This is a genomic window from Streptococcus sp. 2020WUSS084 (genome assembly GCF_044427445.1).
GTDB lineage: Bacteria > Bacillota > Bacilli > Lactobacillales > Streptococcaceae > Streptococcus > Streptococcus suis.
The window spans coordinates 1-46970 of record NZ_JAOTGC010000016.1; the positions used below are offsets into that span (position 1 = coordinate 1).

The window sequence follows — 46970 nt, forward strand, 5'->3', positions numbered from 1 at the left end:
AGAGTAGAACAATTTCTAGTTTCTCAGAGACAGACTTTGGACTTCTTTTGGACATAATAAAACTCCCTTTATAGTTTCTAGTGAAAATTTTTGTTTTTTCACTGTCCACTATAAGGGGAGTATATCAAAATTTTCCTTGTTTTTTTGTTTTCTATGTGGTATACTTAACAAGTTAATTAAAAGGTTAAGGGGATGCCTATGAATCGTATTGCATTAGAAATTGAGAAGTACCTGCACGAGATTGTTTTGAGTTCGGAGAATCAATTGGAGATTTTGGTTGGTTCTTGTCAAAGCACGGTGAAGTTGACGAATACGCAGGAGCATATTTTGATGCTTATTGAAAAGGCTGCATATACTAATACTGAGATTGCTAAGGAGTTGAATGTTAGTCAGGCTGCGATCACGAAGGCTACAAAGTCATTAGTTGCTCAGGGGTTACTGGTGGCGGTTAGAGATGATAAGGATGCTCGTATTGTTCGCTTTAGTTTGACTGAGGCTGCTAAGCCTATTGCTGCAGAGCATGCTCATCATCACGCGCATACCTTGGAAGCTTATGAGGAGCTTTTGGAAAATTATAGTCTTGAAGAGCAGGAGTCAATTGCTCGATTCTTAAGTGAGTTAGTGGAGAAGATTAGAAAATAAATGAGATATATTACTGTGGAAGACTTGTCGTTTTACTACGACAAAGAACCGGTTTTAGAACATATTCATTATTATCTTGATAGTGGGGAATTTGTGACTTTGACTGGTGAGAATGGCGCAGCCAAGACAACCCTCATTAAGGCGACTTTGGGGATATTGAGGCCCAAACAGGGGAGGGTTTCTATTGCTGAGAAGAGTATAAAAGGTAAGAAGTTGAGAATGGCCTATTTACCTCAGCAAATTGCAAGTTTTAATGCTGGTTTTCCGAGCACGGTTTACGAATTTGTAAAATCAGGGCGTTATCCTCGACAAGGTTGGTTTCGTCGTTTGACAGCCCATGATGAGGAACATGTTCGGATTAGTTTGGAATCAGTTGGAATGTGGGAACATCGGGATAAGCGCTTAGGTGCTTTGAGTGGTGGGCAGAAGCAACGCGCGGTCATTGCGCGTATGTTTGCCTCTGATCCAGATATTTTTATTCTGGATGAACCGACAACAGGGATGGATGCAGGGACCAAGGATGCTTTTTACCAGCTCATGCATCATTCGGCTAAGAAGCATGGAAAGTCGGTTCTGATGATAACTCATGATCCTGATGAGCTGAATAGGTATGCTGATCGAAACATTCACTTGGTTCGTGATCAGCAGTCTCCTTGGCGTTGTTTCAATGTTCATGAAGCGGATGAGGAGGTTGCCGATGTTTGATCTATCTGTATTTCATTATGACTTTATGCAGCGTGCTTTCCTGGCAATCATTGCGATGAGTCTGTTCTCGCCTATTTTGGGGGTCTTTTTGATACTCAGACGACAGAGTTTGATGTCGGATACTCTTAGTCATGTTTCGTTGGCGGGGGTTGCATTTGGTTTGGTATTGGGGATTTCACCAACGCTTTCGACTGTTCTTGTCGTTATTGTGGCAGCTGTATTTTTAGAGTATTTGCGGACAATTTACAAGAATTTTATGGAAATTGGGACGGCTATCCTCATGTCGACTGGTTTGGCTATTTCGCTTATTGTCATGAATAAATCTGGTGGGAAATCAGGGCTTAGCCTGGAACAATATCTGTTTGGCTCGATTGTGACGATTAGTCAGGAGCAGGTAATTGCTTTGTTTACGATTGCTGTGATTGTCATTGTGCTGACATTGTTGTTTTTACGTCCGATGTATATTCTTACCTTTGATGAGGATACGGCATTTGTAGATGGGTTGCCTGTGCGAGCTATGTCCATTGCCTTCAATGTGGTGACTGGTGTTGCCATTGCCCTAATGATTCCTGCGGCAGGTGCTTTGCTGGTTTCAACAATTATGGTTTTGCCTGCTTCTATTGCATTGCGACTTGGTAAGAGTTTTAAAGCTGTTATCTTTACTGGGATGGGCATTGGCTTTTTTGGAATGGTCATGGGGTTGTTGACTTCTTACTATGCAGAAACCCCAGCGAGTGCAAGTATTACCTTGATTTTCATTAGTATTTTCTTACTGGTGAATGTTGTTCAAAAATTTAAAAAATAAGGAGTTAAGATGAAAAAAGTTGGTTTATTATTATTGTCTGTCTCAACTTTGCTTTTAGGGGCTTGTGGCAATAGCACAGCTTCTGAAGATGGGAAGTTGAATATTGTAACGACCTTTTATCCTGTTTATGAGTTCACCAAGCAGGTAGCAGGTGATGAGGCAAATGTTGATCTGTTGGTTAAGGCTGGGACAGAGGTTCATGGTTATGAGCCGTCAGCTAAAGATATTGCTCGTATCCAAGAGGCAGATGCTTTTGTTTATGAAAATGAAAATATGGAAACATGGGTTCATGATATTGAAAAATCACTTGATACAACAAAGGTTAATGTGATTAGTGCGACGGAAGGGATGCTTTTGTTACCAGGTAGTGAAGAAGGTGAGGATCACGACCATAGTGAGGAGGGGCATAGCCATGCTTATGATCCGCATGTATGGTTGTCTCCTGAGCGTGCCATCACACTTGTAGAAAATATTCGTGATAGTTTGGTAGCTAAATACCCAGAAAAGAAAGATGTTTTTGAAACAAATGCGGCAGCCTATATTGAGAAATTAGATGCTTTAGATATGAAGTATTCTGAAACATTATCTGCTGCGAAACAGAAATACTTTGTTACACAACATACTGCATTTGCATATTTGGCTTTGGACTATGGTTTGAAACAAGTTTCTATTACAGGTGTTGCTGCAGATGAGGATCCGACTCCATCACGTCTAGCGGAATTGACAGAGTATATCAATAAATATGGTATTAAGTATATCTATTTTGAAGAAAATGCGTCAAAATCTGTTGCAGAAACACTTGCTAAAGAGACTGGGGTTCAGTTGGATGTTCTTAATCCTCTTGAAAGTTTGACGGATGAGGATATGAAAAATGGTAAGGATTATATTTCTGTTATGGAAGATAATCTGACTGCCCTTGAAAAAACAACTTCCCAAGAAGGTTCTGAAATTTTGCCAGAAGAAGGTGCTGAGACTGCGCAAACTGTTTATAATGGTTATTTTGAAGATAGTGCCGTAAAAGATCGTACTCTTTCAGATTATGCAGGTGAGTGGCAATCTGTTTATCCATACTTGCTTGATGGTACACTAGATCAGGTCTGGGATTACAAGGCTAAGATCAAAGGTGGTATGACAGCTGAAGAGTACAAGGCTTATTACGATACAGGCTACAAAACAGATGTTGATCAAATTAACATTACAGATAATACCATGGAATTTGTAGTGGGAGATAAGAAAGAAAAATTCACATATAAGTATGTGGGTTATAAGATTTTGACCTACAAAAAAGGAAATCGTGGTGTTCGTTTCTTGTTTGAAGCAACGGATGCAAATGCTGGTAACTATAAGTATGTTCAATTTAGCGACCACAATATTGCCCCTGTTAAAACAGGTCACTTCCATATCTATTTTGGTGGAGAGAGCCAAGAAAAACTCTTGGAAGAGTTGGAAAACTGGCCGACATACTACCCTGTTGGTTTGACTGGTTTGGAAATTGGTCAGGAAATGCTGGCTCACTAAGAATAATGAGAAGACTGGGCAAGATGTTCAGTCTTTCTTCTTGACAATTTTTGACTACAAATGTAAACTAAAGTTAGAAAATGATTGTTGGGAGGTGAATGTGTGGAGCAGACAATTTCTGCTGCGGAGTGGCAGGTCATGCGGGTCTTGTGGGCCCAGCCTGGTGCGACTTCTCAGGAAATTATTCAGGCCTTGCAGGAAGGCTTTGATTGGCAGGCGACGACCATTAAGACACTCTTGGGGCGGTTGCGGAAGAAAAACTATTTGAGAATGGCTAAGGAAACTAGCAAATACCACTATTATCCGCTGATCAGTGAAGAAGAACATTTGCAGGGGCAGGTGGAACTCTTACTAGCTACCATATGTTCCACAAAACAGGGGCAACTGGTTGAAAAACTGCTAGACACAGGGGCATTTTCCAAAAAAAGCCTAGAGAATCTGGCCAGCAAAATCTCGCAGTTACAAAGGACTGCACCCGAGCAAATCGCTTGTGGGTGCTTGGCGGGGCAATGTACCTGCGGGCATCATCATACTCTTCGAAAATCAACCTCAGACGTTGTTGACTTGACTTGATGAGTGTAAAGCTCCGGTGGAGCTTTACAGCCTGCTACCTGAAAATGCGAAAGTAGTAGGGGTCTATCTGCTCTTGGAGAAACGAAGACGTTCGCCCAATTTCCAACCTCCAAAGGTTCCCCGAACCTTTGAAGCTAGTCTGAATCTGATTTTCATTGAGTATAAAAAAGGAGAAAGAATATGAAGCAAACTTTGAAATTGAAAAACTTATCGTGCCAAAACTGTGTTAAACACGTGACCAATCACCTCTTGGACTTGGACGGGGTGGAAGAGGTGAACATCCAGCTGGATCAGCAGTTGGCGGAGGTGGAAACCTCTGTGGCCTATGACTTGGAACAGTACCAAGAGGTGCTGGAAGATACTATCTATGAAGTGGAAGAATTGATATAAGTGAAAAAGCAGCCGTCAAGCTGCTTTTTATAATGCTTTGAGAAATCTATGCAGATCCAGTTTCACTTGTGCAAGTGAAATTTGGTCCCAGAAGCCGTCTGATTGCAAGCGTGGAATCAGGTGGACATGGAAATGGGTGCCAGCATCAAACAAGCGATCGTTGCAGGCTATGGTCACACCGTCAATCGTCAATGCTTGACAGAGTTTTTCAGTCAAAAAGACTTCCAAGTCTGATAGCTCATAGCGAACAGCAGGAGGGACTTGGCTGAGCGTGTCATAGTGTTCCTTGCTAATAATCAGCAGATGCCCTGTTTGGACAGGGTCAATGTCCCAGACGACCTTGAAATGCTCCGTCTGGTAGAGAATGTCATTTTCATTGAGTTGGTGACAAAAAATACAGGTCATGTCATTTCTCCTAGGTTAGCAGAAAAGGAAATCACATAGGATTTCCTTGAAAAATATTAATAAGTCAAAACAGAATATTTCTTCTTCCCACGACGGATAACGGTCAACTCGCCGTCAATCTTGTCGCTGTCAGAAAGAGTATAGTCCAAATCCTGCACACGCTCACCGTTGACATAGATGGCACCATTTGCTACGTCTTCACGAGCCTGGCGTTTTGAAGTGACAATACCAGAGGTAACTAGGAGTTCAACGATGTTAAGGTTGTCTTCAGCCTGGACAGCGTAGTTTGGAACGTTGCTGAGGCCCTGCTTGAGTTCTTTTGCGGATAGGTTTTTGATGTTGCCAGCGAACAATTGCTCGGTGATGTTAAGGGCTTGGTTATAGGCTTCTCCACCGTGGACCAATGTCACGACTTCCTTAGCCAAAATCTTCTGAGCTAGGCGTTCGTGACGGGCAGCGTCAAATTTTTCTTCAATCTCAGCAATCTCATCTAATGACAAGAAAGTAAAGATTTTCAAGAAACGAACGGCATCGTCGTCCATGACATTGAGCCAGAATTGGTACATTTCATACGGTGAAGTCTTGTCGGCATCAAGCCAAACAGCGTTGCCTTCTGACTTACCAAACTTCTTACCTGTTGAGTCGGTAATGAGAGGAACAGTCATCACGTGACCAGACTTGTCAGCCTTGCGACGAAGCAATTCAGTACCTGCTGTCATGTTGCCCCACTGGTCAGAACCACCGATTTGTAGGGTTACATTGTGCTTGTCATTGAGTTCGTAGAAGTCATAACCCTGCATGATTTGGTAAGCAAACTCGGTGTAGGAAATCCCTGTTTCAATCCGTTTTTTCACAGAGTCCTTGCTCATCATGTAGTTGACTGTGTAGTATTTACCAACATCACGGAGGAAGTCGATAAAGCTGATGTCTGAGAACCAGTCGTAGTTGTTGACCATTTCGGCCTTGTTGTCACCATTTTCAAAATCCAAGAAGCGAGAGAGTTGACCTTGGATTTTATCAACCCAACCGTCTACGGTATCTTTGGTTTGCAAGCTGCGCTCCGCATCCTTGAAGGAAGGGTCGCCAATCAGACCAGTAGCTCCACCAACTAGAGCGTAAGGTTTGTGCCCTGCTAATTGCAAGTGACGGCAGACGAGGATTGGTACCAAATGCCCCAAATGCAGGCTGTCGGCAGTTGGGTCGTAGCCAGAATAATAGGATACTTGCCCTTCTGTTAATGCTTTTACTAGGGCTTCTTCATCAGTCGTTTGAAAGACCAAGCCACGTGCTTTTAGTTCTTCAAAAATGTTCATGCGTTTCTCCTTCAACAAGATGCTTTGGTTTTTGAGTTTTTTACAAGCTAAAACCGCATCTCACCATTAAAAAATTCTCTCCTATTATACCACGAAATTGCGGAAAATAAACAAAATTTGGTATAATGGAACGATAAGGAGTTAATATGGCGACTAAATCAGATAAGCAAGATTTTAAAAAGAAAATCAGTGCCCTAGGCTTAGGGGATGCAGTGGGAGTTTTCCTTCGGACGCTGAAATTATTATTCAATTCAGTAGCAGTCTTGGTCTTCCTATTCGGTCTTTTTGGTGCGGGTATAGGAATTGGTTTCGTGGTTAGTCTTTTCGATGACGTTAAGATTCCCAAAACAGAGGAACTGGTAGCGAAGGTTTCAGAAGTTAGTCGGATTTCCACCGTTACCTATTCGGATGGTAGCTTGGTGTCGGAAGTTAATTCAGATTTGCTTCGTGTACCCATTACTTCGGAAGAGGTCTCTAATTATCTAAAACAGGCTGTAATTGCGACAGAGGATGAAACATTTGAAACCCACAACGGGGTTGTGCCTAAGGCTGTTTTGCGTGCGGCACTGGGATCAGTTGGTCTAGGTTCATCTAGCGGTGGTTCAACCTTGACGCAGCAATTGATAAAACAGCAACTTGTCGGAGATGCTCCAACCTTTACGCGTAAGGCTAATGAGATTGTTTCGGCTTTGGCATTAGAGCGGAATATGACCAAGGAAGAGATTTTAACCATTTACCTAAATGTTTCTCCATTTGGTCGAAATAATCAGGGACGAAATATTGCAGGGGTAGAAGCTGCGGCTCAGGGAATTTTTGGTAAACCAGCGAAAGACTTGACTGTTCCGCAGGCTGCTTTTATTGCAGGCTTACCGCAAAGTCCGATTGTTTATTCTCCCTATGCATCAGATGGAACACGTAAATCAGATGAGGATATGGTTTACGGTATTGAACGCTATCAAGATGTTCTCTTTAATATGTATCGGGCGTCATTCTTGACCAAGGAAGAATACGAAACCTATAAAGCCTACGATATTAAACAAGATTTTATTGCTCCAGCTCCTGTAATGGCGGATACGAAAGATTATCTCTATTACAAGGTCATGGAAGAAGCGCAGGAGGTTATGTTTGATTACCTGGTGAAACGTGACAAGGTTTCTAAAAATGACTTGAAAAATGATGAAACAAAGGCATCCTATGAGGAGTTGGCCAAGCAAGAATTGAGCCAAGGTGGCTACACGATTAAGAGTACCGTTGATCAAAAAATCTATGCGGCAATGCAGTCTGTTGTGGCAAACTATGGATCTGTTTTGGATGATGGAAACGAATATGTTGAGACAGGTAGTGTGTTAATTGATAATGCCACAGGAGCCATTTTAGGATTTGTGGGTGGTCGCGATTATGCAACCAACCAAAATAACCATGCCTTTGATACTCTTCGTTCGCCAGCATCAACCATCAAGCCTCTGTTAGCTTACGGTATTGCGATTGATCAAGGTTTGATAGGTTCTGCCAGCATCCTTTCAGATTATCCAACGAACTTTTCAAGTGGACAACCGATCATGTATGGTTCAGGACGTGGTACTGGTATGATGAACTTACAGACGGCTATTGACCGTTCTGTTAACATTCCTGCTTTTTGGACCTATAAGATGATGAGAAATGCAGGTGTAGATGCCAAAGCGTACATGGATAAAATGAATTATCATATTCCTATGTACGATATTGAAAGTGTACCGTTGGGCGGTGGTGTTGAAATTTCAGTATTGACAAATACCAATGCCTATCAAACTTTGGCAAATGGTGGCGTTTATAACAAACATTATATTGTTGAAAGCATTACTGCCTCTGATGGAACAGTAGTGTATCAGCATGAAGCTGCTCCGGTTCAAGTCTATTCTAAAGCAACTGCAAGTATTATGAACCAGCTTTTGAGACAGGTTGTCAACTCTGGGTATACTACGACGTTCAAGAGTCGATTGAGTGGTTTAAACCCACAGGCAGCATCATCTGATTTCGTCGGTAAGACGGGAACAAGTAATGAAGTCAATGACGTGTGGCTCATGCTATCAACCCCTAGAGTAACTTTAGGTACCTGGGCTGGGAATGATGATAACTCAGAAATGTATGTCTGGACTGGCTACCACAATAATTCACAATATGTGGCCCATATGGTTGATGCTCTTTACAATGTTAATGCGGATATGTTCGCAGGAAAATTTGAATTAGACAGTAGTGTTATTGCTTCTAGCGTCGTTGCTTCTACAGGTCAACGTGCAGGGACTACACAGGTAAATGGGCGCCAAGTAACAGTTGGCGGTGCGATGACAACTAGTTATTGGGCTAAAAATGGTGCACCAGTAACGAGCTATAACTTCATGGTTGGGGGGACAGATAGTGACCGAGCACAGGCTTGGAATACAATTATCGGCTCCCAAACACCAACATCAAGTAGCTCAACCCAACGAAGCAGTTCGACTCGGAGTAGCACGAGTTCTTCAGCTAATAACACGAACCAGTCATCAGAAACGCAAACAGCAACTAGTGAGCAAGAATAATGAAACACCTTGATTTTTCCTAGCACTTGTGCTATAATAGTATAAATTATTTGTCGTGTGTCTTGTTTGAAATATTGTCCAAACAAGGCTTGCAGCAGTTAAATCAAACTTTTTCAAAGGAAGATTTAGCTGCTCTTTTTGTGTCTATGAGGAATTTTTTTGAGAATTGTTACCTATTCTTAAAGATTCTAAAAATTCTAACAAAAGGCAAATGTGTTTGATTTTGCAGAAAAATCAATAGAAAAATAGAGGAGAATTAACTTGGCAGGACATGAAGTTCAGTACGGTAAGCACCGTACCCGTCGTAGTTTTTCAAGAATCAAGGAAGTTCTTGATTTACCAAATTTGATTGAAATCCAAACGGACTCTTTCCAAGACTTTTTAGATTATGGTTTGAAAGAAGTCTTTGAAGATGTACTTCCAGTTTCAAACTTTACGGATACCATGGAATTGGAATTCGTTGGTTATGAATTGAAAGAACCTAAATACACATTGGAAGAGGCGCGTGCGCATGATGCGAACTACTCAGCTCCAATCTATGTAACTTTCCGTCTGGTGAATAAAGAAACTGGCGAGATCAAGACGCAAGAAGTCTTCTTCGGTGAGTTTCCAATCATGACTGAAATGGGTACCTTCATCATCAACGGTGCAGAGCGTATCATCGTTTCTCAGTTGGTTCGTTCACCAGGTGTCTACTTCAATGATAAAGTAGATAAGAACGGTAAAGTAGGTTATGGTTCAACGGTTATCCCTAACCGTGGAGCTTGGTTGGAATTGGAAACAGACTCAAAAGACATTGCCTACACTCGTATTGACCGTACGCGTAAGATTCCGTTCACAACGCTTGTTCGTGCGCTTGGTTTCTCAGGCGATGATGAAATCTTTGACATCTTCGGTGATAGCGAATTGGTTCGCAATACCATTGAAAAAGATATTCATAAAAACCCAGCAGATTCTCGTACGGATGAAGCGCTTAAGGAAATCTATGAGCGCCTTCGTCCAGGTGAACCAAAGACAGCTGAAAGCTCTCGTAGTCTTTTGACAGCTCGTTTCTTTGACCCACGTCGTTACGACTTGGCACCTGTTGGTCGTTATAAAATTAATAAAAAACTCAACCTCCGTACTCGTTTGCTCAACCAAACACTTGCTGAGCATGTGATTAACGGTGAGACAGGCGAAATCGTCTTGGAAGCTGGTACTGTATTGAGTCGTGATGTGCTTGAAAAAGTAGAAGCACAATTCGATGAACTCAACTTGGTAGAATATATTCCAAATGACAACGCTGTTCTTCTTGAGCCAGTTCTTTTGCAGAAATTCAAGATTGTAGCTCCTAAGGATCCAGAACGTGTTGTGACGGTGATTGGTAATGCGAATCCAGCAGAAAACGTACGTACAGTAACACCTGCGGACATCTTGGCTGAAATGAGCTACTTCCTCAACTTGGCTGAGGGTCTTGGTCGTGTAGATGATATTGACCACTTGGGTAACCGTCGTATTCGTGCCGTTGGTGAATTGCTTGCTAACCAAGTACGTATCGGTTTGACTCGTATGGAACGTAACTTGCGTGAGCGTATGTCTGTTCAAGACAATGAAGTATTGACGCCACAACAAATCATCAATATCCGTCCTGTTACAGCCGCAATCAAAGAATTCTTTGGTTCATCTCAGTTGTCACAGTTCATGGACCAACACAACCCACTTTCTGAGTTGTCTCACAAACGCCGTTTGTCAGCCTTGGGACCTGGTGGTTTGACTCGTGACCGTGCTGGCTATGAGGTTCGAGACGTTCACTACACTCACTATGGTCGTATGTGTCCGATTGAAACGCCTGAGGGACCTAACATCGGTTTGATTAACAACTTGTCTTCTTACGGACACCTCAACAAGTATGGTTTCATCCAAACACCGTACCGCAAGATCGACCGTGCAACTGGTACAGTAACGAACGAAATCGTTTGGTTGACAGCGGATGAAGAAGATGCCTACATCGTAGCACAATCAACATCTCCACTTGATGAAAACAACCGTTTCGTTGATAAGGTTGTTATGGGACGTCACCAAGGTAACAACCAAGAGTTCCCAGCAGATTCAGCAGATTTCATGGACGTTTCTCCTAAGCAGGTAGTTGCCGTTGCGACAGCATGTATTCCTTTCTTGGAAAACGATGACTCCAACCGTGCCCTCATGGGTGCCAACATGCAACGTCAGGCTGTTCCATTGATTGATCCGAAAGCACCGTACGTTGGTACTGGTATGGAATACCAGGCTGCCCACGACTCAGGTGCGGCAATCATCGCTCAACACGATGGTAAGGTTGTTTACGCAGATGCGGACAAGGTAGAAGTGCGTCGTGAAGATGGATCGCTTGATGTCTACCACATTTCTAAATTCCGTCGTTCAAACTCTGGTACTGCCTACAACCAACGTACCCTTGTAAAATTGGGCGACGTCGTAGAAAAAGGCGACTTCATCGCAGATGGACCTTCTATGGAAAATGGGGAAATGGCTCTTGGTCAAAACCCTATCGTTGCCTACATGACGTGGGAAGGTTACAACTTCGAGGATGCGGTTATCATGTCTGAACGCCTTGTGAAAGACGATGTGTATACATCTGTTCACTTGGAAGAATACGAATCAGAAACACGCGATACCAAGTTAGGCCCTGAAGAAATCACTCGCGAAATTCCAAACGTTGGTGAAGATGCTCTTCGCAACTTGGATGAAATGGGTATTATCCGTATCGGTGCGGAAGTTAAAGAGGGCGATATTCTTGTTGGTAAAGTCACACCAAAAGGTGAAAAAGATCTTTCTGCTGAAGAGCGCCTCTTGCACGCTATCTTCGGTGACAAGTCACGTGAAGTACGTGATACATCTCTTCGTGTACCTCACGGTGCCGATGGTGTCGTTCGTGATGTGAAAATCTTTACTCGTGCCAACGGTGATGAATTGCAATCAGGTGTTAACATGTTGGTTCGTGTTTACATCGCTCAAAAACGTAAGATCAAGGTCGGAGATAAAATGGCCGGTCGTCACGGTAACAAGGGTGTCGTTTCACGTATTGTACCTGTTGAGGATATGCCATATCTTCCAGACGGAACACCAGTTGACATCATGTTGAACCCACTCGGGGTGCCATCACGTATGAACATCGGTCAGGTTATGGAACTTCACTTGGGTATGGCGGCTCGCAACTTGGGCATTCATATCGCAACACCAGTTTTCGATGGTGCAAGTTCAGAAGACCTCTGGTCAACTGTTAAAGAAGCAGGTATGGATTCAGATGCCAAAACCATTCTTTACGATGGACGTACAGGTGAGCCATTTGACAACCGTGTATCTGTCGGTGTCATGTACATGATCAAGCTTCACCACATGGTTGATGATAAACTTCACGCTCGCTCAGTCGGACCATACTCACTCGTTACCCAACAGCCACTCGGAGGTAAGGCTCAGTTTGGTGGTCAGCGTTTCGGTGAGATGGAGGTTTGGGCCCTTGAAGCCTACGGTGCTTCAAACGTCCTTCAAGAAATCTTGACTTACAAGTCAGATGATGTGACAGGCCGTCTTAAAGCCTATGAAGCCATCACCAAAGGTAAACCAATTCCAAAACCAGGTGTTCCAGAATCATTCCGCGTTCTTGTCAAAGAATTGCAATCACTTGGTTTGGATATGCGTGTCCTTGATGAAGACAACAATGAAGTAGAATTGCGTGACCTTGATGAAGGTGAAGATGATGACATCATCCACGTAGATGATCTTGAAAAAGCACGTGCAAAAGCCGCAGCTGATGCAGCCGCAGCCTTTGCAGCAGAAGAAGCAGAAGGCAAAGAATAATTAGAATGGATGGAACAAGTTGGTCCAAACCTCAGAACTGAAAGAGATAAGGACCAACGGTCTTCCACCGTCTGATTTATAGAGGAATAGCTTACCAGCTATCCATTCTGCTGATTATTGTTCAAGAATTTGAGGTCTGGGAATCCAGCCTCTCACAAGAAAAGAAAGGGATTATTAGTGGTTGACGTAAATCGATTTAAAAGTATGCAAATCACGTTAGCTTCACCAAGTAAGGTTCGTTCATGGTCTTACGGTGAGGTTAAAAAACCTGAAACAATCAACTATCGGACACTTAAACCAGAACGTGATGGACTCTTTGACGAAGTCATCTTTGGTCCAACAAAAGACTGGGAGTGTTCATGTGGTAAATACAAGCGTATCCGTTATAAAGGGATTACTTGTGACCGCTGTGGTGTTGAAGTGACTCGTGCAAAAGTACGTCGTGAACGTATGGGACACATTGAGTTAAAAGCACCAATTTCACACATTTGGTATTTCAAAGGGATTCCAAGTCGTATGGGCTTGACCTTGGATATGAGCCCACGTGCCTTGGAAGAAGTTATCTACTTCGCAGCTTACGTGGTGATTGATCCGAAAGATACACCGCTTGAGCACAAGTCAATCATGACTGAGCGCGAGTACCGTGAGCGTTTGCGTGAATATGGTTATGGTTCATTCGTTGCTAAAATGGGTGCAGAAGCGATTCAAGACCTCTTGAAACAAGTCGATCTTCCAAAAGAAATCGCAGCTTTGAAAGAAGAATTGAAAACAGCTTCTGGTCAAAAACGCATTAAAGCAGTGCGTCGCTTGGATGTATTGGATGCCTTCTATAAATCTGGTAACAAGCCTGAGTGGATGATTCTCAACATCCTTCCAGTTATTCCACCAGATTTGCGTCCGATGGTTCAGTTGGATGGTGGTCGTTTTGCCGCATCTGACTTGAACGAACTCTACCGCCGTGTTATCAACCGTAACAACCGTTTGGCTCGTCTCTTGGAACTTAACGCTCCAGGAATTATCGTACAAAACGAAAAACGTATGCTCCAAGAAGCTGTGGATGCTTTGATTGACAACGGTCGCCGTGGTCGTCCAATCACAGGACCAGGTAGCCGTCCGCTTAAATCACTCAGCCACATGCTTAAAGGTAAGCAAGGACGTTTCCGTCAGAACTTGCTTGGTAAGCGTGTTGACTTCTCAGGACGTTCCGTTATCGCCGTTGGTCCAACGCTAAAAATGTATCAATGTGGTGTGCCACGTGAAATGGCTATTGAGCTCTTCAAACCGTTTGTCATGCGCGAAATCGTTGCCCGTGATATTGCTGGTAACGTAAAAGCTGCAAAACGTTTGATTGAACGTGGGGATGATCGCATTTGGGACATCTTGGAAGAAGTGATCAAAGAACACCCAGTTCTTTTGAACCGCGCACCTACCCTTCACCGTTTGGGGATCCAGGCTTTTGAGCCAGTTCTGATCGACGGTAAAGCCCTTCGTTTGCACCCGCTTGTCTGTGAAGCCTACAACGCCGACTTTGACGGTGACCAGATGGCGATTCACGTTCCATTGTCAGAAGAAGCACAAGCAGAAGCACGTATCCTTATGCTTGCGGCAGAACACATCCTTAACCCTAAAGATGGTAAACCAGTCGTAACACCATCTCAGGATATGGTTTTGGGTAACTACTACTTGACCATGGAAGATGCTGGTCGTGAAGGTGAAGGTATGGTCTTCAAGGATGCGGATGAAGCAGTTATGGCTTACCGCAATGGCTATGTTCACTTGCATACTCGAGTTGGTATTGCAACAGATAGCCTTGATAAACCTTGGAAAGATAACCAAAAACACAAGGTCATGATGACAACTGTCGGAAAAATCTTCTTCAACGCGATTATGCCAGAAGGACTTCCTTACTTGCAAGAACCAAACAATGCTAACTTGACAGAAGGAACTCCTGATAAATACTTCTTGGAACCAGGATCAGATATCAAGGCTGCTATTGCAGAATTGCCAATCAACCCACCATTCAAGAAGAAAAATCTTGGTAACATCATCGCTGAAATCTTCAAGCGTTTCCGTACAACTGAAACATCAGCCCTGCTTGACCGTTTGAAAGACTTGGGTTACTATCACTCAACACTCGCTGGTTTGACAGTGGGTATTGCCGATATCCCAGTTATCGACAACAAGGCTGAAATCATTGAAGAATCTCACGAACGTGTAGAACAAATCAAGAAACAATTCCGCCGCGGTATGATTACCGATGATGAGCGTTACGCAGCTGTTACAGACGAGTGGCGTTCGGCTAAGGAAAAATTGGAAAAACGTCTGGTTGAAAAACAAGATCCGAAGAACCCAATCGTTATGATGATGGACTCTGGTGCCCGTGGTAACATTTCCAACTTCTCCCAGTTGGCCGGTATGCGTGGTCTGATGTCAGCTCCGAACGGACGTATCATGGAATTGCCTATCTTGTCTAACTTCCGTGAAGGTCTTTCTGTATTGGAAATGTTCTTCTCAACTCACGGTGCCCGTAAGGGTATGACGGATACGGCCTTGAAGACAGCCGATTCAGGTTATCTGACTCGTCGTTTGGTTGACGTTGCCCAAGACGTTATTATCCGTGAAGATGACTGTGGAACAGACCGTGGCCTTGACATCCGTTCAATCACAGATGGCAAGGAAATGATCGAGCCACTTGAAGAGCGTTTGCAAGGTCGTTACACTAAGAAAACTGTTAAACATCCTGAAACGGGTGCCGTTATCATTGGTCCAAACCAATTGATTACGGAAGATATTGCCCGTGAAATTGTCAATGCAGGTGTTGAACAAGTAACCATCCGTAGCGTATTTACATGTAACACTCGTCACGGTGTCTGCCGTCATTGTTACGGTATCAACTTGGCAACAGGTGATGCGGTTGAAGTGGGTGAAGCAGTTGGTACGATTGCAGCTCAATCTATCGGTGAACCTGGTACACAGCTTACAATGCGTACCTTCCACACGGGTGGTGTAGCCTCAAACAGCGATATTACGCAGGGTCTTCCTCGTGTCCAAGAAATCTTTGAAGCCCGTAATCCGAAAGGGGAAGCGGTTATCACTGAGGTTAAAGGTGAAGTTATCGCTATTGAAGAAGATGCTTCTACTCGTACCAAGAAAGTCTTTGTTAAAGGTAAAACTGGCGAAGGCGAATATGTGGTTCCATTTACAGCCCGTATGAAGGTTGAAGTTGGTGACCAAGTTGCGCGTGGAGCAGCCCTTACCGAAGGTTCTATCCAACCAAAACGCTTGCTTGAAGTCCGTGATGTCTTGGCGGTTGAAACTTACCTTCTTTCTGAAGTTCAAAAAGTTTACCGTAGCCAGGGTGTAGAAATCGGCGACAAGCACATCGAGGTAATGGTTCGCCAAATGCTTCGTAAAGTTCGTGTCATGGATCCAGGAGATACAGATCTTCTCATGGGTACCCTCATGGATATTACCGACTTTACAGATGCCAATGCGGAAGTGGTTATCGCTGGTGGTATTCCGGCAACAGCTCGTCCAGTTCTTATGGGTATCACAAAAGCGTCCCTTGAAACCAACTCATTCTTGTCTGCCGCATCCTTCCAAGAAACAACTCGCGTTCTTACAGATGCAGCCATTCGTGGTAAACGCGATAACCTTCTCGGTCTTAAAGAGAATGTTATTATCGGTAAGATTATCCCAGCAGGTACAGGTATGGCCCGCTACCGTAATCTTGAACCACAAGCCATCAATGAAGTTGAAATCATTGAAGACACAGTAGCTGAAGAACTTGCAGCAGAAGCAGAACTTGCCGCAGTAACTGAGTAAATTAAGATGGCACATCTCTCTTTGAGGGATGTGCTTTTTGATATTCAGAAAGAAACATATATATGACTTGATAAGGAATTAACAAGCAGAATGTTTTCTTAAATCATACAATTTCGATATAATGTGTACGAAAAAGGAAGTAATATTATGTATCAAGTTATTACAATGTATGGAGATTTTGAACCCTGGTGGTTCTTAGATGGTTGGGAAGAGGATGTTACCAGTAGGGCTGCTTTTGATCGCTATGAGGATGCACTGAATGCCTTTCAAAAAGAGTGGGTACGGCTATCAGAGGATTTTCCAATGAAGAAAAGTAAGAATGGAACGATGGTGGCTTTTTGGGATGAATCAGACCAGCATTGGTGTGAGGAATGCGATGAATATTTGCAGAGGTATCATTCGCTGATGTTGGTAGAAGCGAAAGAACATTTACCTGCGGGATTTGCTACTAAACCGGTGCAACAACCGCGAGTTCGCCCTTGCAAGCTAAGACAAGGAAAATGTGTCAACTATGATTCATAAAAGGATTGCCCTAGTGAGCAATCCTTTTTAGCTGAATCTGATAGAAAAGGCTTCGGTGTCGAGCTCCACTTGACCACCGATGGTAATGGTAAACAGAGGCTGGGTATGGGCAAAGTCCAAATCGTAGAGAACAGGAACTTTTTTGAGAATAGGGTGCTTGTCCAAAATCGCCAGCAAAATCTCCTCGGTCATCTTGGTTTCTTTAGGAAAACGACCGAAGATAAGGGCTTGGGGATTTGGATAGGCTTGTAGAAGAGCTGTCAAATGACGAGCGATAATGAGATAATCGTCGTCTTCCGCCTCTTCTAAAAATAGAATATATTTGTCTGGTCTGGGTGCAAACTCTGTCCCAGTCAGTAGATTGAGGGTTGAGATGTTTCCGCCGATGGCAATACCAGAGGCCTGGCCTGGATTGTAGACTTTCCACTCTGTTGGGTAAAAGGTGCGAGGGGCGTCTGGTAGGTACCAAGCATCGCTAGACCATTTTAGACTCGGGGTCAGTTCATAGGAATCTTGTGTCACAGCCTTGAGCCAGGCTTCTGTTTGATACTGTTGCCCCAGATCCATTTTGAAGCTTGAATAAGCTGGACCCATGTAGGTTTGCAAGCCTGTCTTGGCGTAAATAGCATTGAGCAGGGCGGTCGTATCCGAATAACCGCAGAAAATTTTCGGATGGCGGGCGATTAGGTCAAAATCCAGATAAGGTAGCAGTTCGTTGCAGTTGACACCGCCAATGGTTGTCAGAATGGCATCGACCGACTCATCCGCAAAGGCTACTTCCAAGTCCGCAACACGACTGGCAATCGGAGCCGAATCAAAAATATCGTTTTCAAAATAATGTTCTGAGAAAGTGAGTTTGAAGCCCAGTTCTTCCAGTTTTTCCTTGGCGGCAAGATTGGCTTCAAAACCACCAATTCTTTCAATAGATGAAGAGGGACTGACTACGCGTATATGGTCGCCTTTTTTTAATCTTTTCATAGGAACCTCCAAGCTTTTTTATTATTTTAACAAAAAAGTATGGAAAATCAAGTTTCCTTACGAATAGATAGGGTGAGGAGGTTGTATGATTCAAGAAAAAGCAAGAAAGATGATTGAGGAGGCGGTGGCAGATAGGGTCAGTGATATTTATCTGGTTCCTCGTGGTCAAGGCTACCAAGTCTATCATCGTATTATGGATGAACGGGAGTTTGTGCAAGACTTGGCTGAGGAAGAAGTAATAGCCATCATTAGCCATTTCAAGTTTTTAGCAGGTTTAAATGTTGGTGAAAAACGCCGTAGCCAGCAGGGGTCCTGTGACTATGATTATGGTAGCGGAGAGATTTCACTTCGCTTATCAACTGTCGGAGATTATCGTGGTAAGGAAAGTCTGGTTATCCGCCTGCTCTATGACAATGACAAGGAACTCAAGTTCTGGTTTGAGGCGGCCGAGCGACTTGCAGAAGAAATCAAGGGACGAGGGCTCTACCTTTTTTCGGGTCCAGTCGGCTCTGGTAAGACCACACTTATGTACCATCTTGCCAGGCTGAAATTCCCAGACAAGCAGATTTTGACCATCGAGGATCCTGTCGAAATCAAACAGGAGGACATGCTGCAACTCCAGCTCAATGAAGCTATCGGAGCCACCTACGACAATCTGATCAAACTGTCCCTCCGCCATCGACCCGACTTGCTCATCATCGGTGAGATTCGGGATGCGGAAACCGCTCGAGCAGTCATTCGAGCCAGTCTGACGGGAGCTACCGTTTTCTCAACAGTTCATGCAAGGTCTATTTCAGGTGTCTATGCCCGTATGTTGGAATTGGGGGTCAGTCCTGAAGAGTTAAATAATGCCCTTCAAGGGATTGCCTATCAACGCTTGATTGGGGGAGGAGGTGTAGTGGATTTTGCAAACGAAAATTACCAAAACCATTCCGCAGACCAGTGGAATGCGCAAATTGATCGGCTTTTTGCAGCAGGACATATCAGTCTTCGGCAGGCAGAAACAGAAAAAATTGCCCTTGGCGCGCCAGCGTAAGGTTATTGAACTGTTTAACAATCTCTTTGCTAGTGGCTTTCATCTGGGGGAGATTGTTGATTTCCTCAAACGTAGTCAACTTTTGGCAGATCCCTATACCCAGGTCTTATCGGATGGCCTTCTTGCAGGAAAGCCGTTTTCAAGCTTATTAGCGGATTTGCGATTTTCAGATGCAGTTGTCACGCAGGTAGCCTTAGCAGAAGTTCACGGCAATACCAGCCTGAGTTTGAGCCATATCCAGTCTTATCTGGAAAATGTCAGCAAGGTTCGTAAAAAGCTAATTGAGGTAGCGACCTATCCAGTTATCTTGCTAGGTTTTCTGCTCTTGATTATGCTGGGTTTGAAAAATTACCTTCTGCCTCAGTTGGAGGAAGGCAATGCTGCGACCATGCTGATCAATCATCTACCGACCATCTTTTTATCCCTCTGTGGACTTAGTTTGGTGGGGATCTTGGCTGGTATGGTTTGGTTTCGCAAAACCAACAAAATTAAGGTCTTTTCCTGCTTGGCAGCTCTGCCATTTTTCGGAAAACTCATCCAAACCTATCTGACGGCCTATTACGCCAGGGAGTGGGGGAGTTTGATTGGGCAAGGATTGGACCTGCCGCAGATTGTAGGCCTGATGCAGGAGCAGCAGTCGCAGCTCTTTCGGGAGATTGGGCAGGACCTGGAGCAGTCGCTTTCCAATGGTCAGAGCTTTCACGAACACATCAAAACCTACGCCTTTTTTAAGCGGGAGCTGAGCCTCATCGTGGAGTATGGTCAGGTCAAGTCCAAGTTGGGTAGCGAGTTGACAGTTTATGCGGCCGAGTGTTGGGAGGATTTTTTCTCTCGGGTCAATAGAGCCATGCAGCTGATTCAACCGCTGGTCTTTCTCTTTGTGGCCTTAATGGTCGTTCTCATCTACGCAGCCATGTTGCTGCCGATTTATCAAAATATGGAGTTATAAAATGAAAAAATTAGTTGAAATGAAGGTAAGAGGGTTCACTCTGGTGGAAATGTTAGTCGTTTTGGGGATCATTAGCCTGCTCTTGCTCCTTTTTGTGCCAAATTTGAGCCAGCAGAAGGATGCTATTCAGAAGAAGGGGGATGCGGCTGTTGTCAAAGTAGTGGAGAGCCAGATGGAGCTCTATGAATTGGAACATGACAAGGAAGCAACGGTGGCAGACTTGCAGGCGAAAGGCTATATTACTCCAAAACAAGCGGAGCAGTATGCTACGGCGAAAAAATAAGGCCTTTACCCTGTTTGAAAGCCTGCTAACCTTATTTGTCATCAGCTTTCTGGCAATCAGCCTGTCGGGAACGGTGCAAACGGCCTTTCAGTCTGTCCAGGAAGAGATTTTTCTCTGGGAATTTGAAGCCATCTATAGAGACAGTCAGAAATTAGCAGCCAGTTCCCATCAAAAAGTGAGTCTAGCTATCGGTGGACAGGAGGTTACAAATGGTCATCAAACTGTACAGGTGCCTAAAAAAGTAGAAGTATTAGAAGAAAAGACCATCACATTTGAAGAAAATGGTGGAAATTCTTCTCTGACCAAGATTCGTTTTCGATTTAGTCGAAAGACAGTCACGTATCAATTATATATAGGGAGTGGTCGCTATAAGAAAACAGAAGAATAAGGCTTATATTTTGCTAGAAAGTCTGGTTGCCCTTGCGACCCTAGTGACCATTTGTAGCTTGATTTTATCAGCTGTGGATGCAGGTCGTAGGCGACAGGCTTGGGAATTGGAACAACAGGAGGTTCTCAATCTAGCACAGATGGCTGTTCAAACCGAGCAAGATAATTTAGCCTTAAACGGTGTTACAGTTCAGGTTCAACGAACAGCGGATAAGATCATTGTTTTCCACGAGGGAAAGGAGGTTCTATCAGTTGTTAAAAAGTAAAATTCCTGCTTTTACTCTCTTGGAATGTTTGGTAGCCTTAGTCATTCTTTCAGGTAGTCTTCTGGTCTTTGAAGGTTTGTCAAAACTGCTGGTCCAAGAAGCGCATTATCAAGGTCAGACCGTTCAAAAGGAATGGTTGGTCTTCTCTAGTCAATTGCGGTCGGAGTGGGACCAGGCTGACTTGGTCAAGGTTGAAAATGGCAAGGTCTATGTTGATAAGGGTGGTCAGGCTTTGGCCTTTGGTAAGTCACGGTCGGATGATTTTCGGAAAACAAATGACAGGGGACAGGGCTATCAGCCCATGCTCTATCATCTAGACAGCGCAGCTATTTCCCAAGAAAACCAGCTGGTGCGCATCAACTTTAGCTTTAAAAATGGAGAGGAGCGGACCTTTATCTATGCTTTTAAAGAAAAAAGTTAAGGCGGGCATCCTGCTCTATGCCCTTTTGATGCTGGCGGTTTTTAGTCTTTTGCTTCAGTTTTATCTCCAGCGTCAAGAAGCTGAGAGTCGCTTGGTACAGGTGGCAAGGCAAGAAACGACTGCCTATATCATGGCTCAGATGGTCTTGGACAAGGTTGAAGAGGACTTGCAAGTAGAAAAAATAGTTGCGGGAGCGGCGGTGAATGAAAAGGAAGCAAATTTAACCACAGGTTCTAAGCAGAAGGAGGATGGAGGAAGGGTCTCCTTTCAAGAGGGACAGGCTCGTTATCAACTTAAAGGTGACCAACTATTGGTTGCAGTTGAGTTAACAAGTGATGGTCTGTATACCTATCAATTTCCGGTTAAAATAGTACCCGAGGGGAGTGGCTAGCCGCTCCCTTTTTGGTGCAAAGTTGGTGAATTTTTGATAAGATAGGAGTATGAATTTTGAAAAGATCGAACAGGCTTACGACCTGCTATTAGAAAACGTACAGACTATCCAAAACCAGCTAGGCACCAATATCTATGATGCCATGATTGAGCAAAATGCTGCTTACGTAGCTGATCAGCATGAGACAGATCTTGTTGTCAATAATAACAAGACCTTGAAACAACTAGATTTAACCAAGGAAGAATGGCGCCGTGCCTACCAATTCTTGCTTATCAAGGCCAATCAGACTGAACCCATGCAGTACAATCACCAGTTCACACCAGACTCTATCGGATTTATCCTATCTTTTCTAGTAGACCAATTAGTATCTGCTTCCAAGGTGACGGTTCTGGAAATTGGTTCGGGGACAGGCAATCTAGCTCAGACTATTCTCAACGCCAGCCAGAAAGAATTGGATTACTTGGGGATCGAAGTGGACGACCTCTTGATTGATTTGTCGGCAAGTATTGCGGATGTCATGCAGGCAGATATTTCTTTTGCTCAGGGAGATGCGGTACGTCCGCAGATTTTGAAGGAAAGTCAAGTAATTTTGGGAGATTTGCCTATTGGCTACTATCCAGATGACCAGATTGCCAGCCGTTATCAGGTTGCCAGTCCAAATGAACATACCTACGCCCATCATTTACTCATGGAACAGTCCCTCAAATATCTGGAAAAGGATGGATTCGCTATTCTCTTGGCTCCAAATGATTTGTTGACTAGTCCGCAAAGCGATTTACTGAAAGGCTGGTTACAAGAACAAGCCAATATCGTTGCCATGATTGCCCTGCCACCAAGTCTCTTTGGGAAGGCTGCTATGGCCAAGTCTATTTTTGTCTTGCAAAAGAAAGCTGCAAGACCGTTGGCGCCGTTTGTTTATCCCTTACAAAGTCTTCAAGAACCAGAAGCTATTCAGAAGTTCATGCTCAATTTCAAAAATTGGAAGCAAGAGAATGCAATTTAAGTGAAAATCTGTTATACTAGTTAGGAAAACGCTTTAAAAGAGGTAAGATATGTCAAAAACAATTGCAATTAATGCAGGTAGTTCAAGTCTAAAATGGCAACTTTATCAAATGCCAGAAGAAATAGTACTAGCAGCAGGGATTATTGAGCGCATAGGCTTAAATGATTCTATTTCCACTGTTAAGTATGATGGAAAAAAAGAAAGTGAAGTATTAGATATTCCTAATCATACAGTTGCAGTTAAGATTCTTCTTGAAGATTTGCTCAAACACAATATTATTGCAACTTATGAAGAAATTACAGGTGTTGGACACCGTGTTGTTGCGGGTGGAGAATACTTCAAGGAGTCAGTGGTTATTGGTCAAAAAGAGATTGAGCAAATTGAAGAGTTGAGTGCCTTGGCGCCACTTCATAACCCAGCACACGTGGCGGCGATGCGTGCATTTGAAGAAGTATTGCCAGAAGTTTTGAATGTAGCTGTTTTTGATACAGCCTTTCACACTACGATGCCAAAGCATGCCTATCTTTATCCGATTCCACAAAAGTACTATACCGACCACAAGGTTCGTAAGTATGGAGCGCACGGAACTAGTCACTATTATGTAGCGCATGAGGCGGCAAAAGTATTGGGACGTCCGATTGAGGAATTAAAATTGATTACGGCACATATCGGAAATGGTGTATCCATCACTGCTAACTATCATGGTGAATCTGTGGACACTTCAATGGGCTTCACACCACTAGCTGGTCCAATGATGGGAACTCGTTCGGGGGATATTGATCCTGCTATCATTCCTTATTTGATTGCGAATGTTGATGAGTTGAAGGATGCTGCAGACGTTGTTAACATGTTGAATAAACAGTCAGGCTTGTTCGGTGTATCTGGCTTCTCAAGTGATATGCGTGATATTGAAGCAGGCATCCAAGCTCACAATCCAGATGCAGTGTTGGCCTACAATATTTTCATTGACCGTATTAAGAAATTTATCGGTCAGTATCTTGCAGTTTTAAATGGTGCGGATGCTATTGTCTTCACAGCAGGTATGGGTGAAAATGCACCGCTTATGCGCAATGACGTAGTAGAAGGTTTGTCTTGGTTTGGTATTGAGTTGGACCCGGAAAAAAATGTATTTGGCAACTATGGTGACATTTCAACGGCAGAATCAAAGGTTCGTGTCTTGGTTATTCCGACGGATGAAGAATTGGTTATTGCGCGTGAAGTGGAACGCTTGAAATAAGAAAAACTAACTGGTAGTCGGAGACTGCCAGTTTCTCTTATAGTTTATACCTTTAGAAAGGTATAGTTTTTAGCAAGTGGTCAAAATATATAGTGTGTGATACAATAGACTAGCAAAGAAATTTGCACAGAGTAGATGGTTTGCGTCAAGTGTATGTGGATGGGATGTTGCCACATAACGAAGCTAATCTTTGCCTGTATCTGATGTCTCCTAGAGTAGGAACATTGAATCTGGCTGAGAGTAGCGCGGTAAACCATTGCATCCGCTGTCGAATATACACGACAGCTCCATTTTTTGAAAAAGGAGCATTTTTATGGAAAAGAAAATTCCAAAACTAACGGTGCAGCTATTGGCTGCTGTTGCTATGACTTTGGCCTTGGTTATGGTTGTGGAGAACTATTTCTCCATTCGGATTTCAGAAACCTTGCAGGTCCAATTTACCTTTATTCCCAATACTATTTTGGGAGCTATTGCTGGTCCGGTTTGGGCAGCTGTCTTTGCGGCGATTTCAGACCCAGTCTTTGTCTTGTTTAGTGGACAGAGCATGCTTTTTAGTTTTATCTTGATTGAGGCGGTATCGGCTTTTATCTATGGCTGGTTCTTCTATCGAAAACCGCTAGACACCAAGAACAAGGCTGATTGGCTCTATGTTGCAGGGGTTGTTGTCTTGATTCAGGTTGTGATTTCCTTTATCATGACACCGATTGCCCTCCATTTCCATTTTGGAACACCTTGGATTGCCCTGTATAGCAGTCGTTTTATAAAAGCTATTTTTGAAATCCCATTACGCATTGTCGTGACTATGCTTGTCTTACCAAGTTTACAAAAAATACCTGAATTGGCTAGGTTAATGGGCCTTAAATAAGAAACTATCTAGCAACAGGTCATCCCCCTGTTGCTTTTTATAGAGAGGGAAGCATGAATTATTTAGAAATGAGGCAGTGGTTGTCTAGTCGCCCGGCCTCTGATTTGGAACACGGGGTTGCGCGTGTCAACTGGATCTTGGAACGCTTGGATAATCCCCAACTTCAAGTGCCGACCGTTCACTTCGTAGGGACAAATGGCAAGGGCTCGACCCTCAACGCCTTGCAGTCGATCTTACGGTCCTCGGGTTACACCGTTGGTCGTTTTACATCACCGTCTATCATTGATTTTCGAGAGCAGATTGTCTTTGAGCAAGAGATGGTTTCGGAGGAGGATTTTGCGAGGATTGTGACAGACTTGCAACCCTTGATTGAGGACTTGGATCAGACGGCTGGACTGGATACCATCTCGGAGTTTGAGATTGTCGTGGTGGCTATGTTTGTCTACTTTGCCTACTACCAACGCCCCGATATTCTCTTGGTGGAGGCCGGCATGGGCGGTTTGCAGGATGCGACCAATGTCCTTGCCCCATTGGCAGTAGTTTGCCCGTCCATCGGCTTGGATCATCAGATTTTTTTGGGAGAGACCCACGCAGCCATAGCCCGTCACAAGGTTGCCGTCTTGCGTGAGGGGGTTCCGCTCATCTATGCGACCGATTTGTCAGAAGTGGAGGCAGTTTTTGAGGAGCAGGCTCGTCAGCTTCAGAGTCCGACCTATGCGGTGGGACGGGAGATTCTTTTGGAAAATAGCAGAGCAGGCTTTGCAGTTTCAAGCCCTCTCGGCCGAGTAGAAGATTTAAGGTTGCTTATGCAGGGCCGTCACCAAGAGGTCAATGCAGCCTTGGCAGTAACAACCGCTCAGCTCATCAGCCCTCATTTTCCAACAATTACCAATGAAACCATCCGCCAGAGCTTGTCCCAAGCCATCTGGCCGGGCCGCTTAGAATTGATACAACCAAGGCTCATGATTGACGGAGCCCACAATAATGAAAGCATCGCAGTTCTGACACAACTCTTGGAAGAAAAGTACGCGGACAGAGATATTGAAATCCTCTTTGCAGCTATCAATACCAAGCCTGTGGACCAGATGTTGTCCCAGCTTAGCCAATTTGGACCTGTTTGCGTGACGGCTTTTGACGATTTCAGAGCGGTACAGTTAGAAGATTATCCGTCAGGCTATGAACGAGTTCAGACCTATCAGAAGTGGTTGGAGCAGGCGGACTTGGACAATCCCAAAAAACTTTACCTGATTACAGGCTCACTTTATTTCATTACCTATGTGAGGAAGTACATTTTAGAAGAGCTTATATAGAAAAAAGGCTTTGCCGGGCATTCTACCTAGCAAAGTCTTTTGTTTTAATAGTTTTTAATCAAATCAACCGTTGAGCGGTCTAGCTTTTTAACGATGGCTTGCAAGAAGGCTTGGGCCTCTAAGAAGTCATCCATGCTGTAGAGAGTCTGATGTGAATGGATGTAGCGAGCGCAGACGCCGATTGTCGTTGATGGAACACCTTGATTTTTCAAGTGAGCTGCACCAGCATCTGTTCCACCTTTACCGCAGTAGTATTGGAATTTGACCCCTGCTTCTTCGGCAGTTGAGAGGAGGAAGTCTTTCATGTTTTTTAACATGATATGACCTGGGTCGTAGAAACGAAGTAGCGTTCCGTCACCAATTTTTCCTTGGTCGCCATAAATATCTCCAGCTGGCGAGCAATCAACAGCAAGGAAAATATCTGGATTGAACTTGGTTGTCGAAGCATGAGCTCCACGAAGACCAACCTCTTCTTGCACATTTGCCCCAGCAATCAATTGATTTGGCAAAGCTTGATCGGATAGGCTTTCTAGTAGTTCGGTCACCATCAGGACACCGAAGCGGTTGTCCCAAGCCTTAGAAATGACATTTTTTCCGTTGGCTGTTAGAATGGTTTCGTTTTTGGGAACCAGGACATCCCCCGGACGAACGCCGAACGCCCAAGCTTCGTCATAATTGGCGAAACCAGCATCGAAAATAATATCAGCGATGGCAGGCATGCCAGGAGCGTTAGCCCCACGAGAAAGATGGGGAGGCACTGAACCTGAAATGGCAGGAATGGTCCGACCGTCCTGCAGTTGAAGTGTGAAGGCTTGACTGGATACAACTAGCGGATTCCACCCTCCCAGCTCGACAACACGGAAAGTGCCGTCTGGCTTGATTTGGCTAATCATAAAGCCGACTTCATCCATATGTGCAGCCACTAGGATACGAGGAGCGTTTTCAACAGCCGTATCCTTGATGCCAAAAATTCCACCTAATCCATCTGTTTCAATGCGGTCCACATGCGGTGTGATTTTCTGGCGGATGTGGTTGCGAACCTGTCCTTCAAATCCCGGTAAACTTTGTAATTCGGTAACTTCTTTAATTTTTTCAAAAAGAGTCATTCTTCTTCCTCCATGACATGATTACTACTATTTTATCACGAAGAGCTGGACTTGTCCTACTAATATGTCAAAAGGATCTTCTCAACTGTCACAAGTCCAATGGCATTTTTGGGAAAATTCCTGGGAAATATGATAAAATAGTCAACATGAAAAAGAAAAAGACAGCCTTGCTAGCAGGCTTATTGGGGGCAGGTGTGCTCACCGCTAGTGCTCAATTTTACCGTAAAATCCAAGAAGACCGTAAAAAAGCACAGGCCTTGCAGGAGGTGCGTGACTTTTTCGCTGATTTAGGAGAGATTGCCACGGTCTATGTGGATGAAACGGCTTCTACGCAGACCACTCTTATCGGAGGGGTTGTGATGGAGGCAGGACAGGTGTTTTTGTTTGAAAATACCAAAGGTTCTATTCAATACAGGGAGGAAGAAAGATGATTTTTCCAACAAATCTTGAAGAAGTGGCTGCCTTGATTGAAGATGGCAAGCCAACTGTTTTTCTATTTGTGACGACTTGGTGTGGAGACTGCCACTATATCAAACCACATTTGCCAGCTATCGAAGAGGCTTTTCCGGATTTCCGTTTTGTGCAACTGGATCGAGATGACTTTATGCCTTTGGCACAGGAATGGGCTATTTTAGGCATTCCAAGTCTGGTTGTTTTGGAAAATGGTAAGGAAATCGGTCGTTTTGTCGATAAGAATCGCAAGACCAAGGAAGAAATCATGAACTTCTTATCTGGACTGGGTAGATAAATTAGCAGAGAAGCTCTGCCATTTCCCAAAAGAAAGGAAAGAACATGAAGAAATCACTAGGAAAAATCCTTCTAGCACCTGTGGTGCTGGGGTTGAGTTTGAGTCTTGCTCCCTTGGTGCAGGCTGAGATTCAAACAGATGTTATCAATGAAAAATGGGGCAAGCCAACACTAGTCTACGGTGGAGGTTTGTCAGATGCGCAGGCGACAGAGGTTAACAATCTATTTGGTATTTCGGATGTTAATAATGTTAGCCGTCAGGTGGTTGTTGGCACGGATATGGACCAATATTTAGGTACATCTGGAGCGGACACAGCCTCCCTCTATTCATCTGTCTTGGTGCAAAAGCAGGACGCTGGCAAAGGGGTAGTGGTGGATATTAAGACGCCACAGAACATCACCTTGATTACCGAAACGCAGTATGCCAATGCGGCTATTACAGCTGGTGCGACGGACGTCTTGATTGATGTAGCTTCTCCGATTCAGGTAACGGGGGAGTCTGCCTTGACAGGTGTTTACAAGGCTCTTGCAGCCAATGGTGAAACAGTTGATACCGCTCGAACTGAAGTAGCTCAACAGGAGCTAGAAACAGTCAATGAAGTGGCAACGGCTCACACAGGTGACACTAATTTTGATAGTTCGGCCTTGGATAAGGCAGTGGCGGAAATCAAGACTGCTCTTGCCGACTACAAAAAGTCCAATGGTCAGGTGGCTTCTGAGGCTGACATCAATACTATTATTAACGATGTCTTGGCCGATAACGGTTTGGAAAATGTCATCACAGCAGATGAAATTTCTAAGCTAGTCACATTTGCCAAAGCTTATCAGGAAACCTCTGCTATTGATTCGGCTGAGGTTGCTGCCCAGCTCAACCAGTTTAAGCAACAGGCGGAGCAACAAATTTCAGAAGCCTATAAGAATCTACAAGATTCAGGGATTTTAGAAAAAATCGGTGCCTTTTTTGAAAATCTTTGGAAAGGCTTGACCGGTCTATTTGCATAAAGGAGAAATGAAAAAGAAATGATTTTTACATATAATAAGGAACACGTCGGCGATGTTCTTATGGTGATTGTGGCTGAAGACAAGGGTCAGCCTGTTCAGTTTGAACGCAAGGGTCAAGTGGCGCGTGTTTTCCTAGAAGAAACAGGAAAAACAGTGGCCTGGAACATCTTTGAAGCATCAAGTTTGGTTGAGATGGCTGGAAATGGTCAAGTTTTCTTGACAGACGAGCAAGTTGCGACCTTGAATGCGGTTTTAGCAGAAGAAGGCTTTACTGAGGGCTTGGTTAACGACAATGCTCCAAAGTTTGTAGTCGGTCAGATTGTGGAATTGGTTCCTCATCCAGACAGCGACCACCTCAATATCTGTCAGGTCAATGTTGGTGACAAAACAGTGCAAATCGTAGCTGGTGCCCCAAATGCTGCCCAAGGATTGAAAACCATTGTGGCTCTTCCGGGGGCAATGATGCCGAGCGGTAGCCTGATTTTCCCAGGAAAATTGCGCGGTGAAGATAGCTTTGGTATGATGTGCAGTCCGCGTGAATTGGCTCTGCCAAACGCACCACAAGTCCGTGGTATTATCGAATTGGACGACTCCGCAGTGGTCGGAGAAGCACTTGATCCAGCAAAACACTGGAAGGGATAGAAAAAGAAGAATTGGTCAGGTGACCAATTCTTTTATGCTGGTTCAATTTTTCCTTCAATAGCCTGTTCGATTTCTTCGGTCGATGCCTGATGTGACCTAAGTTGGAAGTAAAGACTAGACAGAAAATGTTGGAGATTGAGCCACCGGAAGTAGTCTACTGGTTCTTGATTTGGAAAGTCCTGCTTGCTAATCCATTCCGTCAGCTCTTGGCTTGACACTTTTTCATTCAGCAGGAGGTAGACAGGGATTTGTGCCAGACGGATTTCCTCGCCAGCTGAGAAAACTTTACTTTGTTTAGTTAGACAAGTGACAATAGTTTGCCAGACTTCTTTGCTTTTTTCAAGCGGGAAATTGATCATGACAGCTTGCGGCCAGAAGAAAATCTGCTCCGTGGGCAGCGGTATGGATCCAACCGAGTTTTTCATTGTAGCCAGACCAGTCATTCTCAATCGCCAAATAATCCAAGGCCTGCTGGAAGAGTAACTCACGGTCGTTAGTGCTTAAAAATGCATGATAAATAGACTCTGGCTCATTATCGACAGACAGAAACAGACAGTAAAGTAAGCAAATAAAACTTCGTTTTTGTGTGGAACTCTCTAGGGAAAGAGGATTGGTTCCTTGAGAGAATTGTAGCAGCGACTGTGCTTGCTCTCTTGTGACTAAGCCCTCCAAAAAGATGTGGCAAAAACTAGCATAAACCAGTTCGTCGCGTATAGTAGGGTCTGGATGACCGATGTTTTCCAACAACCAAGCCAGTTCGGCATCGGCATATGGTTGGGAGGTCTGTATCTTTTCCATCAAAAATTCTTTCATGATTTTCGCTCCTTTTCTAATCCTTCTACGAATAAATAAGTAGGAGGATATAAAATGTATAATAAAGTTATTGCAATCGGTCGCTTAACGGCCCAACCCGAACTCACTCAAACCCCTAACGGCAAAAATCTGACCCGTGTTACTGTCGCAGTCAATCGCCGATTTAAGACAGAAAATGGTGAGCGTGAAGCAGATTTTCTCAATGTTATTTTCTGGGGCAAACTGGCGGAGACACTTGTTTCTTATGGCAGCAAGGGTAGTCTGATTTCTATTGATGGTGAGTTGCGAACGCGAAAATACGAAAAAGACGGCAGCAACCACTATGTGACAGAGATTCTAGGCCAATCTTTCCAATTACTAGAAAGCCGTGCTCAACGTGCCATGCGTGAAAATAATACTGGTGATGACCTAGCTGACTTGGTCTTGGAAGAGGAGGAATTACCGTTTTAAAGCAATATCAGTCCCAAGACCGATGGAGTGTATTGAAAAATAGGCTATACTATAGTCAATCCTAAATATTTTTCATATCTCCTTAAAAACACCGACGAAAGTTGGTGTTTTTTGTGGTTTATTTTCTAAATTTCCACCATTCTACTAGCATAACAATCAGTGACAATAGGATGACCCCATAAAAGAAAAAGATGATGTAATGGGGGCGGGAAAAGAGAAGTAACCAGACTAGCCAGAGTAGGTATGCGGCTGAGCAAAAGGCAAGACTCCTCTTCTCAGGTCTGGTGTCAACATCTCAGCGCAGTGGTTGATTGGCAGTTTTGTTCGTGTTTCACACTCCAAATCTGACCATTACGACTGTTGCGAACAAAGTTCGCTTCATTTCCAACCTCCAACAGTCACTACTCTGACTGTTGGAGCTATGCGGGGGTGGGAGTGAAACAGTCTGGGGATAGACTGTTTCAGCTCAACAACTAGAAATAAAGACTTGTTGACTAACTCTTTTTGACCAGTCGAGTTCTTTCCCACTCCCCCAAAAGCCTAATTTACGTTTTAAAAACCATTCTGCAAAACTTTCATAGGCTGAAAATCGGCTTTCAAGGTAATCTGTTTTTAAATCTCTAAAAAATTTCATGAATACTCCCAAACTTTTTAAAAATAGTATAACATAGTTTCACTATAATTAACAGGTTGTGTTTCCTCAGTCCTGCGACGGATTTTAGGTAAATTAAAAAAGAATTTTCTTGACTATTTTTGACCAAGTGATACAATAGGAAATGTGAATTAGCACTCACGAGTGTAGAGTGCTAAAAAGACCAGGAGGTAATAGAATGTTAAAACCATTGGGCGATCGTATCGTCGTAAAAATTGAAGAAAAAGAACAAACAGTTGGTGGCTTTGTCCTAGCAGGTGCAAGTCAAGAAAAGACAAAAGAAGCAAGTGTCCTAGCGATCGGACAAGGGATTCGTACCTTGAACGGAGACTTGGTTGCCCCAGCGGTGGCAGTTGGAGATACTGTTTTGATTGATGCTCACGCAGGATTGGAAGTTAAAGACGGAGATCAAACCGTTCACATCATCCGTGAAGCAGACATTTTGGCAATTGTAGAATAAGAGGTAGGAAAATGGCAAAAGAAATTAAATTTGCAGCAGATGCTCGTGAGAGCATGGTTCGTGGTGTCGATATTTTGGCTGATACGGTCAAAGTAACCTTGGGGCCAAAAGGTCGCAATGTTGTCTTGGAAAAAGCATATGGTTCACCACTCATTACAAATGACGGTGTAACCATTGCCAAAGAAATCGAATTGGAAGACCACTTTGAAAATATGGGTGCCAAGCTGGTATCTGAAGTGGCGTCAAAAACCAATGACATCGCTGGTGACGGTACAACAACTGCCACTGTTTTGACTCAGGCGATTGTTCGCGAAGGCTTGAAAAACGTGACTGCAGGTGCCAACCCAATCGGTATCCGTCGCGGGATTGAAGCAGCAGTTGCAACAGCAGTTGAGGCTCTGAAAGCGCAGGCCAATCCAGTTTCAAATAAAGAAGAAATTGCTCAAGTCGCAGCCGTGTCTTCACGTTCTGAAAAAGTTGGTGAGTACATTTCAGAAGCTATGGAGCGCGTGGGAACAGATGGTGTTATTACCATTGAAGAATCTCGCGGTATGGAAACAGAATTGGATGTGGTTGAAGGTATGCAATTCGACCGTGGTTACCTATCACAATACATGGTAACAGATAATGAAAAGATGGTTGCGGAGCTTGAAAATCCATTTATCTTGATTACAGATAAGAAGATTTCTCATATCCAAGATATTTTGCCACTCTTGGAAAGCATTCTTCAGACCAACCGTCCGCTTTTGATTATTGCTGACGATGTGGATGGTGAAGCACTTCCTACCCTTGTTCTCAACAAGATTCGTGGTACATTCAACGTTGTTGCAGTCAAAGCTCCAGGCTTTGGTGACCGTCGTAAAGTTATGTTGGAAGACATCGCGATCTTGACAGGTGGGACAGTGATTACAGAAGATCTTGGTTTGGACTTGAAAGATGCGACTATTGAAGCACTTGGTCAAGCTGCCAAGGTTGTGGTTGACAAGGATGGTACAACTATTGTTGAAGGTGCTGGCAATCCAGAAGCCATTGCCAACCGTGTGGCTGTTATCAAGTCACAAATTGAGGGAACAACTTCAGAATTTGACCGTGAAAAATTGCAAGAGCGCTTGGCTAAATTGTCAGGTGGTGTTGCTGTTATCAAAGTCGGTGCCGCTACTGAGACTGAGTTGAAAGAAATGAAACTCCGTATCGAAGATGCCCTCAACGCAACACGTGCCGCAGTTGAAGAAGGAATCGTTGCCGGTGGTGGTACAGCCCTTGTCAATGTTATCGATAGCGTAGCGAAATTGGAGTTGAAAGGCGACGATGAAACAGGGCGCAATATTGTCCTTCGTGCCTTGGAAGAACCAGTTCGTCAGATTGCCTATAACGCAGGTTATGAAGGTTCAGTTATCATTGATAAATTGAAGAATTCGGAACTTGGGAATGGCTTTAATGCTGCAACAGGTGAGTGGGTGAATATGATGGATGCAGGTATTATTGACCCTGTTAAGGTGACTCGTTCGGCCCTTCAAAATGCGGCTTCTGTAGCCAGCTTGATTTTGACAACGGAAGCAGTTGTTGCCAACAAACCAGAACCAGCTGCTCCAGCTATGCCACAAGGTATGGATGGAATGGGTATGGGCTACTAAGGAATAGCAAAATGACACAGCTACTTGGCTGTGTTTTTTCTTGAAAATTTCAAACATATCTATTTGACAATGGTTTTGGGATGTGGTACTATATTAGACGGTACTTTTTACTTTTGGTCTCTCAAGAGTGTACAGGGACGTGCTGACAAATGTTGCAAAAGTACACACAGATAGGGGTTGTCACCAATGCCCTATCACCAAAAATAAAAAATATATACAGGAGAATGTAGATGCCTACAATTAACCAGTTGGTACGTAAACCACGTAAGTCTAAAGTAGAAAAATCTAAATCACCAGCTTTGAACGTTGGTTACAACAGCCGTAAAAAAGTTCAAACAAACGTTTCATCACCACAAAAACGCGGTGTTGCAACTCGTGTCGGAACAATGACACCTAAAAAACCTAACTCAGCCCTTCGTAAATTTGCTCGTGTACGTTTGAGCAACCTTATCGAAGTTACTGCTTACATCCCAGGTATCGGTCACAACTTGCAAGAGCACAGCGTTGTTCTTCTTCGTGGTGGACGTGTAAAAGACCTTCCAGGGGTACGTTACCATATCGTTCGTGGTGCACTTGATACAGCAGGTGTTAACGATCGTAAGCAAGGCCGTTCTAAATACGGTACTAAACGTCCAAAAGGCTAAGAAAGGGGAAATATAAATGAGTCGTAAAAATCAAGCGCCTAAGCGCGAAGTATTGCCAGATCCATTGTATAACTCAAAATTGGTAACTCGTTTGATTAACCGTGTTATGTTGGACGGTAAACGTGGTACTGCTGCATCAATCGTTTACGGTGCCTTTGATCAAATCAAAGAAGCAACTGGTAACGATGCACTTGAAGTATTTGAAACAGCAATGGAAAATATCATGCCTGTACTTGAAGTACGTGCACGTCGTGTCGGTGGTTCTAACTACCAAGTTCCAGTTGAAGTTCGTCCAGAGCGTCGTACAACACTTGGTCTTCGTTGGTTGGTAACAATCTCTCGTAACCGTGGTGAGCACACTATGATCGATCGCCTTGCGAAAGAAATCATGGATGCAGCAAACAACACTGGTGCAGCTGTTAAGAAACGTGAAGATACTCACAAAATGGCAGAAGCAAACCGCGCATTCGCACACTTCCGCTGGTAAGATAGGATGTGAGGACATTAAGAAAATTCAAGGAAAAATAGGAAATCAGACGATGGGCCTTAAGGTCCAAGGAAGATTTATCTTTTTTCCAGAATTTTTAGTCCGAACTCAACTAATTAAGATACAGAGAACGTGCCTGCCGACGAAAAATAGGAAATCGAAGCAGAATGCTTTTGCATTCAATGAGATTTATCTTTTTTCGTTGACAGCAGGCCGTTCGAGTTCAGTTCTACATTGGATATATGGAAGTTAACTGAACTTAATTAGATGAAGGAACTTCGTTCAACCATCACAAATCGGATTGAGGCTTGCCTCGTCCACTTCACACCATTAGTAAGAACTTAAGCGGGTGGGATTTGCCCACTCGCTTTTCTTAAAATATGGTATAATCAGAATAGAAATCTAAAAATATAGGAGAACAAACCTCATGGCACGCGAATTTTCATTAGAAAAAACTCGTAATATCGGTATCATGGCGCACGTTGACGCGGGTAAAACAACGACAACTGAGCGTATTCTTTACTACACTGGTAAAATCCACAAAATCGGTGAAACTCACGAAGGTGCATCACAAATGGACTGGATGGAGCAAGAGCAAGAGCGTGGTATCACTATCACATCTGCTGCGACAACAGCTCAATGGAACAACCACCGTGTAAACATCATCGACACACCAGGACACGTGGACTTCACAATCGAAGTACAACGTTCACTTCGCGTTCTTGATGGTGCGGTAACCGTTCTTGACTCACAATCAGGTGTTGAGCCACAAACGGAAACAGTTTGGCGTCAAGCAACTGAATACGGTGTTCCACGTATCGTATTCGCAAACAAAATGGATAAAATCGGTGCGGACTTCCTTTACTCAGTAAGCACACTTCATGAGCGTCTTCAAGCAAATGCTCACCCAATCCAATTGCCAATCGGTTCTGAAGATGAGTTCCGTGGTATCATCGACTTGATCAAGATGAAAGCTGAAATCTATACTAACGACCTTGGTACAGATATTCTTGAAGAAGATATTCCAGCTGAATACCTTGAGCAAGCTGAAGAATACCGTGAAAAATTGGTTGAAGCAGTTGCTGAAACTGATGAAGAATTGATGATGAAATACCTTGAAGGTGAAGAAATCACAAACGACGAATTGAAAGCTGCTATCCGTAAAGCAACTATCAACGTTGAATTCTTCCCAGTATTGTGTGGTTCAGCCTTCAAAAACAAAGGTGTTCAATTGATGCTTGATGCGGTTATTGACTACCTTCCAAGCCCACTTGACATCCCTGCTATTAAAGGTGTTAACCCAGATACAGATGCTGAAGAAGAGCGTCATGCATCAGATGAAGAGCCATTTGCAGCTCTTGCCTTCAAGATCATGACTGACCCATTCGTAGGTCGTTTGACATTCTTCCGTGTATACTCAGGTGTTCTTAACAGCGGTTCATACGTATTGAACACTTCTAAAGGTAAACGTGAGCGTATCGGACGTATCCTTCAAATGCACGCAAACAGCCGTCAAGAAATTGAAACTGTTTATGCAGGTGACATCGCCGCTGCGGTTGGTTTGAAAGATACTACAACTGGTGACTCATTGACAGATGAAAAAGCAAAAATCATCCTTGAGTCAATCCACGTTCCAGAACCAGTTATCCAATTGATGGTTGAGCCTAAGTCTAAAGCTGACCAAGACAAGATGGGTATTGCCCTTTCTAAATTGGCTGAAGAAGATCCAACATTCCGCGTTGAAACAAACGTTGAAACTGGTGAAACAGTTATCTCTGGTATGGGTGAGTTGCACTTGGATGTCCTTGTTGACCGTATGCGTCGTGAATTCAAGGTTGAAGCAAACGTAGGTGCTCCTCAAGTATCATACCGTGAAACATTCCGCGCTTCTACTCAAGCTCGTGGTTTCTTCAAACGCCAGTCTGGTGGTAAAGGTCAATTCGGTGACGTTTGGATCGAATTCACACCAAACGAAGAAGGTAAAGGTTTCGAGTTCGAGAATGCTATCGTCGGTGGTGTGGTTCCACGTGAATTCATCCCAGCGGTTGAAAAAGGTCTCGTAGAATCTATGGCTAACGGTGTTCTTGCTGGTTACCCAATCGTTGACGTTAAAGCTAAGCTTTACGATGGTTCATACCACGATGTCGACTCATCTGAAACAGCCTTCAAAGTGGCAGCATCTCTTGCCCTTAAAGAAGCAGCTAAATCAGCTCAACCAACTATCCTTGAGCCAATGATGCTTGTAACAATCACTGCACCAGAAGATAACCTTGGTGACGTTATGGGTCACGTTACTGCACGTCGTGGTCGCGTTGATGGTATGGAAGCTCGTGGTAACACACAAATCGTTCGTGCTTATGTGCCACTTGCGGAAATGTTCGGTTACGCAACTGTTCTTCGTTCAGCAACACAAGGTCGCGGTACTTTCATGATGGTATTTGACCACTACGAAGATGTACCAAAATCTGTACAAGATGAAATCATTAAGAAAAACGGTGGCAATGCATAATTGTCTATCTACACCTACCTTCGGGTAGGTGTTTTTTTGGTACGACGGATATGTCACACATCTGAGCGTGATACTCATACTCTTCGAAAATCAAAATTATCCGTTGTCAACTTGCCTTGATGAACTCCAGTTCTATCTTCGGCTTCGTTTCCTAGGCTACTTTTGATTTTCATTGAGTATCAGTAGTTTATCTTTGATTGCTTCGACGAGCGAGGAAACTTCGTTTCCTTATTTCCAACTTCAAACACTTCACTGGAGTATTTGAACTCGCTTTGTCGTACTTTACAGAAGTGATTTGCGAGGCAAGTCTTATTTCCAACCTAGAACAGCCTTTAGGCTGTTCTAGCAACTTGCAGCTATTGAGACGAACTTGCTTCGCCCTATCTCCAGCCTTCAAAGGTTTCCCGAACCTTTGAAGCGAGTACTAAAAACAAACTAAACGACTACACTATATAAAACAGATATCCGCCAGATTCATTTTGGAAATATACAATGAGAAAGCTACAATTTATAAAAAATTACCCTAATTTAGGTGTGGATGGCTAACAAAAGATCAGGGTTTGCTATTTTGGGATTTCATTGGGTATAAGTTCCTGTTGTCGATGAACTCAACAGTGACTCCCAGGTCCGACTACTGTGAAATAAACGGATTAAAACGGTCTGGGAATAGATTGTTTTAGCTTAATAACTTGAAATTAGGAATTGTTGCCGAACTCTTTTGATCGTTCGAGTTCTCGCCTACTCACACTTAATCAGCTAAAATAAATGTTTTAAATTATTTAGAATTACTTTGTTTGGGAATGGTTATAAAAAATAAGAGAATTAATAGATAGGCTACAGAAGAAAAGCAGATATAAATGTTAGAATCCTTATAAGGTAGATCGATGAAAGAGTAGTTTAGGACCGCTAATTACTAAAGGAGGATGCTTGTATGGTGATGAAATAGTGGTACTAAGCACATTAACAATAAAAAGAAAGGACAGAAACCATGAGAAAAAAACTAAAATTTTCATTAGTAGCAGTCGCCTGTGCGACATTTTTGACAGCCTGTGGCACAAGTAATTCCTCGGCTCCCAAAGCAGGTGAAGCAACACCACAGACGGATTTTCATTCTTATATCAATGCGCAATGGTTGAAAAATACAAAATTAGGTGCCGGTGAATCGCAAATAGATAATCTGAGTCAACTCTCTGAGAAAACGCAAGAAGCGATACAGGAGATGATTGACCAGCTGGATATGGACTATTCCAAGCTGCAAGCTGGTAGTGATGAGAAAAAACTTATTGATTTTTACCGATTGGCAGCCGATTTTGATACTCGCAACAAATTGGGGTTAGAGCCTATCAAGCCTTATTTAGAGGAGATTAAAAAAGCCTCTACCATGGAAGAACTCAACAAGATTCTGGTAGCCCTATACGGCAAAAACATCCGCAATTTGCTTCATATAAACGTTACTCAAGATATAAAAGACAGTAACAAAAACACCATCTACGTTGACCCTCACAAGTTAAGTTTTCCAAAAGAAAATTATGATGGCACAGATGAATTTTCACTGAAAAACCAAAAAGCCTTTAAAGCCTATCTGCAGGAAGTGTTTAGCTTGGCAGGAGAATCCTCAAAAGAAGCCTCTTCTAAGGCAGACCTCCTCTTTAATTTGGAAAAAGAGATGGCTGCAGTGCAACGGCCAAAAGAAGAAGCCAATAACTTTGAAGCCATGTATAACGAGAAGACTTGGGATGAGGTCAAAGCACTGGTTCCCAACCTACCGATTGCTGAGTTGGTTTCTGAGTTAGGACTTCAGAATGCTCCAACGACAGTCGTATCAGAACCAGATGCTCTAAAAAAATTAAATGAACTCTATCAAGAGAAGAATTTAGATGCTCTTAAGGCTCTGCTCCAATATCGTGTGATTGCCCATTACAATGATTATCTGTCAAGCAATTTAATTGAGGCAAAAGCGAAATACGACGGCGTAGCAACTGGTGCGGTAGATACTCCGAGTCAAGAAGAAGTTGCTCAAGCGGCCATTGATGCAAATTTCTCAGATATGATTGGCAAAGTTTACGTTAAACACCATTTTTCAGAAGAATCCAAGGCTAATATCCTATCTATGGTTCAAGAGATTAAAGCGACTTATGCAGAGCGAATCAAAGCAGTGCAGTGGATGTCTGAAGAAACCAAGATGCGGGCCTTGAAAAAACTAGATACATTGGTTGTTAAAATCGGCTATCCAGACCAGTGGAAGGATTACTCACAACTTGCTATCCAATCCAAAGAAGAAGGAGGAAGTCTTCTTTCTAACTTCGATATGGTAAAAACACTTGAATTGCGTGAAGAGATGGGGCAATTTGGCAAGCCTTTTGATAAGTCGCAGTTCGGCATGCCTTCTCACACGGTGAATGCCTATTACAGCCCAACTAACAACGAAATTGTTTTTCCGGCAGGGATTTTACAGGCTCCTCTCTACGATCCAAAGGCTAGTCCCGAAGAAAATCTGGGTGGAATCGGGGCTGTTATCGGTCATGAAATTTCCCATGCCTTTGATAAGGCTGGTTCTCAATTTGATGAAAAAGGGAACCTTGTCAACTGGTGGAAACCAGAAGACCTTGAAAAATTTAATAAAAAGGTTCAACAGGCAGCAGATATCTACTCTAAATTGGAAGTGGCTCCGGGCTACTATGTCAATGGCGAAATTTCAACCGGTGAAATCATGGCGGATCTCGGTGGTTTAACGGTTGCCATTGATATTGCTCAGAAAAAAGGCTACAATACGAAGAAAGTCTTCGAGTCTTATGGTAAAGCATGGCGTGAAGTCACCACCAAAGAATTTGCTATTGCCAGCATCAGCGACGAACATCCACCAGCTAAATATCGGGTTAACAACATTGTCAACCAAATTGATCAATTCTATACAGACTTCAATGTCAAAGAAGGGGATCCAATGTATGTGAAACCAGAAGACCGCTTACGAGTGTGGTAAAAGATTATAGAGGTGTCTGCGGTCCAAAATGGGCGGTAGACACTTTTTTAGGTAAAAAATAGAAGTAGTAGTAAACCAAGAATCGGTAAAAAATGTGTCGAGGTATGGCAATGCTATTAAGTTAAGTATTTAACCAGTCATAACCACCCGAGAGAACGCATGGCTATGATTTTTAGCTTTTATTTTTTGGCCTTCTATTTTTTACATAAGATGAACCGGTAAGCAGTTGCAATTTTCGGTAAATAGTTATATAATAAAAACGTTGAAAAGATGCTTGTAGGCTTACAAGTTAATATTTTCACAAAAGGATTAAAAGGCTTGCCTTTTAAAATAAAGAACTCGATTTTCATAAGGAGGAAATCATTCATGGTAGTTAAAGTTGGTATTAACGGTTTCGGACGTATCGGTCGTCTTGCTTTCCGTCGTATCCAAAACGTAGAAGGTGTTGAAGTTACTCGTATCAACGACCTTACAGATCCAGTAATGCTTGCACACTTGTTGAAATATGACACAACTCAAGGTCGTTTCGACGGTACTGTTGAAGTTAAAGACGGTGGTTTCGAAGTTAACGGTAAATTCGTTAAAGTTTCTGCTGAGCGTGAGCCAGGAAACATCGACTGGGCTACTGATGGCGTAGATATCGTTTTGGAAGCTACAGGTTTCTTTGCTTCTAAAGAAAAAGCTGAGCAACACATCCACGCTAACGGTGCTAAAAAAGTTGTTATCACTGCTCCTGGTGGTAACGATGTTAAGACTGTTGTTTTCAACACTAACCACGACATCCTTGATGGTACTGAAACAGTTATCTCAGGTGCTTCATGTACTACAAACTGTTTGGCACCAATGGCTAAAGCTCTTCACGATGCATTTGGCGTTCAAAAAGGTTTGATGACTACAATCCACGGTTACACTGGTGACCAAATGGTTCTTGACGGACCACACCGTGGTGGTGACCTTCGTCGTGCACGTGCTGCTGCTGCAAACATCGTTCCTAACTCAACTGGTGCTGCTAAAGCTATCGGCTTGGTAATCCCAGAATTGAACGGTAAACTTGACGGTGCTGCACAACGTGTTCCAGTTCCAACAGGTTCTGTAACTGAATTGGTTGCAACTCTTGACAAGAAAGTAACTGCTGAAGAAGTAAACGCTGCTATGAAAGCTGCTGCTACTGAATCATTTGGTTACACTGAAGACCAACTCGTATCTTCAGATATCGTAGGTATCTCATTCGGTTCATTGTTTGATGCAACTCAAACTAAAGTTATCGAAGTTGATGGCGAGCAATTGGTTAAAGTTGTTTCATGGTACGACAACGAAATGTCTTACACTGCACAACTTGTTCGTACTCTTGAGTACTTCGCAAAAATCGCTAAATAATCCTTAGTGAAAATCGAAGAGGCTTCGGCCTCTTTTTTTGATTGCTGAAATATAGCTGTTTCCTTATGCTAAGAAGCAAGGATGGCATAAGTTGTTTCTGATTTGGCAACTTTAGAATTTGAAAAATCTGATTACGAGGCGATAGTTTTAGATTTCATAACATTTGTGAAAAAAATATCTTTATGCAAGAAAAAATACAGAAAATATGATACAATGGTAAAGTAAATATAATTTAAGGAGTTCTTATCTAATGGCAAAATTGACTGTTAAAGATGTAGAATTGAAAGGCAAAAAAGTTCTTGTTCGCGTGGACTTTAACGTGCCTTTGAAAGATGGCGTTATCACTAATGATAACCGTATTACAGCAGCTCTTCCAACTATCAAGTATATTCTTGAGCAAGGTGGACGTGCAATTCTTTTCTCTCACCTTGGTCGTGTGAAAGAAGAAGCTGACAAAGAAGGTAAATCATTGGCTCCTGTAGCAGCTGACTTGGCAGCTAAATTGGGTCAAGACGTTGCTTTCATTGCAGGTGCTACTCGTGGTGCTGAATTGGAAGCAGCTATCAATGCTTTGGAAGATGGACAAGTTCTCCTTGTTGAAAACACTCGTTTCGAAGATGTTGATGGTAAGAAAGAATCTAAAAACGACGAAGAACTTGGTAAATACTGGGCTTCACTTGGTGATGGTATCTTTGTTAACGATGCATTTGGTACTGCACACCGTGCACACGCATCAAACGTTGGTATCTCAGCAAACGTAGAAAAAGCAGTAGCTGGTTTCCTTTTGGAAAACGAAATTGCTTACATCCAAGAAGCTGTTGAAACTCCAGAGCGCCCATTTGTAGCAATCCTTGGTGGTTCAAAAGTATCTGATAAGATCGGTGTTATCGAGAACCTTCTTGAAAAAGCTGACAAAGTTCTTATCGGTGGTGGTATGACTTACACATTCTACAAAGCTCAAGGTATCGAAATCGGTAACTCACTTGTAGAAGAAGACAAGCTTGATGTGGCAAAAGCACTTCTTGAAAAAGCTAATGGTAAATTGATCTTGCCAGTTGACTCAAAAGAAGCTAACGCATTTGCTGGATACACTGAAGTTCGTGACACTGAAGGCGAAGCAGTTTCAGAAGGCTTCCTTGGTCTTGACATCGGTCCTAAGTCAATCGCTAAGTTTGACGAAGCTTTGACTGGTGCGAAAACAGTTGTTTGGAATGGTCCTATGGGTGTATTTGAAAACCCAGACTTCCAAGCTGGTACAATCGGTGTAATGGACGCGATCGTGAAACAACCAGGCGTGAAATCAATCATCGGTGGTGGTGACTCAGCAGCAGCAGCTATCAACCTTGGCCGTGCAGACAAGTTCTCATGGATCTCAACTGGTGGTGGTGCATCAATGGAACTTCTTGAGGGCAAAGTGCTTCCAGGACTTGCAGCTCTTACTGAAATGAAAAATAGGCGGTAAGTTAGTTCAACATATCTGTGAGATATGTTGAGGTTAGAAATAGAAGAAGCGAAGCTTCTGTCAAAAATGATTTCGTAGCTTGTTGCTTTATTTTTCTTGGTGACAACTTCAAATAGTCCACTGGGCTATTTGAACCCCGCAAGGCTGAATAGGTTGGTCACAAGCGTAGCAAAGTGAACTACCATTTAGCTACTGCGTATGAACGATGAAAAGAGTTGGGAGACCAACTCTTTTCTAGTGCAAAGGCTAGATTTTCTGTGAACCTAGTGAGTTTAGAAAATCAGCCTAGGGAAAGGCTAAAATGCAACGGGTTTCCGTTGCATTTTGTGCATCGCGTAGAGTTTCTACGAAGCTAAGCGAGTTAGAAAGTCTAGCAAGGTGAAAAGTGCTTCCAGAACTTGCGGTGCTTACTGAAATGAAAAATAGGCGGTGAGTCAGTGGGAGTGGGAAAGAACTCGACTGGTCTAAAAAAGTTCCCCTCACTTCCAAACATTTAGGTTCGGGCTAAAATAGTCCACTCGACTATTTTACTCCCACCCCTGCATAGCTCAAACTGTCTGTGAGACAGTTTGAGGTTGGAGATGAAGCGAACTCTGTTCGCATCAGTCGTATAGGTCAGATTTGGAGTGTGCAACTCGAATTGCTGAGATTTGCTTCGCAAATCTTATCTCCAACCTCTAACAATCTCCCAGATTGTTAGAGCCAATCAACCACTGCGCTGAGATGTTGACACGAACTCTGAGAAGCGTGGCAGGACTTTTTTCCCAGCCTCGGTTAGAAATAGAAGAAGCGAAGCTTCTGTCAAAAATAATTCCGTAGCTTGTTGCTTTGTTTTTTTCTTGGTGATAACTTCAAATATCCCACTGGGCTATTTGAAGCCCGTAAGGCTGAATCTTGGTCACAACTGCCATTCAGCTACCGAACGAAAATATAAATGTAAAAAAGACGTTGTTTTTTGCAGTGTCTATTCGTTTATCTTACTTCTGGGTTCCCTCTTGCGGCTGATTTGAAGTGGCAGATTATTGTTTTTTCGAAAAGCTGGCGTGAACAGGAGGCTTTTCCAGTCGAGCTTAGGAGAAAAGAAAAGCTGGGCAGGTATTTGCTATTCTATTTTTCGAAATCATGTTAGAATAGAGGTATGTTTAAAAAATATACATTTGATCCAAAGAAATTTCGGTTGGGGATGCGGACGTTCAAATCGGGTTTGGCAGTCTTCCTAGTTATTCTTTTGTTTGGTTTTCTGGGTTGGCAAGGGATTCAGATTGCGGCTTTGACGGCTGTGTTTAGTTTACGAGAAGATTTCGATCAGAGTGTCCATTTTGGAGCTTCTCGTATTCTGGGCAATTCTATTGCTGGTTTTTATGCGCTACTCTTCTTTATTTTGGATAGGTTATTCTTAGCTCATTTTTGGGTAACTGCGTTTTTTGTTCCGATATTTGTCATGTTAACGATTATGACAAATGTGGCGATGAATAATAAAGCGGGAATTATTGGTGGAGTGTCAGCTTTATTAATTATTACATTGTCTATCCCTGCTGGTGATACGATTCAATATGTGTTTATTCGTGTGTTTGAAACCTTTATTGGAGTTTTCATTGCGATTCTAGTTAATTATGATGTGAATGTTATAAAAAAACGTTTTCAGGATAAATGATGTCACAAAATATAACATCGCCTATTGACCTCAAAAAAAAATTCTCCTATAATGGTAGGCAGAAAGGAGTTCGTTATGAGAGAAAAAGAGTTTCGTCGTTCCTTAGCCATCTTTCCGATCGGTAGTGTAATGAAGTTGACAGATTTAACTGCTCGTCAAATTCGTTACTATGAAGATCAAGGCTTGATTAAGCCCGATCGCAATGAAGGGAATCGTCGCTTGTATTCTCTAAATGATATGGACTTACTTTTAGAAATCAAGGATTTTTTGGATGAAGGTTTGAATATTGCTGCGATTAAGAAGGAATATGCAAATCGGGAAGCGAAAGCTAAGGTCCAAAAACAGCAGAAAACCTTGACTGATGAAGATGTCCGTCGTATCTTACATGATGAATTCAGTCGTCAGGGACGATTTTCAAGTCCTAGTTCCATTTTCCGTTCGTCGTAATTAGCTTTTAAAATAGAGGAGAAAAATAATGACATTCACAGTGGCAGATATCAAGCGTGATATCAAAGAGAAAAACGTTACCTTCCTACGTCTTATGTTTACAGACATCATGGGAGTGATGAAAAACGTAGAAATTCCAGCAACTGATGAGCAGGTCGAAAAGGTTTTGTCAAATAAGGTCATGTTTGATGGTTCATCTATTGAAGGATTTGTTCGTATCAATGAATCAGATATGTATCTTTACCCAGACTTGGATACATGGACTATCTTCCCTTGGGGTGATGAAAATGGCCGTGTAGCTGGCTTGATTTGTGATATTTATACAACAGATGCTAAGCCTTTTGCTGGTGACCCACGTGGAAATTTGAAGAAATCGCTTCGTCACATGGAAGAGGCAGGTTTCTCTTCATTCAACCTTGGTCCAGAACCAGAATTCTTCCTCTTTAAGATGGACGAACAAGGAAATCCAACGCTTGAAGTAAATGATAAAGGTGGTTACTTTGACCTCGCACCAACGGACTTGGCTGATAATACACGTCGCGAAATCGTCAATGTCTTGACAGAGATGGGCTTTGAAGTTGAAGCGAGCCATCACGAAGTGGCAGTAGGTCAGCATGAAATTGACTTCAAATATGCGGATGTCTTAAAAGCTTGTGACAATATTCAAATCTTCAAGTTAGTTGTTAAAACAATTGCTCGTAAGCATGGTATGTATGCGACATTTATGGCCAAGCCTAAGTTTGGTATTGCTGGCTCAGGTATGCACTGCAACATGTCACTCTTTGATAAGGATGGGAATAATGCCTTCTTTGATCCAGAAGATCCTCGCGGTATGCAGCTGTCTCAAACTGCTTACCATTTCCTTGGTGGTTTGATTAAGCATGCTTATAACTATACTGCTATTACAAACCCGACAGTGAACTCTTACAAGCGTTTGGTTCCAGGCTTTGAAGCTCCTGTGTATATTGCTTGGGCTGGAAAAAACCGCTCACCATTGGTTCGCGTACCTGCATCACGTGGAATGGGAACTCGTTTAGAATTGCGCTCGGTTGATCCAACTGCCAACCCATACTTAGCTATGGCCGTTCTGTTGGAAGTTGGCTTGGAAGGTATTCAAAATAAGATTGAGGCACCAGCCCCAGTAGAATCTAATATCTATGCAATGTCTGATGAGGAGCGTCGTGAAGCAGGAATCACTGATCTTCCTTCAACTCTTCACAATGCATTGAAAGCTCTTCGTGAAGATGAGGTAGTTCGTGCAGCTCTAGGTGATCATATCTATACGAATTTCTTGGAAGCTAAGAAAATCGAATGGGCAAGCTACGCAACCTACGTTTCTCAATGGGAAATCGACAACTATTTGGATATGTATTAAACAAAGGACCCCGACGGGTCCTTTGTTCACGAGCCGAGAAATTGGAAAGCGTGTAATGGTCCAGTGGAGTGAAATAGTCTGGGAAGAGACTGTTTCAGTCTGAGCTAATAAATAGCAGGGCGAGGGGATGGACATGAGCTTGAAATCTGTCTTTTTTCAAGCTGGGTTATCTTGTTAATATAAAATAAAGAGACTGGGCAAAAACTAGCCAGTAAATAAAAAACACAGATAGATTCAAGCTGATTCTGATGAAATTCAGCCGAACTGTCTGTGTTTTTCTTTTTGTTTCTATTATCATGGACTAATTTCTTCGCCA

At 43.1% G+C, this 46970-nt stretch carries 45 protein-coding genes and 1 riboswitch; of the genes, 37 read left to right on the forward strand and 8 right to left on the reverse strand.

Annotation, left to right across the window (positions count from 1 at the left end; translation table 11 throughout):
- Positions 1-198: 198 nt before the first annotated feature.
- The 6 genes from ODU50_RS08500 to ODU50_RS08525 all read left to right on the forward strand — a co-directional run bounded on the left by ODU50_RS08500 (position 199) and on the right by ODU50_RS08525 (position 4633).
- Positions 199-642, forward strand: a complete 444-nt coding sequence (locus ODU50_RS08500) for a zinc-dependent MarR family transcriptional regulator (RefSeq protein WP_012774904.1) — start codon at positions 199-201, stop codon at positions 640-642.
- Positions 643-1347, forward strand: coding sequence for a metal ABC transporter ATP-binding protein (locus ODU50_RS08505; protein ID WP_105152887.1), 705 nt, complete (start codon positions 643-645; stop codon positions 1345-1347).
- Positions 1340-2152, forward strand: coding sequence for a metal ABC transporter permease (locus ODU50_RS08510; RefSeq protein ID WP_002936593.1), 813 nt, complete (start codon positions 1340-1342; stop codon positions 2150-2152). The genes ODU50_RS08505 and ODU50_RS08510 overlap by 8 nt, the downstream gene beginning before the upstream one ends.
- A gap of 9 nt (positions 2153-2161) precedes the next feature.
- Entirely contained in the window at positions 2162-3670 is a 1509-nt protein-coding gene (locus ODU50_RS08515; RefSeq protein WP_105152886.1) for a zinc ABC transporter substrate-binding protein AdcA, read from the forward strand.
- Between the two features lie 102 nt (positions 3671-3772).
- Positions 3773-4243, forward strand: coding sequence for a CopY/TcrY family copper transport repressor (locus ODU50_RS08520; protein ID WP_161947049.1), 471 nt, complete (start codon positions 3773-3775; stop codon positions 4241-4243).
- Between the two features lie 180 nt (positions 4244-4423).
- Positions 4424-4633 (forward strand): heavy-metal-associated domain-containing protein, encoded by a 210-nt coding sequence (locus ODU50_RS08525; RefSeq protein ID WP_105121963.1) that lies wholly within the window; start codon positions 4424-4426, stop codon positions 4631-4633.
- Positions 4634-4660: 27 nt separating this feature from the next.
- Here the strand turns inward: ODU50_RS08525 and ODU50_RS08530 are convergent, their stop codons facing one another.
- Both ODU50_RS08530 and tyrS read right to left on the reverse strand, forming a co-directional pair.
- Complete coding sequence (locus ODU50_RS08530) at positions 4661-5038, reverse strand: HIT family protein (protein WP_105152884.1); 378 nt, start codon at positions 5036-5038, stop codon at positions 4661-4663.
- Positions 5039-5094: 56 nt separating this feature from the next.
- The gene (tyrS, locus tag ODU50_RS08535; protein ID WP_105152883.1) at positions 5095-6351 is read right to left on the reverse strand and encodes a tyrosine--tRNA ligase; all 1257 of its coding nucleotides are present in this window, start codon (positions 6349-6351) and stop codon (positions 5095-5097) included.
- Positions 6352-6497: 146 nt separating this feature from the next.
- Between tyrS and pbp1b the strand changes: the two genes are divergently transcribed.
- From pbp1b to ODU50_RS08555, 4 genes are all read left to right on the forward strand, one after another.
- On the forward strand, positions 6498-8906 hold the full coding sequence (gene pbp1b, locus ODU50_RS08540; protein WP_238145645.1) for a penicillin-binding protein PBP1B: 2409 nt from the start codon (positions 6498-6500) through the stop codon (positions 8904-8906).
- Positions 8907-9167: 261 nt separating this feature from the next.
- Positions 9168-12740 (forward strand): DNA-directed RNA polymerase subunit beta, encoded by a 3573-nt coding sequence (gene rpoB / locus ODU50_RS08545; protein WP_105147749.1) that lies wholly within the window; start codon positions 9168-9170, stop codon positions 12738-12740.
- 177 nt (positions 12741-12917) lie between these two features.
- A complete protein-coding gene (gene rpoC / locus ODU50_RS08550) occupies positions 12918-16565 on the forward strand; it encodes a DNA-directed RNA polymerase subunit beta' (protein ID WP_029752501.1) in 3648 nt (1215 codons plus the stop codon).
- Positions 16566-16712: 147 nt separating this feature from the next.
- Positions 16713-17087 (forward strand): DUF1033 family protein, encoded by a 375-nt coding sequence (locus tag ODU50_RS08555; protein ID WP_105147748.1) that lies wholly within the window; start codon positions 16713-16715, stop codon positions 17085-17087.
- A 27-nt stretch (positions 17088-17114) separates the two neighbouring features.
- Here ODU50_RS08555 and ODU50_RS08560 read toward each other — a convergent pair whose 3' ends face one another.
- Positions 17115-18065, reverse strand: a complete 951-nt coding sequence (locus ODU50_RS08560; RefSeq protein WP_105147747.1) for a S66 peptidase family protein — start codon at positions 18063-18065, stop codon at positions 17115-17117.
- An 85-nt stretch (positions 18066-18150) separates the two neighbouring features.
- On the opposite strand from ODU50_RS08560, the gene comGA reads away from it, so the two are divergent.
- The 11 genes from comGA (at position 18151) to ODU50_RS08615 (ending at position 26213) form a co-directional block, all read left to right on the forward strand.
- On the forward strand, positions 18151-19101 hold the full coding sequence (gene comGA / locus ODU50_RS08565; RefSeq protein WP_105152882.1) for a competence type IV pilus ATPase ComGA: 951 nt from the start codon (positions 18151-18153) through the stop codon (positions 19099-19101).
- A complete protein-coding gene (comGB, locus tag ODU50_RS08570) occupies positions 19013-20050 on the forward strand; it encodes a competence type IV pilus assembly protein ComGB (protein WP_257116212.1) in 1038 nt (345 codons plus the stop codon). The genes comGA and comGB overlap by 89 nt, the downstream gene beginning before the upstream one ends.
- Before the next feature lies 1 nt (position 20051).
- Complete coding sequence (gene comGC / locus ODU50_RS08575; protein ID WP_105152881.1) at positions 20052-20333, forward strand: competence type IV pilus major pilin ComGC; 282 nt, start codon at positions 20052-20054, stop codon at positions 20331-20333.
- On the forward strand, positions 20314-20721 hold the full coding sequence (comGD, locus tag ODU50_RS08580; protein WP_105152880.1) for a competence type IV pilus minor pilin ComGD: 408 nt from the start codon (positions 20314-20316) through the stop codon (positions 20719-20721). Before comGC ends, comGD begins: the two co-directional genes overlap by 20 nt.
- Positions 20693-20986 carry a competence type IV pilus minor pilin ComGE gene (comGE, locus tag ODU50_RS08585; RefSeq protein WP_024401507.1) on the forward strand — a complete coding sequence of 98 codons (294 nt, stop codon included), beginning with the start codon at positions 20693-20695 and terminating at the stop codon, positions 20984-20986. Before comGD ends, comGE begins: the two co-directional genes overlap by 29 nt.
- A complete protein-coding gene (gene comGF, locus ODU50_RS08590; RefSeq protein ID WP_105152879.1) occupies positions 20973-21407 on the forward strand; it encodes a competence type IV pilus minor pilin ComGF in 435 nt (144 codons plus the stop codon). Before comGE ends, comGF begins: the two co-directional genes overlap by 14 nt.
- Positions 21385-21798 carry a competence type IV pilus minor pilin ComGG gene (comGG, locus tag ODU50_RS08595; RefSeq protein ID WP_105152878.1) on the forward strand — a complete coding sequence of 138 codons (414 nt, stop codon included), beginning with the start codon at positions 21385-21387 and terminating at the stop codon, positions 21796-21798. Before comGF ends, comGG begins: the two co-directional genes overlap by 23 nt.
- Before the next feature lie 49 nt (positions 21799-21847).
- A complete protein-coding gene (locus tag ODU50_RS08600) occupies positions 21848-22801 on the forward strand; it encodes a class I SAM-dependent methyltransferase (protein ID WP_105152877.1) in 954 nt (317 codons plus the stop codon).
- Between the two features lie 49 nt (positions 22802-22850).
- Complete coding sequence (locus tag ODU50_RS08605; RefSeq protein WP_105152876.1) at positions 22851-24038, forward strand: acetate kinase; 1188 nt, start codon at positions 22851-22853, stop codon at positions 24036-24038.
- 125 nt (positions 24039-24163) lie between these two features.
- Positions 24164-24308: riboswitch (THF riboswitch) on the forward strand.
- Positions 24309-24351: 43 nt separating this feature from the next.
- The gene (locus tag ODU50_RS08610) at positions 24352-24903 is read left to right on the forward strand and encodes a folate family ECF transporter S component (protein ID WP_105152875.1); all 552 of its coding nucleotides are present in this window, start codon (positions 24352-24354) and stop codon (positions 24901-24903) included.
- A gap of 53 nt (positions 24904-24956) precedes the next feature.
- Positions 24957-26213 carry a folylpolyglutamate synthase/dihydrofolate synthase family protein gene (locus tag ODU50_RS08615; protein ID WP_105152874.1) on the forward strand — a complete coding sequence of 419 codons (1257 nt, stop codon included), beginning with the start codon at positions 24957-24959 and terminating at the stop codon, positions 26211-26213.
- 44 nt (positions 26214-26257) lie between these two features.
- Here ODU50_RS08615 and pepA read toward each other — a convergent pair whose 3' ends face one another.
- Complete coding sequence (gene pepA, locus ODU50_RS08620) at positions 26258-27319, reverse strand: glutamyl aminopeptidase (protein WP_105152873.1); 1062 nt, start codon at positions 27317-27319, stop codon at positions 26258-26260.
- A gap of 146 nt (positions 27320-27465) precedes the next feature.
- On the opposite strand from pepA, the gene ODU50_RS08625 reads away from it, so the two are divergent.
- The 4 genes from ODU50_RS08625 to ytpR are packed head-to-tail and all read left to right on the forward strand — an operon-like array spanning position 27466 to position 29710.
- Positions 27466-27750 carry a DUF4651 domain-containing protein gene (locus ODU50_RS08625; protein ID WP_012774909.1) on the forward strand — a complete coding sequence of 95 codons (285 nt, stop codon included), beginning with the start codon at positions 27466-27468 and terminating at the stop codon, positions 27748-27750.
- Entirely contained in the window at positions 27747-28067 is a 321-nt protein-coding gene (locus ODU50_RS08630; RefSeq protein ID WP_024375735.1) for a thioredoxin family protein, read from the forward strand. Before ODU50_RS08625 ends, ODU50_RS08630 begins: the two co-directional genes overlap by 4 nt.
- Positions 28068-28111: 44 nt before the next feature.
- On the forward strand, positions 28112-29068 hold the full coding sequence (locus ODU50_RS08635; RefSeq protein WP_105152872.1) for a DUF1002 domain-containing protein: 957 nt from the start codon (positions 28112-28114) through the stop codon (positions 29066-29068).
- 18 nt (positions 29069-29086) lie between these two features.
- Positions 29087-29710 (forward strand): YtpR family tRNA-binding protein, encoded by a 624-nt coding sequence (gene ytpR / locus ODU50_RS08640; protein WP_105104958.1) that lies wholly within the window; start codon positions 29087-29089, stop codon positions 29708-29710.
- Positions 29711-29742: 32 nt separating this feature from the next.
- On the opposite strand, the gene ODU50_RS08645 is transcribed toward ytpR, so the two are convergent.
- Together ODU50_RS08645 and ODU50_RS08650 are read right to left on the reverse strand one after the other, a co-directional pair.
- Complete coding sequence (locus ODU50_RS08645; RefSeq protein ID WP_269088690.1) at positions 29743-30069, reverse strand: DUF2785 domain-containing protein; 327 nt, start codon at positions 30067-30069, stop codon at positions 29743-29745.
- On the reverse strand, positions 30050-30523 hold the full coding sequence (locus ODU50_RS08650; protein WP_269088689.1) for a DUF2785 domain-containing protein: 474 nt from the start codon (positions 30521-30523) through the stop codon (positions 30050-30052). Before ODU50_RS08650 ends, ODU50_RS08645 begins: the two co-directional genes overlap by 20 nt.
- 54 nt (positions 30524-30577) lie before the next feature.
- Between ODU50_RS08650 and ODU50_RS08655 the strand changes: the two genes are divergently transcribed.
- Positions 30578-30973, forward strand: a complete 396-nt coding sequence (locus ODU50_RS08655) for a single-stranded DNA-binding protein (protein ID WP_015646304.1) — start codon at positions 30578-30580, stop codon at positions 30971-30973.
- A gap of 466 nt (positions 30974-31439) precedes the next feature.
- Here the strand turns inward: ODU50_RS08655 and ODU50_RS08660 are convergent, their stop codons facing one another.
- Positions 31440-31607, reverse strand: a complete 168-nt coding sequence (locus ODU50_RS08660) for a hypothetical protein (RefSeq protein WP_172004969.1) — start codon at positions 31605-31607, stop codon at positions 31440-31442.
- A gap of 196 nt (positions 31608-31803) precedes the next feature.
- On the opposite strand from ODU50_RS08660, the gene groES reads away from it, so the two are divergent.
- From groES to glnA, 11 genes are all read left to right on the forward strand, one after another.
- The gene (gene groES, locus ODU50_RS08665) at positions 31804-32085 is read left to right on the forward strand and encodes a co-chaperone GroES (RefSeq protein WP_014637330.1); all 282 of its coding nucleotides are present in this window, start codon (positions 31804-31806) and stop codon (positions 32083-32085) included.
- A gap of 11 nt (positions 32086-32096) precedes the next feature.
- The gene (groL, locus tag ODU50_RS08670) at positions 32097-33719 is read left to right on the forward strand and encodes a chaperonin GroEL (RefSeq protein WP_105152871.1); all 1623 of its coding nucleotides are present in this window, start codon (positions 32097-32099) and stop codon (positions 33717-33719) included.
- 230 nt (positions 33720-33949) lie between these two features.
- Positions 33950-34363: a 30S ribosomal protein S12 gene (rpsL, locus tag ODU50_RS08675; RefSeq protein ID WP_002940030.1), complete on the forward strand. Its 414-nt coding sequence runs from the start codon at positions 33950-33952 to the stop codon at positions 34361-34363.
- A 16-nt stretch (positions 34364-34379) separates the two neighbouring features.
- Entirely contained in the window at positions 34380-34850 is a 471-nt protein-coding gene (gene rpsG / locus ODU50_RS08680; protein WP_105152870.1) for a 30S ribosomal protein S7, read from the forward strand.
- A 427-nt stretch (positions 34851-35277) separates the two neighbouring features.
- Positions 35278-37359 carry an elongation factor G gene (gene fusA, locus ODU50_RS08685; protein WP_011921743.1) on the forward strand — a complete coding sequence of 694 codons (2082 nt, stop codon included), beginning with the start codon at positions 35278-35280 and terminating at the stop codon, positions 37357-37359.
- A 988-nt stretch (positions 37360-38347) separates the two neighbouring features.
- A complete protein-coding gene (locus tag ODU50_RS08690) occupies positions 38348-40339 on the forward strand; it encodes a M13 family metallopeptidase (protein ID WP_105152868.1) in 1992 nt (663 codons plus the stop codon).
- Positions 40340-40705: 366 nt separating this feature from the next.
- Positions 40706-41716 carry a type I glyceraldehyde-3-phosphate dehydrogenase gene (gene gap, locus ODU50_RS08695; RefSeq protein ID WP_012775479.1) on the forward strand — a complete coding sequence of 337 codons (1011 nt, stop codon included), beginning with the start codon at positions 40706-40708 and terminating at the stop codon, positions 41714-41716.
- Positions 41717-41966: 250 nt separating this feature from the next.
- Positions 41967-43178 (forward strand): phosphoglycerate kinase, encoded by a 1212-nt coding sequence (locus tag ODU50_RS08700; RefSeq protein WP_105152867.1) that lies wholly within the window; start codon positions 41967-41969, stop codon positions 43176-43178.
- 1138 nt (positions 43179-44316) lie between these two features.
- Positions 44317-44832 carry an aromatic acid exporter family protein gene (locus ODU50_RS08705; RefSeq protein ID WP_105152866.1) on the forward strand — a complete coding sequence of 172 codons (516 nt, stop codon included), beginning with the start codon at positions 44317-44319 and terminating at the stop codon, positions 44830-44832.
- Positions 44833-44907: 75 nt separating this feature from the next.
- Positions 44908-45279, forward strand: coding sequence for a MerR family transcriptional regulator (locus tag ODU50_RS08710; RefSeq protein ID WP_002940041.1), 372 nt, complete (start codon positions 44908-44910; stop codon positions 45277-45279).
- A gap of 28 nt (positions 45280-45307) precedes the next feature.
- Positions 45308-46654, forward strand: a complete 1347-nt coding sequence (glnA, locus tag ODU50_RS08715) for a type I glutamate--ammonia ligase (RefSeq protein ID WP_011921751.1) — start codon at positions 45308-45310, stop codon at positions 46652-46654.
- Positions 46655-46758: 104 nt separating this feature from the next.
- Here the strand turns inward: glnA and ODU50_RS08720 are convergent.
- A partial coding sequence (locus tag ODU50_RS08720; protein WP_398581395.1) for a hypothetical protein occupies positions 46759-46970 on the reverse strand: 212 nt, incomplete at its 5' end.

Bases quoted from the DNA above. Each gene is read 5' to 3' on its own strand.
- ODU50_RS08500 (WP_012774904.1), top strand. From the start codon at position 199: ATGAATCGTATTGCATTAGAAATTGAGAAGTACCTGCACGAGATTGTT.
- ODU50_RS08505 (WP_105152887.1), top strand. From the start codon at position 643: ATGAGATATATTACTGTGGAAGACTTGTCGTTTTACTACGACAAAGAA.
- ODU50_RS08510 (WP_002936593.1), top strand. From the start codon at position 1,340: ATGTTTGATCTATCTGTATTTCATTATGACTTTATGCAGCGTGCTTTC.
- ODU50_RS08515 (WP_105152886.1), top strand. From the start codon at position 2,162: ATGAAAAAAGTTGGTTTATTATTATTGTCTGTCTCAACTTTGCTTTTA.
- ODU50_RS08525 (WP_105121963.1), top strand. From the start codon at position 4,424: ATGAAGCAAACTTTGAAATTGAAAAACTTATCGTGCCAAAACTGTGTT.
- ODU50_RS08530 (WP_105152884.1), bottom strand. From the start codon at position 5,038: ATGACCTGTATTTTTTGTCACCAACTCAATGAAAATGACATTCTCTAC.
- tyrS (WP_105152883.1), bottom strand. From the start codon at position 6,351: ATGAACATTTTTGAAGAACTAAAAGCACGTGGCTTGGTCTTTCAAACG.
- pbp1b (WP_238145645.1), top strand. From the start codon at position 6,498: ATGGCGACTAAATCAGATAAGCAAGATTTTAAAAAGAAAATCAGTGCC.
- ODU50_RS08555 (WP_105147748.1), top strand. From the start codon at position 16,713: ATGTATCAAGTTATTACAATGTATGGAGATTTTGAACCCTGGTGGTTC.
- ODU50_RS08560 (WP_105147747.1), bottom strand. From the start codon at position 18,065: ATGAAAAGATTAAAAAAAGGCGACCATATACGCGTAGTCAGTCCCTCT.
- comGA (WP_105152882.1), top strand. From the start codon at position 18,151: ATGATTCAAGAAAAAGCAAGAAAGATGATTGAGGAGGCGGTGGCAGAT.
- comGB (WP_257116212.1), top strand. From the start codon at position 19,013: ATGCGCAAATTGATCGGCTTTTTGCAGCAGGACATATCAGTCTTCGGC.
- comGC (WP_105152881.1), top strand. From the start codon at position 20,052: ATGAAAAAATTAGTTGAAATGAAGGTAAGAGGGTTCACTCTGGTGGAA.
- comGD (WP_105152880.1), top strand. From the start codon at position 20,314: ATGCTACGGCGAAAAAATAAGGCCTTTACCCTGTTTGAAAGCCTGCTA.
- comGG (WP_105152878.1), top strand. From the start codon at position 21,385: ATGCTTTTAAAGAAAAAAGTTAAGGCGGGCATCCTGCTCTATGCCCTT.
- ODU50_RS08600 (WP_105152877.1), top strand. From the start codon at position 21,848: ATGAATTTTGAAAAGATCGAACAGGCTTACGACCTGCTATTAGAAAAC.
- ODU50_RS08605 (WP_105152876.1), top strand. From the start codon at position 22,851: ATGTCAAAAACAATTGCAATTAATGCAGGTAGTTCAAGTCTAAAATGG.
- ODU50_RS08610 (WP_105152875.1), top strand. From the start codon at position 24,352: ATGGAAAAGAAAATTCCAAAACTAACGGTGCAGCTATTGGCTGCTGTT.
- ODU50_RS08615 (WP_105152874.1), top strand. From the start codon at position 24,957: ATGAATTATTTAGAAATGAGGCAGTGGTTGTCTAGTCGCCCGGCCTCT.
- pepA (WP_105152873.1), bottom strand. From the start codon at position 27,319: ATGACTCTTTTTGAAAAAATTAAAGAAGTTACCGAATTACAAAGTTTA.
- ODU50_RS08625 (WP_012774909.1), top strand. From the start codon at position 27,466: ATGAAAAAGAAAAAGACAGCCTTGCTAGCAGGCTTATTGGGGGCAGGT.
- ODU50_RS08630 (WP_024375735.1), top strand. From the start codon at position 27,747: ATGATTTTTCCAACAAATCTTGAAGAAGTGGCTGCCTTGATTGAAGAT.
- ODU50_RS08635 (WP_105152872.1), top strand. From the start codon at position 28,112: ATGAAGAAATCACTAGGAAAAATCCTTCTAGCACCTGTGGTGCTGGGG.
- ytpR (WP_105104958.1), top strand. From the start codon at position 29,087: ATGATTTTTACATATAATAAGGAACACGTCGGCGATGTTCTTATGGTG.
- ODU50_RS08645 (WP_269088690.1), bottom strand. From the start codon at position 30,069: ATGATCAATTTCCCGCTTGAAAAAAGCAAAGAAGTCTGGCAAACTATT.
- ODU50_RS08650 (WP_269088689.1), bottom strand. From the start codon at position 30,523: ATGAAAGAATTTTTGATGGAAAAGATACAGACCTCCCAACCATATGCC.
- ODU50_RS08655 (WP_015646304.1), top strand. From the start codon at position 30,578: ATGTATAATAAAGTTATTGCAATCGGTCGCTTAACGGCCCAACCCGAA.
- ODU50_RS08660 (WP_172004969.1), bottom strand. From the start codon at position 31,607: ATGAAATTTTTTAGAGATTTAAAAACAGATTACCTTGAAAGCCGATTT.
- groES (WP_014637330.1), top strand. From the start codon at position 31,804: ATGTTAAAACCATTGGGCGATCGTATCGTCGTAAAAATTGAAGAAAAA.
- groL (WP_105152871.1), top strand. From the start codon at position 32,097: ATGGCAAAAGAAATTAAATTTGCAGCAGATGCTCGTGAGAGCATGGTT.
- rpsL (WP_002940030.1), top strand. From the start codon at position 33,950: ATGCCTACAATTAACCAGTTGGTACGTAAACCACGTAAGTCTAAAGTA.
- rpsG (WP_105152870.1), top strand. From the start codon at position 34,380: ATGAGTCGTAAAAATCAAGCGCCTAAGCGCGAAGTATTGCCAGATCCA.
- fusA (WP_011921743.1), top strand. From the start codon at position 35,278: ATGGCACGCGAATTTTCATTAGAAAAAACTCGTAATATCGGTATCATG.
- ODU50_RS08690 (WP_105152868.1), top strand. From the start codon at position 38,348: ATGAGAAAAAAACTAAAATTTTCATTAGTAGCAGTCGCCTGTGCGACA.
- gap (WP_012775479.1), top strand. From the start codon at position 40,706: ATGGTAGTTAAAGTTGGTATTAACGGTTTCGGACGTATCGGTCGTCTT.
- ODU50_RS08700 (WP_105152867.1), top strand. From the start codon at position 41,967: ATGGCAAAATTGACTGTTAAAGATGTAGAATTGAAAGGCAAAAAAGTT.
- ODU50_RS08705 (WP_105152866.1), top strand. From the start codon at position 44,317: ATGTTTAAAAAATATACATTTGATCCAAAGAAATTTCGGTTGGGGATG.
- ODU50_RS08710 (WP_002940041.1), top strand. From the start codon at position 44,908: ATGAGAGAAAAAGAGTTTCGTCGTTCCTTAGCCATCTTTCCGATCGGT.
- glnA (WP_011921751.1), top strand. From the start codon at position 45,308: ATGACATTCACAGTGGCAGATATCAAGCGTGATATCAAAGAGAAAAAC.